The organism is Pseudomonas lalucatii, from assembly GCF_018398425.1.
In the GTDB taxonomy this organism is placed as follows: Bacteria; Pseudomonadota; Gammaproteobacteria; order Pseudomonadales; family Pseudomonadaceae; genus Aquipseudomonas; species Aquipseudomonas lalucatii.
In genome coordinates this window covers 281,688-333,791 of the sequence record NZ_JADPMV010000002.1, presented here as the reverse complement: position 1 = coordinate 333,791, position 52,104 = coordinate 281,688, and the positions used below count along the sequence as shown (strand labels likewise).

The window sequence follows — 52,104 nt, the reverse complement described above, 5'->3', positions numbered from 1 at the left end:
CGTGCAGCGCCTGGCCGAGGCCTGCAGCGGGCCGCACCAGACCCTGCTGTTCTCCGCCACCAGCGGCGGTTCTGGTTTGCGCGAGATGGTCGCCAAGGTGCTCAAGGAGCCGCAGCACCTGCAGCTCAACGCCGTCAGCCAGCTCGCCGAGGGCACCCGCCAGCAGATCATCACCGCCGACCACAACTACCACAAGGAACAGCTGGTCGACTGGTTGCTGAGCAACGAGACCTACGACAAGGCGATCATCTTCACCAACACCCGGGTGCAGGCCGACCGCCTCTACGGCAAGCTGGTGGCCCGCGAGTTCAAGACCTTCGTGCTGCACGGCGAGAAGGACCAGAAGGACCGCAAGCTGGCCATCGAGCGCCTCAAGCAGGGCGCGGTGAAGATCCTGGTTGCCACCGACGTGGCGGCCCGCGGCCTGGACGTCGAGGGTCTTGACCTGGTGATCAACTTCGACATGCCGCGCTCCGGCGACGAGTACGTGCACCGCATCGGCCGCACCGGTCGTGCCGGCGCCGAGGGCCTGGCGATCTCGCTGATCTGCCACACCGACTGGAACCTGATGTCGAGCATCGAGCGCTACCTCAAGCAGCGTTTCGAGCGCCGCACCGTCAAGGAGCTGAAGGGCACGTATCAGGGGCCGAAAAACCTCAAGGCGTCCGGCAAGGCGGCCGGCACCAAGAAGAAAAAGACCGACGCCAAGGGCACCAAGAAAAGTGCGGCGAAGAAGCCCGCGGCCAAGGCCCCGAGCAAGCGCAACACCATCAACAAGCCGAAGAGCGAGGCGCCGGCGCTGGTGAGCCAGGACGGTCTGGCGCCGCTGAAGCGACGCAAGCCGGCGGCCGAGTAAGGCTCGATGCGCTGGTGGCCGCTGGGTGCGAGCGCACTGTTGGCGTTATCGTTCAAGGCCCTGGGCCAGGGCGCGATCCACAAGTGCCTGCAGCCCGACGGGGTGGTGCTCTACAGCGACCAGGCCTGCAGCATGGCGCACGGCAACCTGGCCCTGAGTGTCAGCGGCTATGCCGACTATCCGCCCCTGCTGCGGGGCCTGGCCAAGGTCTGGCACGAGCAGGTCCAGCCGCTGTTCGGCGGGGTCGACCTGCTGCCTTATCTGGCGCTGCTCTATGGGCTGATGAGCCTGGTCTGTTTTTTCGCCTACTGGCGCGACAAGCGCTTCGCCATGCGTGGCGCGCGGCGCACGCCCGAGGCGCGCCTGCATCTGTACGAGCTGTTGGGTGGCTGGCCGGGCGGGTTGGTGGCGCAGCGGCTGATCCGCCACAAGAATCGCAAGCTCGGCTACCAGCTGACCTTCTGGTCGATCGTGCTGCTGCATCTGCTGACGGCGGCGCTGGTGCTGTGGCTGGCCCATAGACCCTAGTCACAGATGGTCGCCCTGTGACTCTAGGCGGGCACGGGGCATGGCATGCCCGCCTAGCCCCGGGCTTACTCCGGCACTATCAGGATCTTGCCGTCGCGCTCGCCGCTGGCCGCCGCGGCCACCGCCTGCTTGATCTGGCTGACGTCGTAGGTGGCCGCCACGCGGGCGTGCAGCTTGCCGCCGGCGATCAGCTGGGTCAGCTCGCCGAACACCTGCATCTGCTCGGCCGGGGTCGCCTGCTGGAACCACTTGGCCAGCCAGAAGCCCTTGAGGGTCACGCCGCGGAAGACGAAGGAGGCCGGCGACACCTGGCAGGGCTGGCGGCTCATCATCCCGTAGTTCACCAGCACGCCGCCGTCGCACAGGCTCGCGGCGATATGGTCGGTGGCCTCGCCGCCGACCGCGTCGATGCCCAGGCGCACCCCCACGCCGCCGGTGGCCGCGCGCACGCGCTTGGCCAGGTCCGGGCCGTCGACCAGCACCACGTCGCCGCCCTCGGCCTCGACAGCGGCCACCGCCGACTCGCGGCGCACCACGTTGAGGGTCTTGAAGCCGCGCAGCTTGGCCAGCTGGATCAGGTAGCTGCCGACGCCCGAGTTGGCGGCGTTCTGGATCACCCAGTCGCCGGGCTGCAGGTCGACGAACTGGCTGAGCAGCAGCGAGGCGGTCGGCGGGTTGACCGTCATCATCGCCAGCTGCTGCGGGTCGGCCTCCGGCAGCGGGATCAGCTTGTCCGCCGGCGCATTCAGGTGGCTTACCCAGGTGCCGCAGCCGACCGGCAACAGCACCAGCTGGCCGACCTTGAGGTTGTTCACCTGCGGTCCCAGTTCTTCGACCCGGCCGACGCCCTCGTTGCCGCCCACCGCCGGCAGTGGCGGCAGCATGCCGTACTCGCCGGTCAGGGTGAGCACGTCGGAGGGGTTGATCGGCGCGGCCTGCACCTTGACCCGCACCTGGCCGGCGGCGGGCGCCGGCAGTTGCAATTCGACGGCTTCGATCACGTCCTGCGGCACCGGGCCGCGTGCCTGGTATTGGGCTTTGAGCATTGGGGTTCTCCCTGGGATGGCGACTGAGTCAGCGGCCCAGTCTAGACCGCGGCGGCTGCGTGCGGACGAATCCAGCACCATCGATCTCGCTGATCATGGTCGGCGTCCGCGGGCTGAACCCAGGCCCGCGATGCTGCACTATGCTCGGAGCGAAGACCGGGGCGAGGGTTCGCCGGTTGCACCGAGGAGGTCTTGCCATGCCGATCAGGTCAGGGTTGGCGGTGCTCGTTCTGGCCGCCGCGTTGTCGTCCACCGGCGCGCTGGGGCGCGAATATCCGAGCGAGCACGGCACGCTGCAGGTCGATGAGCTGCTGTCCGGGCTCGAGCACCCCTGGGCCCTGGCGTTCCTGCCGGAGGGGCAGGGGCTGCTGTTGACCGAGCGCCCCGGCCGCCTGCGCCTGCTCGACGCCGGCGGCCGCCTGTCGGCGCCCATCGCGGGCGTGCCGGCGGTCTACGCCAGGGGCCAGGGCGGTCTGCTCGACGTGGCGCTGGCGCCCGACTTCGGCAGCGATCGCTGGGTGTACCTGGCCTATGCCGAAGCCGGGGAGCAGGGCTATGCCGGCACGGCGGTCGGGCGCGGTCGTCTGTCGGCCGATGGGCGCCGTCTCGAGGGCTTCGAGGTGATCTTCCGGCAGCTGCCGAAGCTGTCGAGCGGCGTGCACTTCGGCTCGCGCCTGGTGTTCGACCGCGAGGGCTACCTGTTCATCGCCCTGGGCGAGAACAACCAGCGGCCGACCGCCCAGCACCTGGACAAGCTGCAAGGCAAGGTGGTGCGCCTGCACCCGGACGGCCGCGTGCCGCGGGACAACCCCTTCGTCGGTCGGGCCGACGCCCGTGGGGAAATCTGGTCCTATGGCCATCGCAACCCCCAGGGTGCGGCACTCAACCCCTGGAGCGGCCGGCTGTGGGTGCATGAGCACGGCCCGCGCGGTGGCGACGAGATCAACATCCCCCAGGCCGGGCGCAACTATGGCTGGCCGCTCGCGACCCATGGGGTGAACTATTCGTTTCTGCCGATCCCCGAGGCGCAGGGCGAGACGGTGGCCGGCACCGAGCCGCCGCACTACGTATGGGAGAAGTCGCCGGCGATCAGCGGCATGGCTTTCTACGACGCGACGCGTTTTCCCGAGTGGCGCCATAGCCTGTTCGTCGGCGCGCTGGCCGGGCGGGCGCTGCTGCGCCTGGAGCTGGATGGCGACCGGGTGACCCACGAGGAGCGCCTGCTGGAGGCGCTGGATGAACGCATTCGCGACGTGCGCCAGGGCCCGGACGGCTATCTGTATGTCTTGACCGATGCGCGCAATGGCCAGCTGCTGCGCCTGGGCTTGCGGCCCTGACAGGCCTCGTCGCGCCATGCCGGGCGCCGCGCTGCCAGGGCCGGCGTGGCACTCGCCCACCCGGTGCGGCGCAACCCGTCGTAGGGGGGCAGGGGGAGAGGGCGCCGGCTGAAGCGCCGCGCGGCTACTTCTTGCCGATGGTGATCTGCTTGCTGGCGCCGTAGACCTGGCCGCTGACGCCTTTCTCGATCTGTTGAATCTCGCCGCCGGCTTTCAGGAAGGCCGCGACCTGCGCGTCGATCGAGGCGCTGGTTTCAACGGCAGGGGCCGGCTTGGGTTTGCTCTGGGATGCTTTTACACGCATGGCAGCCATTAACCTGTTCGAAATTAATTTGGCCGGGCATTGTACGTGATCGGCTTGACAATTGCTTGGTAAATAATATTGGGAGGCTGTTTCTGGTCTGCCGAAGAGGTTGCGAAACCGGCCGACTATTACTCTTCCGGCTCGACTAAGTCGTTGTTTTCAGTGGTGCACGTCGTGCCTGGCCGGTGACTGCGGCTGCGGCCTCTTGCCGTTGGTCGGCTCGTTCCCGGAGGCGCCGTATCCCGCGGCAACGGCGCCTGCGGGCAGCCAAGTCTACGGCAACTCGGGTAGAATGCGGCCCTCGCAACGAGGGTAGGGCACCATGGCGGTTATTGGACGCATGAACTGTTTGCAGGTCGTCAAACACACCGATTTCGGTCTGTACTTGGATGGTGGCGCGGACGGCGAAATTCTATTGCCCAAGCGTTATATCCCCCAGGATACGCCGAGCGAGGTGGAAGACTGGCTGAATGTATTCATCTATTTGGACAGTGACGACAAGTTAATTGCCACCACGGAAAAACCGAAAGTTCAGGTCGGCGAATTCGCCAGCCTGAAAGTCGTGGATATCAACCGCGTCGGCTTATTCCTCAACTGGGGATTGCCGAAGGACCTGCTGCTGCCCCACTCGGAAGAAAAACGCCCGCTGCAGGTCGGCGACTACTGCGTGGTGCATGTCTTTCTCGACAAACGCAGCAAGCGCATCACCGCCACGGCGCGCCTGGATCGTTACCTGGACCAGCTGCCGGTCAGTTACCGGGTCGGGCAGGAAGTCGACCTGCTGGTGGTCGAAGCCACCGACATGGGCTTCAAGGCCATCATCAATGGCCAGCACTGGGGCCTGATTCACAAGAACGAGTTGTTCAAGTTCCTGCGCAGCGGCATGCGTGAGAAAGGCTTCATCAAGGAGGTGCGCGCCGACGGCAAGATCAGCCTGAGCCTGCAGCCGGTGGGGCAGGATGCGGTCGGCAGCCTGAGCGAGCAGATCCTGGCCAAGCTGCGCGAGCGCGGCGGCATGCTGGAACTCAGCGACAAGAGCTCGCCGCAAGCCATCAGCGCGCTGTTCCGCGCCAGCAAGGGCAACTTCAAGAAGGCCATCGGCGGCCTGTACAAGCAGGGGCGCATCCGTATCCACGACGACCGAATCGAACTGCTCGGCGAGTGAGGCGTCGGCGACTCGCCGGGCGCGTTCCTTCGCACCGCCTGGCGTGCAGAAAATGCAAAAACCCGCTTGAGCACCCGCCGGCTCCATTGAATAATGCGCTGGCGCCGTTGTAGCTCAGTTGGTAGAGCACGTCATTCGTAATGATGGGGTCGGGGGTTCGATTCCTCTCAGCGGCACCATACCAGTCAAAGGGTTAGCGAAAGCTAGCCCTTTGTCGTTTCTGGCGGTGTCCCGGGAGTGCCCCGGTCATGGTTCACCTGCGCCCAGCGCAGCGGACTGGTCAGTTGGAAAGGTACAAGTAGGCAAGGCCGTTGAGGCAAATCGCCAGGGCTACAACGGCTACCCAGAAGTAGGCACCTGAACCCTTGGAGGGGGCGTCGAGAATTTCCTGGGCCGGGAGGTGAACGTACGATGGCGGCGTTCGCAGCTTAGCAGGCTGCTCTAATCGAACAACCTCGCCAACACCGGCATCCTCTGGCTGAGATCGCGGTGCCCCAGCCCTGAAGGTATCCCCAGAGGCCTGGTGGCCTTGCTGGCGACGCTCATCACGCCACCACTCGCGATCTTCTAATCCCATGCGGCTCTCCTTGCCTTCATCCAGCGTCCTGTTGGCAGGCAGTATCTTGGCTCAACAGCGCCAAAGGCGAAAGTGCCAGTGCCGTAGCGAAGTGATCCGCCGCCAGATGCGAGTAACGCATGGTCACCTTGATTTCGCCGTGGCCCGGGATTCGCTGCAGGGTCGGGATGTTCCCGCCTTGCATCATGTGGTGGCTGGTGTCTGCAGCCCGGTGCGTTCGTAGGCTTTGCGAAATGCTGCGCGGCATGAGCTGAACAGACGGCCCGATCCAGGGTAGCCACGCTTTAGGATCCGCTCGAGCGAATCATCCGGCCTCGGAACGGATCGAACGCGTCCAGCCTTGGTACGAGCGCAATGCCCGTCCTTTCTGGCGGGCTGCGGTTGGGTTGCCGGCACCCTGCGCCACCTCCTCTGCAGCCTCTGCAGGCAAGGTGGCAGTCGCGGGGCTAGCGGGGCAGCGCCGCGTCGGCGCGTCCACTGCCGAAGCCCGCTAACTTTGCCCTTCCGGTCTTCCGCTGGCACAGCAGGGATTCTGCTGCTGAATCGGCGGGCAGCGTACCGAGCCGAAGGAGCAGAACACGCAGCAGTCCCCCGGTTTTGGCCGCAGCAGGGTTCGGCACCGGCTGCATTCGTAGAAGTACAGGCAGGCGTCGGTGGGCATGTTTTCCGGCTTGGCGAAACCGCAGTGCGGACAGGTCAGCACGGACTGGAGAACGACCGGTGGCATCCTGGCGCTACTCCTGCAGCGTGGCGGGATAACCGGCATTGCCGGTCGCTTCGATCAGCGCCTCGGGCTGGACTCGATCGGGGTCGTAGCGAACGCTGGCCGTCTTGCGTTCGAAGTCGATCCGGACGTTTTCCACGCCCGGCACCTTCTGCAGGGCCTGTTTGACCGTGATCGGGCAGAGTCCGCAGTTCATGTTCGGTATCTCGAGGGTGACGGGGTTCGGTGTCTCGGCGGCTGCCATGAGCGGCAGGGTGAGCAGCATCGTCAGCAGCGGGTTGCGCATGGTTGATCTCCTTCAGTAAAGCAGCGGGGCAAGCCAGGGCAGGGCCAGCAGGCCGAGGAGGAGCACCGTGGTGATCCAGAACACCAGACGCTGCTGTCTGCGCATGCGCGGCGCGGCGCAGGACTTGCCTGGAATACAGGCCTGTGGCTCGATGTAGAGCCTGTGAAACGCCAGCCCGAGAAACAGCAGGGTCAAGGCGGCGAAGAACGGCCGATAGACTTCCAGTGCCGTCAGGCTGCCGACCCAGGCTCCCCCGACTCCCAGTGTCAGCAGCAGCAGCGGCGCGACGCAGCAGAGCGAAGCACCGATGGCCGCCAGACCGGCCGCAACCAGCGAGGCTTTCCCGGTGAGGGCTGTCATGTCGACTCCTTGAACCTGTGTATACGGAGTCAGTCTAAATCCCGTACCTGGGTACGGAGTCAAGGGGGAAGAATGCTGGCGGAACTGAGTATCGGCAGATTGGCCAAGGCCGCCGAGGTGAGTGTCGAGACGATCCGCTATTACCAGCGGCGCGGTTTGCTGGCCGAGCCGGTCAAGCCTGCGGGGGGGCAGCGGCGCTACCCGCTCGAGATGGTCAGGCGTCTGTGTTTCATCAAGCGGGCACAGGCGCTGGGGTTCACCCTCGCGGAGATCGCGGGGCTGCTCGGCCTCGACCAGGCGCGGGCCTGCGCCGAGACGCGGGCCTTGGCGGTGCGGAAGTTGACGCTGATCGAGCAGAAGATGGCCGAACTGGCGAGGATGCGGCAGGTGCTGGGTAGGCTGGTCGAGCAGTGCGGCGACGAGGGTGCAGCGGCGTGCCCCATTATCGAGGCGCTGGCCGGAGGAGCGGGTGACCAGGCCCCGACTGCGAGCCGAGCCTAGGCCGGCGTGCGCCGTCGGCCGCGCATCTAATGCCCTTGGGGCGTGGCCATCAGTTCGCGCAGGTAGTCGATGACCTCCGGGCTGTCCCATTCGGCGGCGCCCAGTTTCCGGCCCAGCTCCCGGCCCTGGCGGTCGAGCAGCAGGGTGGCCGGCAAGCCGTAGGCACCGAGGCTGCGATTGGCCTGGGCGGTTTCGTCGATGTACAACGCGAGGTGCTGGATGCCGATGTCGGCATAGAAGTCCCGCACCAGCTGCTCCCCGTCCGGGTCGACCGAGAGGGCCAGGACCTGGAAGTCGGCGCCGCCGAGCCGTGCCTGCAGGCGGTCCAGGGTCGGCATCTCCTCGCGGCAGGGGGCGCACCAGGTGGCCCAGACATTGAGCAGCACGATCCGGCCCTGGAAGTCGCCCAGAGTGCGAGGCTTGCCCTGACTATCGGTAAATTCGACCTCTGCTACGGTCTTCGGCTCGGGCCAGATCGTTAGGTCGGCAGGGGGCGCGGCGGCAGCGGTCTGCAGGAATAGGAGCAGCAGGCTGGCCATAGCCAGGGGCCAAGCCCGACTTGGCGCCGGGCATTTAACCGGTGCGAGCGCACTCGGGGTATGTGTATGCCAGTCCATGCTTTGCCCTCGTCGAGTCATGCCGCGGGATGGCGGCTGCAGCTGCGCACGACGGTCTTGCCTTCAGTGTAGTCAACTGGCCCCGGGCGCTGTTGCGCGGCGGGGCGCGATTGCCTAGTTCGCCGGATAGTCGGCTACCACCTGGTCGGTGCCCGCCGGGGTCAGGCCGATGACCTGGTAGGCCTGTTGGCGGTCGCCGACTTCCATGCCGGGCGAGCCCATTGGCATGCCCGGCACGGCGATGCCGACCAGATCGGAGCGCTGGCTCAGCTCGATGATCTGCTCCGCCGGCACATGGCCCTCGACGAACTTGCCGTCGATCACCGCGGTGTGGCAGGCGGCCAGGCGGGGTGCCACGCCGAGGCGCTGCTTGACAGCGACCATGTCGGACTCGACATGGTCGATGACCGTGAAGCCGTTGTCCTGCAGGTGCGCGATCCAGGCTTTGCAGCAACCGCAGTTGGCGTCGCGGTGCACCTCGATGGACAGCGGCTCGGCGGCCTGCGCCGCGGCGCCGAACAGCAGGGCGGCCAGGGCGGTGGCCTGAATGCCGGCTCGGTACAGGTTGGATTTAGTGGGCATGGACATGCTCCTTGCCATCGGCGTGGAGGTGGGTCTTGGTCGCGGGCTTGGCCGCCGCCGGCTGGGGGGCATGGTGGCTGGCCCCCGGCATCTCGCCAGCATGGTGATCGTCGGCGCTGGCCAGTTCGGCGGCATGCTGGCCGGCCGCGCCATCGTGGAGGCTGGCTGCGGTTGCCTCGCCGGCATGGTGGTCATCGCCGGCCTCATCGTGATGGCTCATGTCGGCCATCTCGCCGGCGTGGTGACCGTCGCCCGGCGTGCCGTGCTGATTCTCATGGTTGTGCATGTCGGTTTCGCCGCCACCGTGCTGGTGGCCGCCGCTGGAAGCGACCAGGGCCCGGTACTGCTGGGCATCGAGCTCCGGCAGCTGCTGCAGGAAGGCCACCATGCCCCAGATGTAAGGGTCGGCCATGCTCTTGCCCCAGGCCGGCATGCCGCTGGCCTTGATGCCGTGCTTGATGGTCCAGAAGGCGGCTGCTGGGTTGCCGTCGACGCCTATCTCGGCCAGGTTCGGCGGCGCCGGGTAGAGCGCCTGGCTCAGCTCGGTATCGGCGACTCCGGGGGCCAAATGGCAGCCGATGCACATCGAGTTGTAGTTGCCGGCACCGGCGCGGATCAGCTCCTGGTCGTCGAGGTCGGGCACCTGAATGTCCCGCGAGCGCACCTCGATGGAGCGATCGCGGGCCATGCTCAGGAAGGCGTACACGGCCGGCAGATGCGGGTCGTCGGCTCCGACGTTGACCAGGCCGAAGTAGGCGCCGGCAGTGGCCGCGGCCCCGCCGACCAGGCTCGCGGCGACCAGGGTCTTGATTGTTCTCTTCATGTCAGCTCCTCAGAACCACATCCGGATACCGGCCACCAGCCGGGCCTCGCTGACGTCGCCGCCTTCCTCGCGGAGCATATCGGCGGTATTGCCGTAAGCGCGATTCCAGGTCACCCCGACATAGGGGGCGAACTCGCGGCGGATCTCGTAGCGCAGGCGCAGGCCGACTTCGCTGTTGGCCAGGCCGGAGCCGACGCCGCGCTCGTGGTCGTTCCTGCCGTAGAAATTCAGCTCGGCGGTGGGCTGCAGGATCAGCCGGTTGGTCAGCAGCATGTCGTAGTCACCCTCCAGGCGCAGGGCGCTCTGTCCTTGCTCGCCGACGAAACCGGTGGCCTCGAATTCCAGGCCGTAGAGCGGCATGCCCTGGATGCCGAAGGCGCCCCAGGTCTGCGGCGAGCCCGGTTCGAAGTCCTGGCGCACGCCGCCCACCAGCTCCCACCAGGGGCCGATGGCGTGGCCCCAGAGTGCCTGGAGCTCGGCCTCTTCGGTCATGCCATTGGTTCGCTCACCCTCCGAGCGCAGCCACAGGCGGTCGATGTCGCCGCCGATCCAGGCGGAGGCATCCCAACTGAGCACGCTGCCTTCGTCGGCGTCCTGGTACTCCAGTTGTTCGAACAGCAGGTGCCAGTTGAGCATCTTGTCGTGCACGGCATGGCCGGGCAGCGGCGGGAATGCGGCGGCGCGGTCGGCATCGGTGAGCACCGGGATCGGCGTGCGACTGCTCGTGGTGGGCGTCGGCGCACGGCTAGCCGGGGGCGCGGCACCGTGGCCCATGGCCCCGTGGTCCATCTGGCTGTGGTCCATGGTCTTAGGCGGCTGGGGCGTCGGCTGCACGCTGCCGTGGCCCATGGCCCCGTGGTCCATCTGGCTGTGATCCATGGTCTTAGGCTGCTGGGGTGCCGGCTGCACGCTGCCGTGGCCCATGGCCCCATGGTCCATCTGCGCGTGATCCATCTGCTCGGCGGCGCTGGCCATGCCGGCGCCGGTCACGCCCAGGGCGAGCGCCAGGGCGCCGCCGACCCGTCTTGCTGTGTTCAATGAGTTGTTCATCGGTTGCTTTCCTTACTCGTCCACGCGCACTTCACGGAACATGCCCATTTCCATGTGCAGCAGCAGGTGGCAGTGGTAGGCCCAGCGGCCCAGGGCGTCGGCGGTGACCCGGTAGCTGCGCTTGGAGCCCGGCGGCATGTCGATGGTGTGCTTGCGCACCCGGAAGTTGCCGTTGTCGTCCTCCAGGTCGCTCCACATGCCGTGCAGGTGGATGGGGTGGGTCATCATGGTGTCGTTGACCAGGGTGATGCGCAGGCGCTCGCCGTACTTCAGGCGCAGCGGCTCGGCGTCGGAGAACTTGATGCCGTCGAACGACCAGGCGAACTTCTCCATGTGCCCGGTCAGGTGCAGCTCGATGGTCCGGCTCGGCTCGCGGCCGTCCGGGTCGGGGAAGGTGCTCTTCAGATCGGCGTAGGTCAGTACCCGCCGGCCGTTGTCGCGCAGGCCCATGCCCGGGTCGTCGAGCTTGGCGGTGGGCATCATGGTCTGCATGTCGACCAGCGGATTGTTGGTTTCGGAGGCCGGGTGGGCTTGCATCTGCCCGCCCATGGCGCCCATGGCGCCCATGCCTGCCATCTGGCTGTGGTCCATGCCGGCCATGCTGCCATGGTCCATTCCGGCCATCTGGCTATGGTCCATGCCAGCCATGCTGCCGTGATCCATGCCGGCCATCTGGCTGTGGTCCATGCCACCCATGCTGCCATGGTCCATGCCCATGTCGTCCATGCCGATCAGCGGGCGTGGGTCGACCTCGGGCACCGGGGCGCTCAGGCCGTCGCGCACGGCCAGGGTGCCGCGGGCGTAGCCGGTGCGGTCCATGGACTGGGCGAAGATGGTGTAGGCCTCGGCGTTGTCGGGCTCGACTAGCACGTCATAGGTTTCCGCCACGGCGATGCGCAATTCGTCGACGCTGACCGGCTCCACGTGCAGCCCGTCGGCGGCCACCACGGTCATCTTCAGGCCGGGGATGCGCACGTCGAAGTAGCTCATGGCCGAGCCGTTGATGAAGCGCAGGCGCAGCTTCTCGCCCGGTTTGAACAGGCCGGTCCAGTTGCCGTCGGGGGCCTGGCCGTTCATCAGGTAGGTGTAGGTGTAGCCGCTGACGTCGGCCAGGTCGGTGGGGCTCATCTTCATCTCGGCCCACATCTTGCGATCGGCCACGGCGGCCGCCCAACCCTGCTCGCTGACGTCGTCGATGAAGTCGCCGACGGTGCGCTTGTGGAAGTTGTAGTAGTCCGACTGCTTCTTCAGCTTGGCCATCAGGCGGTTCGGGTCCTCGTCGGTCCAGTCGGTGAGCATCACCACGTAGTCACGGTCGTACTGGAAGGGCTCCGGTTCCTTGGCATCGATGATGATCGGCCCGTAGACCCCGGCCTGCTCCTGCAGTCCCGAGTGGCTGTGGTACCAGTAGGTGCCGTTCTGCTGCACCTTGAACCTGTATTCGTACATGCCGTTGGGCGCGATGCCGTGGAAGCTCAGGCCCGGCACGCCATCCATGTTGGCCGGCAGGATGATGCCGTGCCAGTGGATCGAGGTGTCTTGCTTGAGGCGGTTGCGCACGCGCAGGGTCACGGTGTCGCCTTCGCGCCAGCGCAGGAGGGGGCCCGGCAAGCTGCCGTTGATGGTCATGGCGGTGCGGGCCTTGCCGGTGATGTTCACCGGGCTCTCGCCGATGAACAGCTCGAAGTCGGTGCCCGCCAGCATGGTCGGCTGGCCTGGGCTGGTGACGGCCCATACCGGTGTGCGCCACAGGCCCAGGCCGGCCAGTATGCCGCCGGCGGTCAGGCCTTTGACGAATGTTCGCCTCGAGGTTTTCGCTTGCATGCCGTTTATGTCCAATCAATCGAAGTAAACCAGTGCTGGGCGACCAACCTCCCTGTGCCGCGAGGTTGGAGCAGCGTTAGTCAGGGCGCTTCCGAATCCCTGCCCGTTTGCCCGCCGGTGCCGCGCGGGCGCGGTTCAGCGAGCGTAGAAGGTGCCATAGTCCAACCTTGGGGTTGATTACATTTCTGTAAGGTTGGGCGGCAGGGCGCCGATCAGCATTTGGCGTGTTCGGCCTTTGTCGTCCTGGTTTCGGCCATCGGTGCGGCGGCCTTCTGCTGTTGGGCAACCTGCGTCGAGACCGCTTCCGCCGCTTGCATGCGGGCGAAGGTGCGGTCGCCGCCGCCTTCGGCCATGGCCAGGGAGGAAAGGCTCAGGGCGCCAATGACGAAGAGGGTTTGCAGGGTTTTCATGTGACTGTCCTCGATAGCTGTTGGGGGCCGACGGACCGTGCGAGCTGGTCCGGGGGAGCTTCAGGCTCGAGAAGACCTTAGCCAGCGGCGCCTGTCAGAACGCTGAGCTAGACATTACAGTTCTGTCAGGAAGCATTTTTATTCTTGAACGGCTACATCCTGCCTCTGTACTGTCGTGCCCATGCCCCAGGGCATGCCAGGCAGCGTTGCCTGGGTTTCTTCCGGTTGGTTCGGCGAGTGCCGGTGCCGACCTCAACCCCGAACGAGAAGAGAGAGCGACATGTCGAGCAAATCTACCGCCACCACCGGCGCGGCCCTGGCGCTGGCCGCCGCCAGCCTCTTCAGCACCCTGCCGGCGCAGGCGGCTCAGGAGGCGCAGAGCGCCGACGTGCAATGCTTCGGCGTCAACGCCTGCAAGGGCCAGAACGACTGCATGACCGCCACCAACGCCTGCAAGGGCCAGGGTGCCTGCAAGGGCCAGGGCTTTCAGCTGATGCCCCAGGCCAAGTGCGACGAGGCCGGTGGCAAAGCCGGCGAGTGAAACCCGGCAGGGGGAGTGCTGGTCACTCCCCTTGTCACCGCCTTCAGCGCGCGGCAGCCCTGCCCCCGCGGTGTCTGCGGTTCAGGTACCGAGCTGCGTGGGGTAGCCCAGGTCTTCGATCACCGCGCGGATGTCCTCCAGGCGCTCGGCGCTCTCCACCTTCACCTTGCCGGCCGCGCGGTCGATCTCGACCTTGGCCAGGCTGTCCAGGGCCTGGATGGCCTTGGTGATCTTGCTGACACAGCTGCCGCAACCCATTCCGGAAACGTCTAGAGCGAACATCATCAGTCCTCGTGCTGAATGGCACCATTGCCATGGCCGCAGCTTCGACCCTGACCTCGTGGCAAGGTCAAGCGCTGCCGTGGAACGCCGTGCGATGCCTGCGCCGCAGGCGCTCCTGCCCGGTCGCGCCGAGGGGGCTACCCTGCGGGATGGCGCGAAGCCCCGGACCCCGTCGTGCTGCGTTCGGCCTCTTTCAGGCGCTCCAGGGCGCGGGCGAGACTGGCATGGGACAACTCGCCGAGATGGTTGCCGACCTGGCGTCCCGCGGCGTCGTAGAACAGCGTGGTGGGCAGGGCCATGGAGCCGACCTGCTGGCCGAGGCGGCCGTCGCTGTCGAGCAGGACGTTCTGCAGCTTCAGGCCGCCCCGGTCGAGGAAGCGACGGATCTCGCCCGGCCCCTCGCCCTGGTTGACGAACAGGAAGGTCAGGGCCGGTTCCTTGGCCTGGGCCGCGGCCAGCACCGGCATTTCCCGTCGGCACGGCGGGCACCAGGTCGCCCAGAGATTGATCACCAGCGGCTTGCCCAGGTAGTCCTGCAGCGCGACCGGGGCACCGCGGCTGTCGCGCAACGCCAGTTCGGGCAGGCGGGTGCCGCGCTCCAGGGCCTGCCAGGCGAGCGTGGCGAGCCCCCAGCTCAGCACGCCGACCGCCAGCGCCACGCCGAGCGGCCTGGCCAGGCCGCGGTCGCGCCAGGCCAGCCAGGCGCCCAGCAGCAGCGCGGCGATCACCCCGGGCCAGGCGATGAAGCCGCCGTCGCGGATGTCCACGACCTTCCACGGCTGGCCCAGGTAATGCTCGAAATAGCTCGCCACGAAGGCCAGGCGCGCCACCAGCAAGGCGACCAGCAGCAGGCGGAACAACTGGGGTTCGGGGTTGCGGGCGCTGGCCCGGCCGGCCCACCAGCCGCTCAGCATCGCCAGCAGCAGGCCGCCGAGCAGCAGCAGGTGGGGGACGGCCAGGGTCAGTGGCCCCAGGTTGACGGTCAGCATCGGCAGCAGGTCCAGTTATCCGTTCAGTCGCCCAGTGTCTCCTGTCGAGCGCCGCTGGGCCAACTCGAGAGGGGTGGAAGGTCCGGCGGGTGCGAGCCGGTAAGCGGCTGGATCGCCCAGCGCAGGGGCCAGCTGTCAGTTGCGGAACAAAACGCGGCGCCCTCGGGCGCCGCCAGGCCAGGGGAGCAATGCGGAAGGCCTGAAAAGGGGCTGGGAGCACCGGGGCGGCTCACCCGTTGCCACTGGACGCCAGCCTAGGACGCGGGCCCTGACAGCAGGCTTAAGCCAGGATTACATTTCTGTAAGCTGCTGGCTGGCATGACGGATTCGCTGCACACTCAAGGCCTTTGCCACTTGGAAATCGACCCATGAAGCTTCTGGTCGCCGAGGATGAACCCAGAACCGGCATTTACCTGCAGCAGGGCCTGCGCGAGGCGGGATTCAACGTGGACCGGGTCATGACTGGCAGCGAGGCCCTGCAGCATGCCCTCGACGAGGACTACGACCTGCTGATTCTCGATGTGATGATGCCGGGCCTGGATGGCTGGGACGTGCTGAGGCGGGTGCGGGCGGCCGGCCGGAACCTTCCGGTGCTGTTTCTGACCGCACGGGACGGCGTGGAGGACAGGGTCAAGGGGCTCGAGCTGGGGGCGGACGACTACCTGGTCAAGCCATTCGCCTTCGCCGAGCTGCTGGCCCGGGTCAGGACGCTGCTGCGCCGTGGCAGCGGCGCGCCGCCGCAGTCCAGCCTGAGCATCGCCGATCTCGAGGTCGATCTGCTCAAACGCAGGGCCTCCCGGGCGGGGCGGCGCATCGACCTGACCGCCAAGGAGTTCGCCCTGCTCGAACTGTTGCTGCGCCGCCGCGGCGAGGTGTTGCCCAAGTCGCTGATCGCCTCCCAGGTGTGGGACATGAACTTCGACAGCGACACCAACGTCATCGAGGTGGCGATCAGGCGGTTGCGGGCAAAGATCGACGACGACTTCGCGGTGAAGCTGATCCACACCGTGCGCGGCATGGGCTATATGCTCGACACGCCGGGGGGGCAATGACTCGTCTGTCCCTGACCGCCCGCATGAGCCTGATGTTCATGCTCGCCGTGGCGGCGGTGCTGAGCGTCGCGGCGCTGAGTTTCTATCGTCTCAGCCAGCACCATTTCGTCATGCTCGATCACCAGGTGCTGCAGGAGAAGCTGGCCTCGACCCGCGCCATCCTGCGCGACGCGCCGGCGGGGACGAGCCTGGAGCAGTTGCAGCCGCAGCTGAGTGCTCTGCTCGGCGCCCACCACGATCTGACGGCCGTGATCCTCGCGGCAGACGGCCGGGTGGTGTTCGCCGATCCCGGGGGGCTCAGCATCCCGCCGCACTTTCGCGCCTACCCGGAAGACGCGGCCTGGGAGTGGCAGGGCGAGCGGCGCATGTACCGCGGCATCAGCGCGTCCGTCACGGCGGCGGGGCAGGCCGAACCGCTGACGCTGATGCTGGTGCTGGATGTCACCAGCCACATGTCCTTCTTCGACACCCTGCAGCGCTGGTTCTGGATCGGCCTGGCCATCAGCGCCCTGGTCAGCGCCGGGCTCGGCTGGATGGTGGCGCGCAGCGGCCTGCGGCCCTTGCGCCAGGTCACCCGCCTGGCCGCGTCGATGTCGGCCAAGTCGCTCAAGGAGCGCATCCCGCTGGCGCCCGTACCGCTGGAGCTGCAGCAGCTGGTGTCCTCGTTCAATGCCATGCTGGGGCGTCTGGACGATGCCTTCGTGCGCCTGTCCAACTTCTCCGCGGATATCGCCCATGAGCTGAGGACTCCGCTCAGCAGCCTGATGACCCACACCGAGGTCATCCTCAGCAGGAAGCGCGACGTCGACAGCTATGAGGACAACCTCTATTCGAACCTGGAGGACCTCAAGCGCATGGCGCGGATGATCGACGACATGCTGTTTCTGGCCAAGTCCGACAACGGCCTGATCGTTCCCGCGCAGCAGCCGGTCGCGCTCGAGACGCTGGTGGCCAAGCTGTTCGACTATTACCAGCTGCTGGCCGACGACCGCGGCATCGAACTGCGGCTCTCGGGCACGGCCTGGGTCCAGGGCGATGTGCTGATGCTGCACCGCGCCATCTCGAACCTGCTGTCCAATGCACTGCGCTATACCCCGCAGGGGCAGGCCATCGCGGTTACGCTCGGCGAGGACGCCGCGGCGGTGCGATTGTCCGTGGAAAACCCGGGCGAGGGCATCCCGGCCGAGCACCTGGAGCGCCTGTTCGACAGGTTCTACCGCGCCGACCCGGCCCGCCGGGAGGGCGAACCGAGCAACGCCGGCCTGGGGCTGGCGATCACCCGTTCGATCGTCGAGGCCCACCAGGGGCGGATCTGGTGCAGCTCGGCGAATGGTCGGACGGCGTTCCACATGGAGTTCCCCCGCGCCGAGGCGCAACGGCCGAGTCCCTAGTCGGCGGGGTTCAGGGGTGCTTGCCCCAGAGCTGCTGCAGACGCGCATCGCGGCCACAGCCGTGACGGTAATAGGTGTAGCGCAGCGGGTTCTTCTGGTAGTAGTCCTGGTGATAGGCCTCGGCCGGGTAGAAGGTCGTCACCGGCAGCAGCTCGGTGACGATCGGCTGGTCGAAGCGCCCCGAGGCCTGCAGGGCCGCCTTCGAGGCTTCGGCCAGGGCCTGCTCCTCGGCGCTGGCGTAGAAGATCGCGCTGCGGTATTGCGAGCCGTGGTCACAGAACTGGGCATTGGCCGTCAGCGGGTCGATGGTCGGCCAGAAGGCCTCCAGCAGCTCGGCGTAGCTGGTCTGGCGCGGATCGTAGCGGACCCGTACCGCCTCGGTATGCCCGGTGCCGCCGGCGGAGACCTGTTGGTAGCTGGGATTGGCCAGGTGGCCGCCGATGTAGCCGGAGGTGGTCGACAGCACGCCGGGGAGCTTGTCGAAGTCCGCCTCGGTGCACCAGAAGCAGCCGCCGGCGAAGATCGCCACGCCCTGTTCCTCCGGGGCGAGGTCGCCCGCCGGGCTGGCGTGCGCCTGCTGCATCTGCGGCGAGCCGGGCTTGCAGGCGCTCAGCAGGACGGCGGCCAGCGCGGCGGCCGCCAGGGCAAGGGGGGCGCCGCGCAGATCATGGATGGGCCGCATCGCTCAACTCCTCAGGGCCGGCAGGGCGCTGCCCTGGGGAACGAAGCGCAGCGCCAGGCCGTTGTTGCACCAGCGCTCGCCCCGCGGCGCGGGACCGTCGTCGAACAGATGGCCCTGGTGGCCGCCACAGCGCGCGCAGTGGTACTCGGTACGCGGGAAGATCAGCTTGAAATCGCGCTTGAAGCCGGTGTGTCCGTCGATGGCCTGGGTGAAACTCGGCCAGCCGGTACCGCTCTCGTACTTGTGCTGGCTGTCGAACAGCGGCAGGTAGCAGGCCGCACAGATATAGGTGCCGGGGCGCTTCTCCTGGTTCAGCGGGCTGCTGCCGGGGCGTTCGGTGTCCTCCTCGAACAGCACCGCATAGGCGGCCGGGCTCAGCAGTTCGCGCCAGGCCTCGTGCGGTTTGTCCAGCGGGACGACGGTGGCGCCGGCCGTACTCGTTTCGGCGAGGAGGGACGGAGCCTGGCTGGCCAGGAGCGGCAGGGTCGGCAAGAGGACCATGCCTTGCAGTAGGGCGCGTCGCTTCATGGCAGTTCTCTGTGCAAGGGTTCGATCTGTAGACACGGCCGGGCGGCAGTTGTTACAGCGCGTCGCGCCCCGGTGCCGGCCGCGGGGCCTAGGGCCGGGCGCCTGGCGGCCGTCTCAGGCGTGCGCCGCAGCGGCCTTCGCTTCGATGATGCTGCAGTCGCGCCCGGCGTTCTTCGCCTGGTACAGATGCTGGTCGGCCCGTTGCAGCCAGCCCTCCCAGGGCTCGCCGTTGCGCAGCACGGCCCCGCCCACCGACATGGTCACCGGTCCGCCCGGACCGCGCAGTCGCTGCCGGACCTGGTTCTGCAGGTGGCTGGCGGCGGCCCGCAGGCCCGCCTCGTCGGTATTGGGCAGGAGCAGGAGGAACTCTTCGCCGCCGAAGCGGAACAGGCGGTTCTCCTGGCGCGAGGACTGCTGGATCAGCTCGACGAAGTCCACCAGCACCTGGTCGCCGGCGGGGTGGCCGAACCTGTCGTTGATCTGCTTGAAGTGATCCAGGTCCATCACCAGCACGCCGTAGCTGTTGCCGTGGCGGCGATGGGTGGAGACGGCCATGCGCAGCTCCTTGTTCATCTCCCGGCGGTTGCGCGCGCCGGTCAAGGGGTCCTGGCTGGCCAGGAGCTGCAGCTGGTCGCGCTGGCTGCGGGTGCGGAAGGCGAAGATGTAGGTCAAGACGCTGGCCATCAGCCCGGTGACGAGGAAGGAGACCATCTGATAGCTGCTCTCGAACACCGTGCCGGGCACCAGCAGGGCATGGCCGATCAGGGTGCCGATCACCAGCAGCATGGCCAGCATGGCCTTGCCGGGGGAAACCATGAAGAAGTTGAAGAGGATCAGCGGATAGATCCAGAACAGGCCGTTGACGCCGAGGTTGATGGCGATCAGGGTCGCGCCGGCGGAGAAGATCAGCGAGAGGAAGATGCCCGGCTTCACCGTGTCGCCGCTGCGCCAGGCGTAGAGCACGGCGAGGATGGTCGCCAGCACTATGACGGTGTCGGCGATGCTCACCAGGTAATTGCCTTCGCCGTACCGGTACAGGGCGTAGGGCGAGATGGCGAGAATGCCGAACAGCGCCATCAGGGTGATGATGGACAGCTGGAAGTCTTTGCGCAGGCGCTTGAGCAGCTGCGGGATGAGCTTGGACATGGCCGGGACTTATAGTTGTTGTCGGCTGACGGCTCGACAAGGATGCAGAGCTTTGTCCCGATCTGGCAAGGATAATATCTTGGCCAAGTGCCAGCATCGGCGCCGCGTCGCCTCAGGGCGCGGCGCTGCTGTCCGCGCCAGGGCCTCCGGCGCGGATGACGGCCAGCAGCGGCTTGTGGCGCCGATAGCGCAGCAGGCGTTCGTGCAGCTCGGCGGGCAGGGTGGGGCCTGGAGTAAAGCCCAGGCGCCGGTAGAAGGGCTCCAGCTCGGGATGACAGAACAGCCAGGTCGGCCCGCTCGCCTCACCCAGGGCCCGTTCGACCAGGTGGCGGGCCAGTCCTTGCCGGCGTTGCTGCGGCGCGACGAACAGCCCGGTCAGCCAGTGGCCCGAGGCCACGGGGCGCAGGCACAGGGCGGCGAGGATGTCATGGCGCTGGGCCACCCACACCCGGTCCTGCTCGCGCGCACGCATGGGCGAACGGTGGGCACGGTAGAATTTGTCGACCAAGGGGCTGAGGGGGCCGGGCAGGACGCGGAACTGCAGGTCGGCCATGGGCTCGGGTCGCGGCTCAGTCTGGATGCCCGGCACGGACGGCGGGTCTGTGCCGGGCGGTGGGCTCAGGCGTTGGCGGAATGGCTGCCGAGCAGGGACTTGCCGGTGCGTTTTTCCTTCTTCGCCATGCGCTTTTCGTGCGCGCTCTTCAGGGGTTTCTTCTTCGCTTGTTTCTTTGCATCCAGGCCTTTGCTCATGATCGTCATCTCGCTGTTTCAAGAAGTGCTCGATTGGTACGTTCGGATCAGTGATTTGCAGGGCACTCCCACCTCCCAGGCTGCGTGAGCCTGCACCGACTGATAGTCATCAGCGTCAACTTAATGATAGCCCCTTGACCGGGCGCCGGCGCGCCCATGGTGCGATGCCAGGCACCTGCCGCAACCTGCTCGTGGCTCGACTGGTTAACACTTTGCCGGAAAAAACGCCCGAAGCGATGACAGCCTCGCGGAGCGGTCGCATCATGCAGGCTGGCGTCCTAGCCCGGCGAGACGCGAGCGCTCGGCCCAAGAGGTGAAAGCAGCAGGCATGTCGATGATCAGCACCCAACAGCCCCTGGTGTACGCGGCCGCCACCGATGTCGGCCTGGTGCGCGGGCACAACGAAGACGCCCTGCTCAGTTGTCCGGAGCTGGGGCTGTGGGCTGTCGCCGACGGCATGGGCGGGCACCGGCGCGGCGAGGTGGCCAGCGCCCTGGCGCTGCAGGCGTTGCGTGCGGCCTGTGCCGGCGGCGCGGAGCTGAGCGCCGCGGTGCATGCGGCCAATGCCGCCGTGCTGGCCGCCGCCGAGGCCGACGCCGAATGCCGCGACATGGGCACCACGCTGGTGGCCGTGCGCTGCCGCGGAGCCGACTTCCAGATCGCCTGGGTCGGCGACAGCCGCGCCTACCGGGTCGACGCCGACGCGATAGCGCGCCTGAGCCACGATCACAGCTGGGTCCAGGCGATGGTCGACGCCGGCCAGATGAGCGAGTCCGAGGCCCGCTGCCATCCCCAGCGCGGGGTGATCTTCCAGTGCCTGGGGCGCGAGGATCAGGACCTGGAGATCGGCCTGGTGCAGGGTCGCCTGCGGCCGCACGAGCTGCTGCTGCTGTGCAGCGACGGCCTGAGCGGCGAGCTGGAGGACGGGCGGATCCAGCAGCTGTGCGCCGTCGCGACTACCCTGGATGAACTGGTGGCGAACCTGGTCGCCGAGGCCAATCGGCAGGGGGGCAACGACAATATTTCCTGTATCGTGCTGGGCCGCGCGCCGACCGCGTCGGACGAGCCGCCGGCAACCGGCCGGCCGCGCGGCCGGTTCAGCCGACTGTTCAAACCGCTGATACCCTGACCGCCGACATGCCAGAGAATCTGCCCGAGATACCCGGTTACCGCGTGCATGGCCGCCTCGGCAAGGGCGGCATGGCCGAGGTCTACCTGGCCACCCAGCTGTCGCTGCAGCGCCAGGTTGCGGTGAAGGTGCTGCTCAGCGCCGATGACCAGGCGTTCAGCCAGCGTTTCATCAGGGAGGGCCACCTGGTCGCCTCGCTGCGCCACCCCTCTATCATCACCATCCATGACATCGACCGGCTCGCCGATGGCCGTCACTACCTGGCCATGGAGTTCGTCCCCGGCGGCGACCTGGCCCAGTACAAGGGCCAGCGCTTCGAGCCCGAGCAGGCGCTGCGGATCGTCCGGCAGATCGCCAGCGCCCTGGCCGTGGTCCATGACAGCGGCCTGGTGCACCGCGACATCAAGCCGGCCAATATCCTCTTTCGCGACGACGGCACCGCCGTGCTCACCGATTTCGGCGTGGCCAAGCAGGTCGCCTTCGATCCGGAGCTCACCCAGTCCGGCATCGCCGTCGGCAGCCCGGCCTACAGCAGCCCGGAGCAGGCGCAATGCCAGGCGCTGGATGCGCGCAGCGACATCTACGGCCTGGGGGTGATCCTCCTGGAGATGTTCCTGGGCACCAATCCCTTCCGCGGCGGCAATTACACCCAGACCGTGATGAACCACCTGCAGATGGAGCCGCCGCCCTTGCCGCCGGCGCTGCAGGACTACCAGTGGCTGCTCGCGCGCATGCTGGCCAAGGACCCGGAGGAACGCTTCGCCGACTGCCGGGTGCTGCTGGCGAGCCTGGAGGAAGTGGCGCCGGAGGCGGGCGACAGCCGCCGTGGCGAGCCGCTGGGGAGGCCGCTGGGGAGCCGTCGCGGCGCCGCCATGGGCGCCTGGCGCAGGGGCCTGGCCCGGGGCGTGATCGGCCTGCTGCTGCTCGGCGGCGCCACCGCGGCGGGCTACTACGGCTACCGGCAGGTGCAGCTGGCCGACCACCTGGCCCGGGCCGAGCAGCGCCTGGACGAGGGGCGCCTGCTGGAGCCGGCCCAGGACAACGCCGACTACTGGTTCCGGCAGGCCCTGGCCCTGGACGAGGACAACGCCCAGGCGCTGGACGGCCTGCAGCGGCTGTTGCAGGCGCGGATCGCCGGCTACCTGGCGCTGGCCGATGAGCGCATCGCGGAGAATCGCCTGCTGCTGCCCGAGGATGACAGCGCGACCTTCTACTTCCGCCGCGTGCTCGCCTGGGAGCCGGACAACCTGCTGGCCCTGGCCGGGCTGAGCCGCGTGGTACGGCGTTTCATCGAGCAGAGCGAGCAGGCCTATGACCGGCGCGAGCATGTCCTGGCGCTGGAGTACATCAAGCAGGGCCTGGAGGTGGAGCCGGACAACGAAACCCTGCTAGAACTCTATGACCGGCACGAACGCCGCGTGCGCCTGGCCCAGGCACCGCGCAGGCAGGCGGCCCCGCGGCGCCAGGCGACTTCGGGCACGGAGCGGCAGGACAGGCAGGAGAGGTCGAACCCGATCAAGCGGCTGTGGAACACCATCTTCAACCCGTGAGCACACCGGGTCCGGCTGCCGCTCGTTCAGCGGAGCGGTTCGGCGTCCGGTCTTCATTCTCGAGGCGACAGGCAACATGCTCAGAGTGCACTTCAGCGACAACCGCCAGGCACCCATCTGGCTGACGGACGCGCGCTTCACCATAGGTCAGGACAGCCGCAACAGCCTGGTGCTGGGCGACGCCCAGATCGCCCCCTTCCATGCCGAGGTGCGCCAGGACCATGGCTACTACTACCTGAGCGATTGCGGCAGCCAGGCCGGCACCTTCGTCAACGACGAGCGCATCAGCGCGCGCTACCAGTTGCGCGCCAACGACCGGGTGCGCCTGGGCACCCTGGAGCTGGTGCTGCTCGACCCGGCGCAGGGCAGGGCCAGGGCCGAGACCGCGCCGCGCTGGTTCCTCCAGGTGGTCAAGGGCGAGCAGGAGGGCAAGAAGTTCCATATCCACGGCTCGATGACCTTCGGCCGCTCGGCCAAGTGCGAGTTGAGCTTCAGCGACCTGGCGCTGTCGCGTCGGCACTGCGAGTTCTTCCTCAAGGACGACGTGCTGGAGGTCAAGGACCTGGCCTCGGCCAACGGCGTGCTGGTCAACCAGCAGAAGGTGTCTACGGCGCTGCTGCAGCCGGGGGACCAGCTGAAGATGGGTTCGGTGAGCCTGCTGGTGATCGGTCCCAAGGTCAGCCTGGCGCAGGTCGAGGACGAGGACGCCACCCAGTTCGTGCGCGCCATCGACCTGCCCGGGGCGCTCAAGGTCAAGCCCGCCGCACCCCGGGCGGCCGCCGTCAATCCGCTGCGCGCAGTCGCCCGGCCCGGGGCCGCCGTCCAGCCCGGCCTGTCGGCCGAGGCCCGGGCACGGCGGCTGAAGGGCATGCTGGCGCCCGGCCTCGCGGTACTGGCGCTGCTGCTGATCGGCGTGGCCGCGACCCTGGCGGCCAGGGCCCTGTTCTAGCCGCACCAGGCTTATCCAGACTAAGAATGGTTATCAGGCGACCAACAGCAGAAACGCGCCATTGCAACTGAGGGGGGCTGTCCTAGGCTCAAGGTGCCAGTGTCAAAATTGAGGCACATATGCGTAGCCTGTCGATCGGTCTTGTGGTTTTCGCCTGTTTTTTGGCGGTCGGCTGGTGGTGGACGCGCCCCCAGCCCATGCCCGTGCAGTTGGTGGCGGTGGAGCGCGGGCCGGTGGAGACCCTGGTAGCCAATACCCGCGCCGGCACCCTGAAATCGTGTCGGCGCTCGCGTCTGTCGTTCAACATCGGCGGCCAGGTCAGCGAGCTGCTGGTCGACGAGGGGCAGCAGGTCAAGGAGGGCCAGGTGCTGATGCGCCTGCGCCAGGATGATCGCCTGGCGCGGGTGCAGGAGGCCGAGGCGCGTCTGGCGGCCAAGCGCAATGCCCGCGAGCAGGCCTGCCGCCAGGCCCGGCTCGACCAGCGCGACTTCCAGCGCCTGGAGCGGTTGGCCGCGCGCAAGCTGCTGGCCGCCGACCGCCTGGACCAGGCCGAGACCCGCGCCGGCCTGGCGCATCTGGCCTGCACCTCCAGCGCGGCGCTGATCCGCGAGGCCGAGGCCAGCCTGGCGCTGCAACGTGCGCTGCTCGACCAGGCCAACCTGCGGGCGCCGTTCGCCGGCACAGTGGCGCAGATCAACGGCGAGCTGGGCGAGTTCGTCACGCCTTCGCCGCCGGGCATCCCGACCCCGCCGGCGATCGACCTGATCGACGACAGCTGCCTCTATGTGGATGCGCCGATCGACGAGGTCGACGCCGGCCGCGTGCGCATCGGCATGCCGGTGCGCATCAGCCTGGATGCCTTCCGCGGGCGCTCGTTCGCCGGCCAGGTGAGCCGCATCGCCCCCTTCGTCCGCGAGCTGGAGCGGCAGGCACGCACCGTCGATGTCGAGGTGCGCTTCGTCCAGCTGCCGCTGGATGTGACCCTGCTGACCGGCTACAGCGCCGACGTGGAAATCCTTCTGGAGCAGAGTGCCGGCGGCCTGCGCATCCCCACCGAGACCCTGCTGGAGGGGCGCCGGGTGCTGCGCTACGACCCCGCCACCGGGATGCTGCGCGAGGTGGCCCTGAGCACCGGGCTGGCCAACTGGCGCTGGACCGAGGTGCTCGGTGGCCTGCAGGAGGGCGAGCGGATTCTCGCCAGCCTCGACCAGGAGGGCCTCGAGGACGGCATCGCGGTGATCTCGGCGGAGCCGCCGGAGCCGCGGCGATGATCCGCCTGAGCGGGCTGAGCCGTTGCTACCAGGCCGGCGAGCAGCGCGTCGTCGGCCTCGACGGGCTGGAGCTGGAGGTCGCCGCCGGCGACTACCTGGCGGTGATGGGGCCGTCCGGTTCCGGCAAGTCGACCCTGCTCAACATCCTCGGCCTGCTGGACGCCCCGGACGCCGGCGAGTACTGGCTCAACGGCGAGGCCACGGCGGGCCTCAGCGAGGCGCGGCGCGCCGCGTTGCGCAGCCGCTGGATCGGCTTCGTGTTCCAGTCCTACCACCTGATTCCGCGCCTGAGCGCCGAGGAAAACATCGAGCTACCGATGCTCCTGGCCGGTATCGATGCGCGCCTGCGCCGGCAGCGCAGTCGCGAACTGGCCGAGCGTCTGGGCCTGGGCGACCGCTTGCGCCACCGTCCCGGCGAGCTGTCCGGCGGCCAGCGCCAGCGCGTGGCGATCGCCCGGGCCATCGCCATGCAGCCCGAGCTGCTGCTGGCCGACGAGCCGACCGGCAATCTCGACAGTCGCGCCGGCGAGCAGGTGTTCGCCCTGCTCGAGCAGCTCAACGCCGAGGGCCTGACCCTGATCGTGGTGACCCACGATGCCCAGCATGCGGCCCGCGCGCGGCGCCAGCTGCGCCTGCGTGACGGGCGCCCGGTCGCCGAGGCGTGTCTGGAGCCGGCCTGATGCGCGGCGCCGACGCGGTGCAGCTGTGGCTCGGCGCCCTGCGCGGGCATCGCTCGCGCAGCCTGATGCTGCTGCTGGCGGTGGCCATCGGGGTGCTCGCGGTGGTGCTGGTCACCGGCCTGGGCGAGGGCGCGCGGACCTTCGTCCTCAACGAATTCGCCGGCCTCGGCCGCAACACCCTGATCCTCCTGCCCGGGCGCAGCGAGACCACCGGCGGCATGCCGCCGATCACCGGCCTGTCGCCGCGCGAGCTGACCGCCGGGGACGCCGCGGCCATCGCCCGCCTGCCCCAGGTGCGGCGGGTCGCGCCGCAGCAGGCCGGGCTGCTGCAGGTCAGCGTCGGCAATCGCAGTCGCGAGGCCCTGGCCCTGGGCACCAGCCACGACTTCTTCGCCATCCGCCAGCTGCGGGTGGCCCAGGGCCAGGCATTGCCGGCACTGGCCTACGACCAGGGCGAGGCAGTCTGCGTGATCGGCGCCGGCCTGCGCCGCGAGCTGTTCGGCCCGGCGCCGGCCCTCGGCCAGTGGCTGCGCGCCGGCGACCGGCGCCTGCGGGTGATCGGCATCCTGGCGCCGCGCGGCGAGTCCTTCGGCATGGACTTCGACGAAGCGCTGATCATGCCCCTGGCCAATGCCCAGGCGCTGTTCGACCGCGAGGGCCTGCTGCGGGCATTCGTCGAGATCCGCGGGCCGCGCTTCCTGGCCAGCAGCCGCGAGCGGATCCTCGCCACCCTGCGCGAGCGCCATGGCGGCGACGAGGATGTCACCCTGGTCAGCCAGGGCAGCCTGCTCGGCGCCTTCGACGACATCCTCGGCACCCTGACCCTGGCCCTGGGCGGGATCGCCGCCATCAGCCTGCTGGTGGCCGGCATCCTGATCATGAACGTCACCTGGATCTCGGTGAGCCAGCGCACCGCCGAGATCGGCCTGCTCAAGGCCCTCGGCGCGACGGCCGGGCAGGTGCGCCTGTTGTTCCTCGGCGAGGCGGCGGTGCTGGCCGCGGGCGGAGCCCTGGCCGGCCTGCTGCTCGGCGAGACGCTGCTGTGGCTTGTGCGTCTGCTGCTGCAGCTGCCGCTGTACGCGCCCTGGTGGGCGCGGCTCGGGGCCCTGGCGCTGGCGCTGGTCAGCGCCCTGCTGTTCGCCTGGCTGCCGGCCAGCCGTGGTGCCGGCCTAGCGCCGGTGGCGGCGCTGCGGCCGGCGGCGGGGGCGCTGATGCAGCTGTCCGATGGCCTGCGGCTGACCGGCCGGGCCTTGCTCAGCCGGCCGCTGCGCAGCCTGCTGACCCTGCTCGGGGTGGCCGTCGGCATCGCCGCGGTGGCGCTGCTCACCGCCATAGGCGAGGGCCTGCGCGGCTATGTGCAGGACAACTTCGCCCAGTTCGGCACGCGCAACCTGACGATCCGCCCGGGCCTGACCCAGACCGCCGGCCTCGGTGGCCTGCTCGGCAGCGTGCGCCCGCTGAGCATCGCCGATGCCGATGCCCTGCGCCGCCTGCGGCATGTCGAGGCGGTGGTGCCGATCATCCAGGGCCACGGCGACGTGCAATACGGTCGCCTCGACCGGCGTATCGGCATCCTCGGCAGCGGTCACCAGATGGCCCAGGCCTGGCGCTTCCGGCTGGCCATGGGCGAATTCCTCCCCGAGCCCCGCGACGGCCGCTCGCCGCCCTACGTGGTGCTCGGCCATACCCTGCGCACGGAGCTGTTCGGCACGGCCCAGCCGCTGGGGCAGATGGTGCGCGTCGGTGGCATGCGCTTCCGGGTGATCGGGGTGATGGAGGAGAAGGGGCGCCTGCTCGGCTTCGACATCGACGACATCGCCTACATCCCGGTGGACTGGGCGCAGCACCTGTTCAACCGCGAAGGCCTGGCCAAGATCAACCTGGTGTTCAATGGCGGAACCAGCGCCGCGGCCATGGCCGAGCGGGTCCGGCGACTGTTGATCGAGCGCCACGGCCGCGAGGACTTCAGCCTCACCACCCAGGACGACATGCTGCGCAGCCTGGACCGCATCCTCGGCCTCCTCAGCCTGGCCGTCGGCGCCCTCGGCGGCATCTCGCTGCTGGTCGGCGCGGTCGGCATCCTCACCATCATGACCACCACGGTCGGCGAGCGCGCGGCGGAGATCGGCCTGTTGCGCGCCATCGGCGCCACGCCGCGGCAGGTGCTCGGCCTGTTCCTCGGCGAGGCGCTGCTGCTGGCATTGCTCGGCGGGCTGCTGGGGCTGCTACTGCTGGGGGGGCTGCTGGGGGCCTTGCACCTGCTGTTGCCGGGCCTGCCGCTCGGCCTGCAGCCGCTGTTCCTGCTGCTGGCGCTGTTGCTGGCCGCGCTGATCGGCGTACTCGCCGGCGTCGCCCCGGCGCGGCGCGCGGCGCGCCTGCAGCCGGTGGCGGCGCTGCGCTGCGAGTAGGGCTCAGCCGCGCTTGGCCTGGTCCTCGGGCGGCACAGCGCGGTCGCCGAGCGAGCGGGGCATGCGCCGTTCGGGTTCGAGCAGGGCGCGGCGGATCTTCTCGTAGTCTTCGTAGGGCAGGCCGCTGCGGCTGAGCAGCTCGAGGGAGAATTGCCGGATCTCGGCGTCGCTATAGGGGCGTTCGTCGGCCGCCCGCGGCGTGCTGCAGCCTGCGAGCAGCAGGGCGAAGGCGGCGAGGGCGGCGAGGGCGAGCGGGCGGTGCATGGGGCTACCTGTGGGCGCTGAGGACTGGCGTACAGGCTAGGGGGCGCCGGTGCCCCGGGACAATCATTCGGCTCGATAGTGGCTATCGGCGGCCGGGCTTCCCGCGCCAGCCGACAGCCAAGCCCTCACTCCAGCGACGAGGGGGCCGGGCCGCCGAGGCGGCCGAAGGGCGCGTTGGGCAGGCCGGTCTCCACCGCCATCAGCGGCGAGTTGTTGACCCATACGTCGTCGATCACGATGGTCTTGCCGATGTCGTCGCTGTCCGCCGCCACCAGCAGGTAGTAGGTGGCATCCTCCGGGGCCTCGCCGTCCCAGGCCAGGCTCAAGCGGCCGACGCCGGCAGAGGCCTGGCTGGGGATCACCGCACCGTTGGCGTCGAGCAGCAGGGCGCGGGGTTTCAGGGCGAACTTGTCGATGCCCAGGCAGCTGTCCTGGCAGGGCGAGCTGACGCCGAGGCGGTAGCGCTCGCTCTGCTGCAGGCGCAGGGCGTAGACCCGGTAGTTGGACAGCGAGCTGGCGAAGCCTGCGGGCGGCTGCTGGGCCTCGAGCGACCTCGACGCGGGAAACGGACCGGAGCGCACCGGCAGGGGAATCGCCTCGGCGCTGTGGATCGCCGCCAGGCGGCTGGTCGCCAGGGGGGGCTTGTCCGTCTCGACCGAGTGCCGCTGGAGCGACTGCTGGCTGCCGGCGCAGGCTCCGAGCAGCAGGCAGGCGCCCAGGGTGAATAGCTTGTACACGGTGAATCTCCTGTATGAACAACGTCCTTGTAGGCGTGCCGCGCCTTGCGGCGCGTCAGCCGGCCATTCTAGCCGCTTTTGCCAGCCGCTACTGTGATGCGGGCCTTGCCTCGTCCCATTGCGGGGGCCGCTGCGCGGGCATCGCCGGCGGCGCTGGGCGGCTACCCTGTAAGGGAGCCCTCAAGCCGGCGCCGCGCGCCAACAACCGGGAGACCCCTATGGAACGGCACAAGAAACTCGATACCTACGGGCGCTTCAAGCAACAGCATCCGGACTACTTCGCCGCCGTGGAGGCGCTCGGCGCGACGCTGCGCGATGCCGGCCCGCTGGACGAGCGCCAGGTGCAGCTGGTGCAGCTCGGTGCGGCGGCGGCGATCCGCTCCGAGGGCGCCGTGCACAGCCATGCACGGCGGGCGCTGGAGGCCGGGGCGAGCGCGGAGCAGGTCCGTCACGCGCTGCTGGCGCTGACCAGCACCATCGGCTTCCCGACCGTGATCGCGGCCCTGAGCTGGGCCGAAGAGGTGATGGCCGCCCCGCAGGCCTAGGGCGCGGCTCAGCCGGCCAGGCCGACGTAGACGTTCTGCACGTCGTCGTGGCCGTCGATGGCCTCGAGAAAGGCCTCGACCTCTTCGCGCTGCTCGGGCGTCAGGCTGGTCACCGGGTTCTTCGGGCGATAGCCCAGGTGCGCCGAGTTGACGGTGAAACCCTGCTCCGGCAGGGCGCGGCTGACGGCGTCCAGGTCGGTCGGCTCGGTGATGAACAGGCTGTTGTCGTCATCGGCGACGTCGAAGTCCTGGGCACCGGCCTCGATCGCCGCCAGCTCCGGGTCGGCGCCGCTGTCGCTGGAGGCCTCGATCAGGCCGACGTGGTCGAAGTCCCAGGCCACCGAGCCGGAGGCGCCGAGCTGGCCCTTGCGGAACAGCACGCGGATCTCGGCGACGGTGCGGTTGACGTTGTCGGTCAGGCACTCGACGATCACCGGCACCTGGTGCGGGGCGAAGCCTTCGTAGGTGGTGCGCTCGAAGTTGACGGTCTCGCCGGTCAGGCCGGCGCCCTTCTTGATCGCCCGCTCCAGGGTGTCCTTGGGCATCGAGGCTTTCTTGGCCTGGTGGACGGCCAGGCGCAGCTTGGGGTTCATGTCCGGGTCGGCGCCGTTGCGCGCGGCGATCATGATCTCTTTCACCAGCCGGCCGAAGATCTTGCCTCTGGCGTTGGCGGCGGCTTCTTTAGGTTTGGCTTTCCACTGAGCGCCCATGGGTGTTCTCTCGGTCTGTGCGGTCGAATGCGTCGCCTGTCTGCGGCAGAGGCGGATGGCCAGGGGGTGGCGCGGCCGGTCGTCGGCTGGCAGGCGCAGGTCAGCCGCGGATTCTAGTCGCTCTGCGGGCCGCTGGCACCCCTCAAATGCACCATTGGGCTGGCCGTCCGGCAGCCGGGGGCGGCGCCGTCAGGGCCGGCGGGGGGTGGTCTATGCTTGTCGAGGGGCCGCAGAGGAGAGGCGTGATGCGCACCATATTGCTGGCATTCGATGGCTCGGACAGCTCCAGGCGTGCGGTGGAGTACGTCGTCGAGTTCGCCCGAGTCCATGGGGCGAAACTGCAGGTCCATCTGATCAACGTGCAGCACGAGCCCCTGCTGTACGGCGAGTATGTGACCAGCGAATTCGTCGAGCAGCTGCAGCAATCGCTGCTGGCGGCCGCGGCCCAGGCCCTCGAGTGGCCCGCCGACCAGTTGCAGGAGGCGGGCATCGCGCACAAATGCCACACCGCCCTGGGCAACGTGGCGGAGCAGGTCAGCGACGCGGTCAAGCAGTTGCAGTGCGACACCGTGGTCATGGGCACCCGTGGCCTGGGGACCTTCACCGGCCTGCTGCTGGGTTCGGTGGCCACCCGGGTGATTCACGAGGTGGCGGTGCCGGTGGTGCTGGTCAAGTAGCGCCAGGCCGCCAGAGGCCCGCGGCGACGACCCGCCAGCCCCTGCTGCGCCAAGGCGGCGAGCGCCGTACGGCTCGGCGGCGATAAAGTCCCCGCGCGGCGGTCAGGGCTATCTATGCTTTCAGTATGTCGGCAGAGGAGACTCGCCATGCGTAAGGTATTGGTTGCATTCGATGGTTCGGACAGTGCGAAGCGGGCCCTGCAATACGTGATCGACTTTGCGCGGATGCATGAGGCGACGCTCGAGGTCCACCTGCTCAATGTCCAGCATGCCGCGGTGCTGTATGGCGAGTACGTCAATGACGAGATGATCGCCAATATGCGCCAGTCGCAGCAGCAGCAGGCCCTCGAGTCGCTGGCCTGGCCGGCCGCGCAGCTCGAGGCCGCAGGCATGGCCTGTCAGAAGCACACGGCGTTCGGCAACGTGGCCGAGCAGGTGAACATCGCCGTCAGGAAGCTGCAGTGCGACACCGTGGTCATGGGCACCCGCGGCCTGGGCAACTTCACCGGCCTGTTGCTGGGTTCGGTGGCCACCCGGGTGATCCATGAGGTGCAGGTGCCGGTGCTGCTGGTGAAGTAGGGCGCGGAGCACCTGGACCTGGCGGGGGCCGGCCGCGGCCGCAGCGTCGCAACTGTGCCCCACGATTCCCCCGTCACTGTGAATAGGCAGACGTCGGCGCGGCTGCTCTAATGACGCCTGGCCCGTCATGAGAAAGCGCGATGTCACCGAAGGATCTGTTGTTGGCGCTGGTCGTGATCGTCGTCTGGGGCCTGAATTTCGTGGTGATCAAGCTCGGCCTGGACGACATGCCGCCCATGCTGCTGGGTGCCCTGCGCTTCATGCTGGCGGCCTTCCCGGCGATCCTCCTGGTCAGGCGCCCGCAGATGCCGCTGCGCTGGCTGCTGGCCTACGGCGTGACCATCTCCCTCGGCCAGTTCGCCTTCCTGTTCTCGGCCATGGCGGTCGGCATGCCGGCCGGCCTGGCCTCGGTGGTGCTGCAGTCCCAGGCGTTCTTCACCCTGTGCTTCGCCGTGCTGCTGCTCGGCGAGCGCCTGCGCGCGAGCAACCTGCTGGGGTTGCTGGTGGCGGCCGGTGGCCTGCTGCTGATCGCCCTGCAACACGATCTCGGCATGACCCTGGCCGGCTTCGTCCTGACCCTGGGCGCCGCGACGATGTGGGCGCTGGGCAATATCGTCACGCGCAGGGTCGGCAAGGTGAACCTGGTTGGCCTGGTGGTCTGGGGCAGCCTGGTGCCGCCGCTGCCGTTCCTGGCGTTGTCCTGGTGGCTGGAAGGGCCGCAGGTGATGGCCGCGGCGCTGCGCGGCATCGGCCTGGATGCGATTCTGGTGCTGGTCTACCTGGCGTTCGGCGCGACCATTCTCGGCTACGGCCTGTGGAGCCGGCTGCTGTCGCGCTACCTGGCCAGCCAGGTGGCGCCGTTCTCGCTGCTGGTGCCGGTGGTCGGCCTGAGTTCCTCGGCCCTGCTGCTGGGCGAGCGCCTCGGCACGCAGCAGATGCTCGGCGCGCTGCTGGTGATGCTCGGGCTGTTGATCAACGTCTGGGGCGGCTGGCTCTACGGGCGTCTGCGAGCGGCCTGAGGCGGCAGGAGAGCGCTGCTCCAGGGGGCAGGGCACTGGCGCGGGGTGGGCCCGGGGTCCAGCAGGTCATTGTGGCGAGGCGGCAGGCAGGTGCCCCCTGCCGCGGTGCGGCGGGGGCGGCCGGGGTCAGTCCTGGCGGCTGGTGACTTCCAGCAGGTGGTAGCCGAACTGGGTCTTCACCGGACCCTGCACGACATTCAGCGGCGCGCTGAACACCACGGTGTCGAATTCCTTGACCATCTGCCCCGGGCCGAAGGAGCCGAGGTCGCCGCCATTGCGGCCGGACGGGCAGGTGGAGTTGTCCTTGGCGACCTGGGCGAAGTCGGCGCCGGCTTCGATGGCGGCTTTCAGTTCGTTGCACTTGGCTTCGCTGGCAACCAGGATGTGACGGGCAGTGGCTCGGGCCATGGGGATGTTCTCCTATCAAGAAAGCTGCTGAGCCTACCGCAATCGGCCGGCCAGGCAAACGCCGGCCTGACCTCGGCCGTCGGCCCAGGGCACCACTGGGCGGCGGAGCAACGCCGCCGCGCGGGTTGTCTAAAATTGCCAGGAGGGCCTGACAGAGCCCCCCATGCAGGAGGTCTAGCCATGAATACCCTGACCATCGAAGGCTGGTGCAAGGCCAGCGGCGCCCAGAAGTCCACGCCGATGGGGCCTTTCCATTTCCGCGTCAACGAACCCGACCACGTGCGTCTGGAGGAGGCCGAGGAGCGCCTGCAGCAGACCCACGAGCGCGAGGCCATGCTCGATGTCGACATGAGCACCATGGAGCTGGTCACCCCGGAGGAGTGCGGGCCGCTGTCCGATTGCCAGCTGCGCGTCTACCTGAGTGCCGGCGACGAGCGCGGGCAGTTCCACCTGGTCGGCCACCGGGCCAGTGACGGCAGCCTGGTGTACACCAACGCGGTGATGATCGACCAGTTGGGTTAGGCCGTTGCCGGGGCGGCGCCAAGGGGGCGGGCAGAGGGCCAGGCGCGGGTCGCGGCTGCGGCCGGCGCCTGGCCGGTGAATCAGCCTTGCAGCCAGGCCTCCGCCTCGGCCTCCTGATTCGAGTCGAACGCCTTGATGGTCAGGCCGGGAATCAGGGCCCCCTCGAGCTCGCTGGCCTTGCGCAGCCACTGCTTGTCGGCGACCACGGCCATGCGTTCGAAGCGTCGGATGAAGCGGAACAGCTGCGGCAGGCGCGACAACTCGACCCCCATCGCGCCCAGGGTGGGGAGTTCGAAGGCGCCGATGCGATAGAGCATCCGCCCATGCTCGATGCCTTCGGACTGCTGCGTCAGTTCATCCAGAGCGACGCGCATCTCGTCACGGTCGAGCTTGCCGGCGAAGTCCACGTCGATGCGGTTAGCAGTCTTTCGCGATACCCGGAACATAGCCAATCCTCCACGCGGGTGGTGAGGCTTTCAGCATACGCCGCCTGCCGGCGCAGGGTAACGGTCTGGTGGCGGAGCGTGCTGGCCGCTGGGCTGGTGGGCCGGCGTCAGGCTTCCCGAGCGTGGGCCGCGGCCCGCAGCTGTTCGGTGTTGACACGCACGAAGGTCGAGTCGCCGATGGCGGTGAGCAGGTCGCCGGCGTAGACCTCGCAGATCACCCGGGTCTTGCGCCCGACCTCGCCCTCGACCTTGGCCCGCAGGGTCAGGGGGACGCCCATCGGGGTCGGCTTGATGTACTTGATGCCGAGGTGGCCGGTGACGCAGTCGATACGCGGCAGGCTGCCGACTTCGCGGCGTTCGGCACGGTAGTGGTAGGCCATGGCCGCCCAGTTCGAATGGCAGTCCACCAGCATGGCGAGCAGCCCGCCGTAGACCAGGCCGGGCCAGCCGCAGTACTTGTCGTCGGGCAGGTGCTCGGCCATGACATGCACGCCGTCGGCATGCCAGTAGCTCTTGACGTGCAGGCCGTGGGGGTTGCGAGCGCCGCAGCCGTAACAGACACCTTCCGGTGCCGCCAGATCTTGCAGGGGAGCGTCGTGCATGGGGCGGCCTCGTGCTGGTAATTCGGCCCAGCAGACTAACGCTTTTCGGCGCCGAACTGAACCGCAGGACCGGGGCCGGTGGCGGGGCTACTTGACCGTATCCAGGCGCTGGTCGGTGAACACGCAGAGCACGCCGGCCTTGTTGTGCATGACCTGATGGTTGAAGTCGCAATAGGCCGCCGCCACGCTCAGGGCCATCTGCTCGGTGATCGGCTGGCCGTTCTCCGGGCGGAACCAGGCCATCTGCCCGGCGTTGCAGCGCTGCGCCTGCGGGTCGGTGTTGTAGGTGCACAGGCCGGCCTGGTCGACGGGCGTGGCGTCGTCGAAGCAGGCGGACAACGACAGGGCGGCGGTGCTCAGCAGCAGCAGGCGGACGAGGAGGCGCATGGCAGGGGATCTCGGCTGGGGGCGGGTGGGAATTAGTGCCGGGAAACTGGCAAGGTTCCCTGGCCGCCGGCTCGCGCGTGGCTGGCGCGAGGAGCGGCGGCCGGCTGGGTGATCGCCAGCCTAGGCCGGCTCGGGCGGCCGGGCCTTGCCGCGGGCGGCGTCGCGCGCGGCCAGGCGCATCAGGCGCTGGAACTTTGGGCATTGCAGGTGGTTGTCCTCGGGGCAGGCGGCCACATGGCGCAGGCCGTCGCGCATGGCACAGAGCCGTTTGATGCGCCGGTCGAGCTCGTCGGCCTTGTCGCGCAAGCGCCCGCGGTCGATGGCGGGCTGGCTGTCGCTAGTCAGCATGACGGCGATATCGTCCAGGGAGAACCCCGCCGCCCGGCCCAGCGCGATCAGGGTCAGGCGCTGCAGCACCGAGGCGTCGAACACCCGCTTCAGGCCGTTGCGGCCGATGGCGCGGATCAGGCCCCGTTCCTCGTAGTAGCGCAGCGTCGAGGCCGGCAGGCCGGACCAGCGCGAGATCTTGGCGATATCCATCTCTTGCATGCTTGACCTCAAGTCGACTTGAACTGGCAGGCTGATGAAAACAGCCTTTCAACCAAAGCAAAACGAGGTGGCTATGACAAGCGAAATCATCCTGCGGGCAATGCTGGTGGGCTTGGGGGCGACCCTGGTGCTGGACCTCTGGGCGCTCGCGCGGCGGCGCTTCTTCGGCGTCCCGTCGCTCGACTACGCCCTGGTGGGGCGCTGGCTGGGGCACATGGGCCAGGGCCGCGTGCGTCACGCGGCGATCGGCAAGGCGCCGGTGGTGCGCGGCGAGCGCCTGCTCGGCTGGGGCTGCCACTACCTGATCGGCGTGCTGTTCGCCGGGGCGATGCTGGTAGCGGTGGGGCCGCAGTGGCTGTGCCGGCCGAGCCTGCTGCCGGCGCTGCTGCTGGGCCTGCTCAGCGTCGCCGCGCCCTTGCTGCTGATGCAGCCGGCGTTCGGCATGGGCCTGGCGGCTTCGCGCCTGCCGAACCCCTGGCAGGTCAGGCTGCGCAGCCTGCTGAGCCACCTGGTGTTCGGCCTGGGTATCTATCTGGTGGGGTGGGGCGCCGCACAGCTGCCGGCAACGTCGCTCTGTGCGGTTTAGGCTGCTTCGCCACCGGGCCTTGGCGGCCCGGCAGGGGGCCGGCGGCGGTGCGGACGGCTGGCGGCTGCCGGGCGAAATGGGCGGCGCGGTTCGCGCCGCCTCGCGGATTGCGGTATTAAATGACTCCGGTCCAGGTCGAGGGAGTTCGTCATGCGCGTCAGGTTATCCGTTCTGCGTCTCGTCGCCGTGTCGCTGGGGCTGCTGTGCGCGGTCGCGGCCCGGGGGGCCGAGGAGGCGCGGCTGGTGGAGGCGATCAACGCCCATCGCGGCCAGGTGCAGCGCTGTGCCGGCCAGGCCTCGGCGGTGCTGCCGCCGCTGACGGCCGAACCGCGCCTGGTGCTGCCGGCCGGCAGGGGCGAAGAGCTGCAACAGGCCCTGAGCCGCACCGGCTATCCCATGGTCAGCGCCCAGGCCATCAGCCTGTCCGGGCCGCGGGATGCGCCGGCGGCCATGCGGGTGCTGCAGGAGAGCTATTGCCAGGTGCTGCTCGATCCGCAGTTCGTCGATATCGGTGTGAGCCACGTCGGGCGCGATTGGCGCATCGTCCTGGCGCGGCCGTTGCTGAGCGGCAGGCTGGGCGATTGGCAGGCCGAAGGCCGGCGGTTGCTCGAGCAGCTCAATGCCGCCCGCGGCCGTCCGCGCCAGTGCGGCGGCCAGTCCTTCGTCGCCGCGCCGCCGCTGGCCTGGAACGCCGCACTGGGCACGGCCGCCGAAGAGCACAGCCGGGCCATGGCCAACGGCAACTTCTTCGCCCACCGCGGCCGCGACGGCCGCACCCCGGGCGACCGGGCGGAGCTGGCCGGCTACGACGCCCGGCAGATCGGCGAGAACATCGCCGCCGGGCTGGACGACTCGCGCAGGGTGGTCGACGGCTGGCTGGCCAGCCCCGGCCACTGCGCCACCCTGATGGACCCGCGGTTCCGCGACCTGGGCGCGGCCTACGCGGTCGACCCCAGGAGCGATGCGGGCATCTACTGGACGGCGCTGTTCGGCGCGCCCTGAGCGCGGAGGCGTCGGCCGGCACTCGGCGGACGCTATTCCACCCTGGCGTTGTCCGGGCTGGCGGCCGGGCATGGACATGTCGTTGAAGGTGCAGCAATAGGTCGGGAGTCTGCAGGCAGCGTCCGGTCCGCTGCGCTCAGGCGAAGAATCTGGACAGTTCCCTTAGGGTTCTGGACGAAGGCGCTAACGCAACGCACAGAAAAAAGCCGGCTGAGGGGCCGGCTTTCGTTCTGGCAGCAGTTCCGATTCGCTCATAGGGGGTTCTCGAACAGACAGTCGGAGCTCACTCAGGCGACGCGGTTGTCGAGCAGGCGGTCGGCACCACCCTCGGCGACGCGGTTGTCGAGCAGGCGGTCGGCACCACCCTCGGCGAGGCGGCTGTCGAGCAGGCGGTCGGCACCACCCTCGGCGACGCGGCTGTCGAGCAGGCGATCGGCACCACCCTCGGCGACGCGGCTGTCGAGCAGGCGGTCGGCCCCACCCTCGGCGATGCGGCTGTCGAGCAGGCGGTCGGAGCCACCCTCGGCGACGCGGTTGTCGAGCAGGCGGTCGGAGCCACCCTCGGCGACGCGGTTGTCGAGCAGGCGGTCGGCCCCACCCTCGGCGATGCGGCTGTCGATCAGGCGGTCGGAGCCACCCTCGGCGACGCGGTTGTCGATCAGGCGATCCGAACCGCCTTCGGCGATGCGGCTGTCGATCAGGCGGTCGGAGCCACCCTCGGCGACGCGGCTGTCGAGCAGGCGGTCGGAGCCACCCTCGGCGATGCGGCTGTCGAGCAGGCGATCCGAACCGCCTTCGGCGACAACGGGCTGGGCGGAGGACGCGGCGAACGCGTTGGCGGCCAGTACAGAGAAAGCGAGGCTGAGGAAGAGTTGGCGTTTCATGATGATGTGCTCCGGGGGTGTTGGCTGGTGACGGAGCAGATGTTACGCCCGAGGATTATTAACAGAACTTCATTGGGCTGATGGTAAACATCGATGCCAGCAATGGTTGCGCGTGCATCGGCGCGGATGGGGCTGGAGGGGGCGCAGCGAATCCAGCCCCGAGGCTGCCGAGGGGCACTGCCTCGTCCGCTATTCCACGGTGCTGGCGCCGCCCGACAGCCGTTGCAACAAGACCTGTTCACACAGGCGGAAGAGCAGGTAACAGACCATGGCCAGCAGCGCGATCAGCAGCAACTGGGCGAACTGGAGCAAGCCGCCACTCATCAGCGCCAGCCAGCCGTGCCTGACGATGAACGCCGCATTGCTGCCGAGCAGCTGCACCAGGTCGATGGTGAGGTAGCCGAAGGCCACGAAACTCGCGGTCATGAGGAGGAAGCACGTCAACAGGTGACGGCGCAACCATCGATAGAACGCACTGTGAGCTGACATGGCCGCTCCCGTGGTGGTGGCAGTCTGGTCGGGCAACCTGTGCCGCCGGCACGGTTGGGGCTGCGCGGCAGGGGCATACAGGAAATGTAGCCTACGCGGGGGCGGGCCAGCCGACGGGACTGGGTTCAATCCAGGCGAGGGGCTGGGAGCCGCCGCTGGACAGGCGGCGCATCGTCCCGCTCCGCCCGGGTTGCATCGCCGCGGCGGGTGGAACGCCGCGAAGCGTTCTCCTGCACGCGCACGGCCGGGCGGCCTTGCGCTCGCTGGTGTAGGATGCGCCACCGCGAATTCCCCCCTGTCAGGCCACCATGTCCGCCAACGCCCTGTATACCGACCTGTCCGGCTATTACGATCTGATGTGCGCCGATATCGACTATCAAGCGCAAAGCCACTGCGCCCGGCGGCTGCACCAGCTCTTCGGTGGCGGCGGCAAGACCCACCTCGACCTGGCCTGCGGGACCGGGCCGCACGTTCGCCGCTTCCTCGACTTCGGCTACCGGAGCGGCGGGCTCGACATCAACCAACCGATGCTGGCGCGCGCGGCGGCGCGCTGCCCGGAGGCGCAGTTCTCCTTGCAGGACATGTGCGACTTCATCGTCAGCGAGCCGCTGGATCTGGTCACCTGCTTCCTCTACTCCATCCACTACAGTGGCGGCATCGACAAGCTCAAGGCCTGTATCGCCAGTGTGCACCGCGCGCTGAAGGCCGGTGGCGTGTTCTGTTTCAACGGGGTGGACAAGCACAGGATCGACAGCGCGCTGTTCGTCACCCATGCGGCCGAGGAAGACGACAGCCAGTTCCGCTTCAGCTCCGGCTGGTACTACCGCGGCGAGGGCGAGCGGCAGTCGCTCAGGCTCAGCATCGAGAAGACCACAGCCGGGCAGACCCAGCTATGGCACGACGAACACCCCATGGTCGCCGTGAGTTTCGCTGAGTTGCAGGCAATCCTGCGGCCCTACTTCGAGGTCCATGTGTTCGAGCATGACTACGACAAGATCGTCCCCTGGAACCAGCGCTCCGGTAACGCCATCTTCGTCTGCGTGAAGATCTAGCCCCCAGGCTGGCCAACCAGTAAGTAGGGTGGAAAACGGCGAAGCCTTTTCCACCAGGCGGGTATCCAGGCTACTCGCTGATTACGCCCTATGTGAGGCGCTCGCGTACCAGCGCCCGGGCGCGCTCGGCCAGCTGGTCGAGCTGGCGGTCGCGCTGTCGCTCCGCCTCGCGCATGGCGGTCTGGCCGTGCTGCTTCACCAGGTAGGCGTGGATCTGCCGGACTTCCTTGGATTGGAAGATAGGTGCCAGGTCCTGCACCGCCACCAGGCCGTCCGCGCGCTGGTTCCGCGTGCTCATCAGCACCTGCGGCCCGTGCGCGGCCAGCACCTGAAAACCCATGGCCTCGAAGGTCGGCACCTTGCCCGGCACACAGGCCAGGTCGGCATGGGGGCGCCGGGTGACCATGTGCTGCAGCATGGCCCGGGCAATCCCGCGGCGGCGGTGGCTGGCCTGTACCGCCGTGTAGGCCAGGGTGCAGGCCTCGGGGTCGTCCTGGGCCGGCAGGTAGAGGGCAAAGCCCAGCACCCGGGCCGGGTCCAGATCGTCCAGGGCCAGGACCAACTGCGCGCCGCTGTCCAGGGCGCCGTCCATGGCCTGCAGGTACAGGTGTACCTCGTAGCCGACCACGTACTGGTACAACTGGTAGAGCGGGTTGCTGGGCGTCAGCGACACCGGGCTGATGTCGCCGAGGTAGTCCACCACCATCTGCAGAACCTGGCTTTTCAGCGACTCGGGCGGTGGGGTGTCCAGGTGTACAAGGGTGAACATCGGCGGTCTGGCTCCGGGGCGTGCTGGATCGGGGGAATCGGCGTTGGCGGCATTGTAACGCCCGTGGGATTTGAGCGATGCCAGGCGGTCGTGACCAATGAACCTGGTCTGTCCCCGATTGCTCGATGGTGGACAAGCTTCGCGTTGTCCAGCCTACGCAAACCTCACCACCGCGTAGGGTGGGAAACGGCGAAGCCTTTCCGCCGGGATATCCAGGCTACTCGCTCCACAGATTCCGCCCTGTCGGGCGGGTTCCTCTGATCGTTCCCACGCTTGGCGTGGGAATGCCAACCTCGACGTTCCGCGTCCACTCACGCCCAGCGATCGAGCTCGATCAACCCCGGCTGCCCCTCGTAGTTCCGCGCGCTGGAGTAGCGCCAGTGCTCGGGCAAGTCCACGTAGCCACGCCGCACCGGGTTCTGGTGGATGTAGTCGAGCTTCTGCCGCATCACCGCAGGGCTGCAGACCAACTCGGCGTGGCTGCCTTCCTGCCAGAGCTGGTACTGCCTATCCCGCTTGTGCGCTCGCTTGGCAAGGCTCAGGCGCTGCAAGGCTGAGTCGGCACCGCGCTGCTCCAGGTGATCGAGCATCTTGCGGGCCGTGTAGGACTTGAAGCTGCTGACGCACCGGGCCAGGTCAGGTGCCTGGGCCAGGTAGTGCAGGTGGTTTTCCAGCACCACGTAGCCGTACAGCCTGAGGCCCTGGTTGGCCTGCTGGTAGCGCCAGCAGTCGAGCAGGATGTCGACCAGGGCAGGGCGGGCGAACAGCGGCAACCATTCCACCACCGTGCAGGTGAGGAAGTGCGGCTGAGCGGTATCGGTGATGACGTAGCGACTGCGGCCCATGGGATTCGTCCGTGAATCGGTTGGCGGGTTGTGCGTGGCAGCGATGCGCCTTCCCTGACTGCACTTGTCCGGCCGATGGCTCCCACGCTCTGCGTGGGAGCCTAGCCCGTGACGCTCCGCGTCGCTACGGGGCTGAGTGTGCTCAGGGCTGTGGGTGGACGCCGAGCGTCGAGGGCTGCATTCCCACGCGGAGCGTGGGAACGATCAACACCTCCCCCTGATGGCGCCCACGCTCCGCGTGGGGGCATCAGATGCTTCTTTCATCCACCGTTGGGGCGGTTGTTATCCGGGCTACTCGCTACAGCGGGCGGTAGGGAACCCAGGTATCGCCATGCCAGTGCAGCAGCGACAGCCCCTGACGGTTCTCACGCCACGGGCGGCGTTCATTGTCGTGTTGGCCGTCGCGCAACGTGGGCACCACATCGCAGGTGATCCAACGGCGGATGCAGCGATTTTCCGGGTGGTAGTAATGGATCAGCGCGGAGTAGATGCCGGACTCGCTGATCAGCCTTGCGCTCTCCGGCTGGCCGTGCGTATTCAGCAACACCGCGTCGAACAACTGGTCGGCATCGAGCGTGCGAGCTGCGCGCTCCTCAAGGTGGGGCTGCGCGATCATCCGGCCGAAGTCACGTGCGCAGAACCAGCACTGATGCTCGATCAGGAGCGCGCGCAGTTGTCGCCGATGACGGGTGAATGTCTGGTGAGTCAGTATTTCGCCGGTGATATCCGGCTGGGAGCTGGAGTTCTCGGTGTGACTAGGCATATCCATTACCTCTGTGTGAGTTCAGCTTTCTTAGGGCTAAGGCGCCGGGAGCTAAGAAACCCCACACAGAGGGCCGGACGTATTCCCCTTTCGGGTCTTGTATTAGCCCACTCCCGACATAACAGAGGTGCATTTTTTGCGCGCAGGGTGAAACCGCAGGCACAAAAAAGCCGCAAACTTTCGGGAGCGGTCAGGCCGCTGTGTGGATCAAGACGTTTCTTAGGCGCCGGCGGTGAGGGTAGGTGGTAGATGGGGAGGGGTCAAGGCCCCTTGGATCTTCATGGTTGCCCACCTGCTCAATGGGTATCGCTGTGCCCAACCCCTCCTGCGGGCTGGGTCAATAATGTAGAACTCCACCAGGCTGGCCGGGTGATGCGGACCGCGGAAGCGCTCGCCGTCAGCCTTCAAGCGGCCACAACAGCGGCAGCACCTGCTCGCGCAGCAGCGGCGCCAGGCTCTCGGGCGGTGTGTCCTGGGGCGCCAGCCAAAGCAGCTCTTCCAGTTCGGCGGCCGCCTCGACGGCGTGGGGCAGTGGGGCGTGAAATACGCTCGCCTCGATCCAGGTGTCCGGCTCGTTGGCCGCCAGTGCGCGGAACCGACCGAGGGGGCGAAGGCTTTCGGCGGCCAGACTCAGGTTCAGCTCCTCGGCCAGCTCTCGCGTCAGCGCCGCCAAGGCGTCCTCGCCCGGCTCGGCCTTGCCGCCCGGCAACATAAAGGCCCGTGTATCGCGCTTGCGCACCAGCAAAAGACGGCCGGCCTCGTCGAACAGGCAGGCGGCGGAGATGGTGAGGAGGGTGGGCGTCATGGGGGGATTATGCTTGGTCATGGTGGCGAGCATGGCTGTTGGTGCGTTGATGGGTATCGCTGGGCTCGACCCATCCTACGGGCTCGCTTGATCGCGGCGCCCAGCTTGGCCGAGTTGATGGCACCCACGCTCCGCGTGGGAGCCTAGCCCGTGGCGCTCTGCGTCGCTACGGAGGCGGAGTGTGCGCAAGACTTCGGGTGGACGCAGAGCGTCGAGGGCTGCGTTCCCACGCGGAGCGTGGGAACGATCAGAAGAGAAAGTGACTCGCCGTAAGGGCGAAAGGGGAGATCTCGTTCAGCGCATTGGTTTAGAAAATAAATCTGTCCCTATTTTTGCTTGCTCTAGTTATTGCCTTTGTAGAAAACCTGCCAGTTGTGCGTGCCTTCTTAGGGTGATTTTTATTTGCTCCTTGATCGTAGAGGGCATGGTGTTTTCTGCTGAAAAAGCTTTTAGTTCAATGATTCTTTTGAGCTTGTTTGCTTCAGTGTTTTCAATATAGATATCAGCGCGAACGCTTGAATATATTGTTTTGATGTCTACTTCGTGTTTTGCGGCTAGGCCGCAACTCGTTATTATTTTTGCGATGCGTTTCCCTAAAGCTGTGGGGGTGCTGGTAACTGTTTCGTACCACGCATGGGCGTCGTCTGATCGCTTGGATTCTCTTTCTCTTACAGGTGCATAGGCGTAATTTTGCCAATTGCCAGAGACTATGTGAAAGAAATGAGTGTTCTTGAATCGATCAAGAAATGTCTTGGCAAGTGGTCTGTCATCTCGATCAAGTTCTAGGCAGAGCTTGTGTAGGTCGGCGGCGCGAATAGGGATTACTCGGAAGTCAAAATATAGCCTTGCTCTATTCAGCTCGTGGAGAGGCAAGGTTCTCTTATCCTCATCGTTGAGTTCGATATACCAGGCTTCCCAGTTGAGTCGATATTCGTCTCTGGGTTTCGAAAATTGCATTACGCGTTGATTTCGCAGGCCATCACTGACTGGCCAGAGTAGTGTTACTTGGTATTCGGATAGATTTTGTAAGCCATCAATTCCTTCGCCAAGTTTTTCGGCGACTTTCTCAATGGTCTCTCCAATTGTGCTGCTGCGAATGGCTAGTTCTTCAATATCGTCACGAATTATTTGATAATCGGAGAGCGGCTTCTCCATGTTGTGGAAGGAGAAGGTTTCCTCGATTATCCGTGCCCAGCTCTTAGAGTCTGGGCCTTTTATTTCGAAATTATTTGATATTAGTATTCTTTTGTTTCTAGATGTGGCGGCGGCGAGCATGTCTCTGAATTGCTCGCTAGTAGTAAGCCAAATGAAGACGACAGGTATGTTTTTGCAGTCGCCTCTGTCTAGAAGACTTAAGTGTTCGACAAATTGTGTTGGGATTCGCTCTTTGCCTTGAACGTTTTCTTCATATTGATCTATGACTGCAACAATTAGCTTGTTGGGCTCTGTTTTGTTGAGGAATTTTATCTTCTCAACTAAGGCCTCAAATGTTTCAATTTCAGGTCTTTCTAGAACGGTGCTAATCACAGAGGGCATGTGAGTAGATAGCTCTCTGGAAGCTGAGCTTTTTCCCGAGCCGCTCTCTCCAAATAATGGTAAAAAGCGGATGCCTCCAGAGATTTTCATTGATTTATAAGCGCGATCAACCAAGGTAATAAGATCTTGGTTGGGGGCGAGTCGCCCCTTGTATGCAGTGTCTAAGTCTTCATATCTAGACGGCAAATTAATATTCATGTGTACCCTTAAGAAAAAACCCCGCACTAGGCGGGGTTCGAGTTTCTCTCGCTACCCCGAACATCCATTCTCAGGCAAAGCGTTTCTAATCTGTCCTAACGGTCTTGACCCAGGCATCAATCCCAGCTCAACGCCCCACCGGTCTGATACTCGATCACTCGCGTCTCGAAGAAGTTCTTCTCCTTCTTCAGGTCCATGATCTCGCTCATCCATGGGAAGGGGTTGGAGGTGCCCGGGTACTCTTCCTTCAGGCCGATCTGGGTCAGGCGGCGATTGGCGATGAACTTGAGGTAGTCCTCCATCATCGCCGCGTTCATGCCCAGCACGCCGCGGGGCATGGTGTCGCGGGCGTATTCGATCTCCAGCTGGGTGCCCTGGAGGATCATCTGGGTGGCTTCGTCCTTCATCGCCGCATCCCACAGGTGCGGGTTCTCGATCTTGATCTGGTTGATCACGTCGATGCCGAAGTTCAGGTGCATGGACTCGTCGCGCAGGATGTACTGGAACTGCTCGGCGACGCCGGTCATCTTGTTGCGCCGGCCCATGGAGAGGATCTGGGTGAAGCCGCAGTAGAAGAACACGCCTTCGAGCACGCAGTAGTAGGCGATCAGGTTGCGCAGCAGTTCCTTGTCGGTCTCCACGGTGCCGGTGTTGAAGGTCGGGTCGGAGATGGCGCGGGTGTACTTCAGGCCCCAGCTGGCCTTCTTCGCCACGCTGGGGATCTCGTGGTACATGTTGAAGATCTCGCCTTCGTCCATCCCTAAGGACTCGATGCAGTACTGGTAGGCGTGGGTGTGGATCGCCTCCTCGAAGGCCTGGCGCAGGATGTACTGGCGGCACTCGGGGTTGGTGATCAGGCGGTACACGGCCAGGGCCAGGTTGTTGGCGACCAGGGAGTCGGCGGTGGAGAAGAAGCCGAGGTTGCGCATGACGATGCGGCGCTCGTCGTCGGTCAGGCCGTCGGTGCTCTTCCACAACGCGATGTCCGCGTTCATGTTCACTTCCTGGGGCATCCAGTGGTTGGCGCAACCATCCAGGTACTTCTGCCAGGCCCAGTCGTACTTGAAGGGTACGAGCTGGTTGAGGTCGGCGCGGCAGTTGATCATGCGCTTCTCGTCGACCGCGACGCGGGCGGCGGAGCCTTCCAGCTCGTCGAGGCCTTCCTGGATGTCCAGTTGGTCGAGGGCGGCCTTGGCCCGGGCCACCGCGGCGCTGTCGTCGGCGGCCACGGCGCGGGCTTCGTGGGCGGCGGCGTCGCCGGCCTGGTCGAGCTTGTCCAGGTTCATCTCGGCGCCTGGCGCCGCGGCCTGATTGGCGACGGCGGCGTCGCTGCCGTCTTCCTTGTCGAATTCATCCCAGCTCAGCATGGCTTGGCTCCTGCTTGAGGGCCGGTGAAATGACCGGCCTGTATGGATATACAGTTAAATACTAGTCGGTTGCGTCGTGCACGCTAGGCGCCAGGCGACCTGTGGTCGTCTGGCGGAGGTCTGCGCCTCTGGCCGGATTCGCCTGTCGGCGAACCCTCAACAATTCGAGCGTGAAGCTGAGCGAGTGAGCGCTAGGCGCCTGGCAGGTTGGAACCCCTGAGCGTACGTCCGTACGTGATGGGGTCCGACCTGCCGGGCAACGACGCGGGCGCCGCTCAGATCCGCGCGTCACCTGTCACTTACTGGCAGGCTTCGCAGTCCGGCTCGTCGATGGCACAGGCCTTCGGCACGGGTGCCGGCGCCGGTGCGGCCTGCTCCGGGGCCTTGGCCGGCGCGGCGGCGAGGCCGTCGCCTCCGCCGCTGGACACGGCGTTGAGCTTGCCGGTGTTGATGGTCGACTTCTCGGTGCTGGTGGCGGCCAGGGCACGGAGGTAGTAGGTGGTCTTCAGGCCGCGGTACCAGGCCATGCGGTAGGTCACGTCCAGTTTTTTACCGGATGCGCCGGCGATGTACAGGTTCAGCGACTGGGCCTGGTCGATCCACTTCTGGCGACGGCTGGCGGCGTCGACGATCCACTTGGTCTCCACCTCGAAGGCGGTGGCGTACAGGTCCTTGAGCTCCTGGGGGATGCGCTCGATCTGCTGCACCGAACCGTCGTAGTACTTCAGGTCGTTGATCATCACCGAGTCCCACAGGCCGCGGGCCTTGAGGTCGCGCACCAGGTAGGGGTTGATCACGGTGAACTCGCCGGAGAGGTTCGACTTCACGTAGAGGTTCTGGTAGGTCGGCTCGATCGACTGCGACACGCCGGTGATGTTGGCGATGGTCGCGGTCGGCGCGATGGCCATGATGTTGGAGTTGCGGATGCCCTTCTGTACCCGCGCGCGCAGCGGGGCCCAGTCCAGGGACTCGCTCAGGTCGACGTCGATGTACTTCTGCCCGCGGGCCTCGATGAGGATCTGCTGGGAGTCCAGCGGCAGGATGCCCTTGCTCCACAGCGAGCCCTGGAAGGTCTCGTAGGCGCCGCGCTCGTCGGCCAGGTCGCAGGACGCCTGGATGGCGTAGTAGCTGACCGCTTCCATCGACTTGTCGGCGAAGTCCACCGCGGCATCGGAGCCGTAGGGGATGTGCTGCAGGTACAGGGCGTCCTGGAAGCCCATGATGCCCAGGCCCACCGGACGGTGCTTGAAGTTGGAGTTCTTCGCCTGCGGCACCGAGTAGTAGTTGATGTCGATGACGTTATCGAGCATGCGCACCGCGGTCTTCACGGTCTTCGCCAGCTTCTCGCGGTCGAGCTTGCCGTCGACGATGTGGTTCGGCAGGTTGACCGAGCCCAGGTTGCACACGGCGATCTCGTCCTTGTTGGTGTTCAAGGTGATCTCGGTGCACAGGTTCGAGCTGTGCACCACGCCGACGTGCTGCTGCGGGCTGCGCAGGTTGCACGGGTCCTTGAAGGTCAGCCAGGGGTGGCCGGTCTCGAACAGCATCGAGAGCATCTTGCGCCACAGGTCCTTGGCCTGGATGGTCTTGAACAGCTTGATCTTGCCGTATTCGCACAGGGCTTCGTAGTACTCGTAGCGCTCCTCGAAGGCCTTGCCGGTGAGGTCGTGCAGGTCCGGTACTTCGCTGGGGCTGAACAGGGTCCAGGGGCCGTCGTCGAACACGCGCTTCATGAACAGGTCCGGGATCCAGTTGGCGGTGTTCATGTCGTGGGTGCGGCGACGGTCGTCACCGGTGTTCTTGCGCAGCTCGATGAACTCCTCGATGTCCATGTGCCAGGTTTCCAGGTAGGCACAGACTGCGCCCTTGCGCTTGCCGCCCTGGTTGACCGCCACGGCGGTGTCGTTGACCACCTTGAGGAAGGGCACGACGCCCTGGCTCTTGCCGTTGGTGCCCTTGATGTAGGAGCCCAGCGCGCGCACCGGGGTCCAGTCGTTGCCCAGGCCGCCGGCAAACTTGGAGAGCATGGCGTTGTCGTGGATGGCGCTGTAGATGCCCGAGAGGTCGTCCGGCACGGTGGTCAGGTAGCAGCTGGACAGCTGCGGCCGCAGGGTGCCGGCGTTGAACAGGGTCGGGGTGGACGACATGTAGTCGAACGAGGACAGCAGGTTGTAGAACTCGATGGCGCGCTCTTCCTTGTGCTGCTCCTCGATGGCCAGGCCCATGGCCACGCGCATAAAGAAGATCTGCGGCAGTTCGAAGCGCACGCCGTCCTTGTGGATGAAGTAGCGGTCGTACAGGGTCTGCAGGCCCAGGTAGGTGAACTGCTGGTCGCGCTCGTGATCGATGGCGGCGCCCAGCTTGGCCAGGTCGTAGCCTTTGAGTTTCGGGTCGATCAGCTCGAACTCCACGCCTTTCTCGACATAGGCCGGCAGGGCCTTGGCGTACAGCTCGGCCATCTCGTGGTGGGTGGCGCTGGTGGCCACGCCGAGGAAACCCAGGCCTTCGGCGCGGATGTTGTCCATCAGCAGGCGGGCGGTGACGTAGCTGTAGTTCGGCTCGCGCTCGACCAGGGTGCGGGCGGTCATCACCAGGGCGGTGTTGACGTCCTTCTCGGCCACGCCGTCGTAGAGGTTCTTCAGGGTCTCGCGCTCGATCAGCGCGCCGTCGACCTCGGCCAGGCCCTCGCAGGCTTCGCGGATGATGGTCTGCAGGCGGCCCATGTCCAGCGGTGCGACGCTGCCGTCGGCGGCGGTGACGCGGATGCTCGGGTGCGGCTGGGCGATTTCGCCGGCGCTGGCATTCTTGCGCTTGGTGGCCTGGGCTTCGCGGTAGATCACGTAGTCGCGGGCGACCTTCTGCTCGCCGGCGCGCATCAGGGCCAGTTCGACCTGGTCCTGGATCTCCTCGATGTGGATGGTGCCGCCCGACGGCATGCGGCGCTTGAAGGTGGCGGTGACCTGCTCGGTCAGGCGCGCGACGGTGTCATGGATGCGCGACGAGGCGGCGGCGGTGCCGCCTTCCACGGCGAGAAAGGCCTTGGTGATGGCGACGGTGATCTTGTCGTCGGTGTAGGGCACCACGGTGCCGTTACGCTTGATCACACGCAGCTGGCCGGGCGCGGTGGCGCTCAGGTCCTGGCTGGCATCGGCGGCCTGCGGCGCTGGGGCCTGCGGGTTCTCGCGAGTGGTGTCGGTATGCATGAAGGTCTCCGTGCTGTGAAAATCTGTTAGTTGGGCGCTATGCCTGGCGTACCCGCCGTTCATTCCATTTCAACAACGCCATGCGCAGGCCATGGGCCGGGCGCACGGGACTTGCAAACTGGGCTGGGAGGGCACGACTAGAGCGCCTTCCTGGCTCAAGAGTCTAGTGTCGACCGTCGTCGGCACTACTATATGTAGTGGTTGATGCGCAAGGGGTCTCGCCTTTCTGGGGACCCGCCCGGCACTGGAGCCAGGGGGGGAAGGGCGGTCGGCCTTGTTGCTGCCGCGGCGGCGGCAGGAGCATTCACCTGCACTGTTGTTGTTCTCGGTCTAGACCTTTCTGGTGCAAATGTGCTTGTGTCGTCTGTTGCCAAAAACCCAACATGTAGGTGTTTGGCGCGCTGGGGATACAAGATAGTGCGGTGTCTGGGGGAAGGCAAGCCGACAAGATTTCGCCGGCTGTGGATAAATCTGTGGGTTATCTTGGGGTAAGTTTCGCCAGGCCCCGTGGTAGCTGGGGTTGTCCCATCGATACCGTTCGTCGTGCTGGCGGTGGATTTCGGCCGGCTTCCGCGCGGTATTTTCACCCCGTCACGCAAACACAAGATGTAGGTTTTTCCCTTGATTATTGGCCTGCGCTGTGCAGGCCCGCCGCACCGCCTGGCGCGGCCCTCATTAGGCCGTCGCCTGCGGCCCCGGCGTTGCTACAATGCCGGTCTGTTTCAGCCTGGTTGATCTGTCCTTGGGAGGCAGCAGTGGAGCGAGAGGCATGGCATATCCTGATCGTCGAGGACGATCAGCGTCTGGCCGAGTTGACGCGCGATTATCTGCAGGGCAATGGCCTGGCGGTGGCCATCGAGGCCGACGGCGCGCGGGCGGCGGCGCGCATCCTCAAGGAGCAGCCGGATCTGGTGATCCTCGACCTGATGCTGCCCGGCGAGGACGGCCTGTCGATCTGCCGCAAGGTGCGCGGCGGTTACCAGGGGCCGATCCTGATGCTCACCGCGCGCACCGACGACATGGATCAGGTGCTCGGCCTGGAGATGGGCGCCGACGACTACGTGTGCAAGCCGGTGCGCCCGCGGGTGTTGCTGGCCCGGGTGCGCGCCCTGCTGCGGCGCCACGAGGGCAGCGCGCCGGGCGCGGCCCAGGAGCCGCGGCGCCTGGAGTTCGGCCCGCTGGTGATCGACAGCGCGATGCGCGAGGCCTGGCTGGGCGGGCAGGGCATCGAGCTGACCAGCGCCGAATTCGACCTGCTCTGGCTGCTCACCGCCAATGCCGGGCGGATTCTCTCGCGGGAGGAGATCTTCACCGCCCTGCGCGGCATCGAATACGACGGCCAGGACCGCTCCATCGACGTGCGCATCTCGCGCATCCGGCCGAAGATCGGTGACGATCCGATGCACCCGCGCATGATCAAGACGGTGCGCAGCAAGGGCTACCTGTTCGTTGCCGAGGCCGCCGAAGCGCTGCTATGAACTCCATCTTCCTGCGCATCTACGCCGGCATGTTGGCGGTGCTGGTCCTGGTGGCGCTGCTCGGCGTCGGCACCCTGCAGCTGCTCAACGAGGTGCGCGCCGACCAGTACCGCGAGCGCCTGGCCAGCGGCACCTTCCGGCTGATGGCCGACAACCTGCAGCCCATGGCCGAGGTCGAGCGGCGGCGGGCCATGGCGGTGTGGGCGCGGCTGCTGGGCATTCCGCTGAGCGTCCAGGCCCTGGACGAGGCCCGGCTCGACAGCGGCGCGCGCAAGCGCCTGCTGCGCGGCCAGGTGCTGGTGAAGCAGACCGGCCCCCATGCGGCGCAGGTCTACAGCCTGGTCAGCGAGGCGCAGGGCGTGCTGTTGACCGGCGAGGTGCAGCAGGTCAGCGAGCAGCTGGCGCGCGCCACCATCTACCTGCTGATCGACGAGCTGGTGCGCTTCCCCGAGGCGGAGCAGCCGCAGCGCCTGGCCGAGCTGAAGGCGGCCAAGCAGTTCGGCTTCGACCTGCGGCTGGTGCGCCTGGAACAGGCCAACCTGGATGTCGACCAGCGCCGACGGGTGGACGAGGGCGACACGGTGATGGCCCTGGGCAAGGGGGGCGACAGCATCCACGTGTTCTCCGGCATCATCGATACCGACTGGGTGCTGGAGATCGGCCCGCTGTACCAGATGGACCTCTATCCGCCGCAGCTGCTGGTGCTGATCGGCGCGCTCGGCCTGAGCCTGATCGGCCTGATGCTCTACCTGCTGGTGCGGCCGCTGGAGCAGCGCCTGCGGGCCCTCGAGGGTGCCGCCACGCAGCTGGCCAGCGGTCGCCTGGAGGCCCGGGTGCCGGCCCACGGCGGCGATGCGGTGGGGCGCCTGGCGAATGCCTTCAACGCCATGGCCGAGCACCTGCAGCGCTCGCTGAGCACCCAGCGCGAGCTGGTGCGGGCGGTGTCCCACGAGTTGCGCACGCCGGTGGCGCGACTGCGCTTCGGCCTGGAGATGATCGGCGATGCCGAGAGTGAGGCGGCGCGGCGCAAGTACATGGAGGGCATGGACAGCGACATCCAGGATCTCGACAAGCTGGTCGACGAGATGCTGACCTATGCCCGGCTGGAGCAGGGGGCGCCGGCGCTGAACTTCCAGACGGTCGACCTGGGCGCGCTGATCGACCAGGTGATCGCCGAGCTGGCGCCGCTGCGCGCCGAGGTGCGAGTCGAGCGCGGGCCGGTGGTGGATGCGGCGGACGGTGGTGGCGCGCGGGTCGAAGGCGAGCCGCGCTACCTGCATCGGGCCCTGCAGAACCTGGTGAGCAACGCCATGCGCCATGCCGAGTCGCGGGTGCGCCTGAGCT

General features: G+C 67.2%; 57 protein-coding genes, 1 tRNA gene and 3 pseudogenes (2 of these 61 running past the window's edge). 25 read left to right on the top strand and 36 right to left on the bottom strand.

Annotated elements, in window-relative coordinates; genetic code table 11:
• Positions 1-856 carry the 3' portion of a DEAD/DEAH box helicase gene (locus I0D00_RS14895; protein ID WP_213640619.1) on the top strand. It extends 497 nt beyond the left edge of the window, so 856 of the gene's 1,353 nt are visible here — the last part of the coding sequence; the start codon falls outside the window, past its left edge; it ends in the stop codon at positions 854-856.
• Between the two features lie 240 nt (positions 857-1,096).
• A pseudogene (locus tag I0D00_RS21575) lies at positions 1,097-1,384 on the top strand (DUF1294 domain-containing protein); the annotation flags it as partial.
• 65 nt (positions 1,385-1,449) lie between these two features.
• Here the strand turns inward: I0D00_RS21575 and I0D00_RS14885 are convergent.
• Positions 1,450-2,430, bottom strand: coding sequence for a zinc-dependent alcohol dehydrogenase family protein (locus tag I0D00_RS14885; protein WP_213640617.1), 981 nt, complete (start codon positions 2,428-2,430; stop codon positions 1,450-1,452).
• A gap of 197 nt (positions 2,431-2,627) precedes the next feature.
• Between I0D00_RS14885 and I0D00_RS14880 the strand changes: the two genes are divergently transcribed.
• Positions 2,628-3,767, top strand: coding sequence for a PQQ-dependent sugar dehydrogenase (locus tag I0D00_RS14880; protein ID WP_213640616.1), 1,140 nt, complete (start codon positions 2,628-2,630; stop codon positions 3,765-3,767).
• Between the two features lie 124 nt (positions 3,768-3,891).
• Here I0D00_RS14880 and I0D00_RS14875 read toward each other — a convergent pair whose 3' ends face one another.
• Positions 3,892-4,080, bottom strand: a complete 189-nt coding sequence (locus I0D00_RS14875) for a hypothetical protein (protein WP_213640615.1) — start codon at positions 4,078-4,080, stop codon at positions 3,892-3,894.
• A 313-nt stretch (positions 4,081-4,393) separates the two neighbouring features.
• Here I0D00_RS14875 and I0D00_RS14870 point away from each other — a divergent pair, with 313 nt between their 5' ends.
• The gene (locus I0D00_RS14870; RefSeq protein ID WP_213640614.1) at positions 4,394-5,236 is read left to right on the top strand and encodes a CvfB family protein; all 843 of its coding nucleotides are present in this window, start codon (positions 4,394-4,396) and stop codon (positions 5,234-5,236) included.
• Positions 5,237-5,339: 103 nt separating this feature from the next.
• Positions 5,340-5,415 (top strand) — tRNA-Thr (locus I0D00_RS14865).
• A gap of 414 nt (positions 5,416-5,829) precedes the next feature.
• Here the strand turns inward: I0D00_RS14865 and I0D00_RS21890 are convergent.
• From I0D00_RS21890 to I0D00_RS14855, 4 genes and pseudogenes are all read right to left on the bottom strand, one after another.
• A pseudogene (locus tag I0D00_RS21890) lies at positions 5,830-6,170 on the bottom strand (phage integrase); the annotation flags it as partial.
• Positions 6,171-6,303: 133 nt separating this feature from the next.
• Positions 6,304-6,540, bottom strand: coding sequence for a GDCCVxC domain-containing (seleno)protein (locus I0D00_RS21565; RefSeq protein WP_246533287.1), 237 nt, complete (start codon positions 6,538-6,540; stop codon positions 6,304-6,306).
• A gap of 7 nt (positions 6,541-6,547) precedes the next feature.
• Positions 6,548-6,823 carry a mercury resistance system periplasmic binding protein MerP gene (gene merP / locus I0D00_RS14860; RefSeq protein WP_213640613.1) on the bottom strand — a complete coding sequence of 92 codons (276 nt, stop codon included), beginning with the start codon at positions 6,821-6,823 and terminating at the stop codon, positions 6,548-6,550.
• Positions 6,824-6,835: 12 nt separating this feature from the next.
• Positions 6,836-7,183: a mercuric transporter MerT family protein gene (locus I0D00_RS14855; RefSeq protein ID WP_213640612.1), complete on the bottom strand. Its 348-nt coding sequence runs from the start codon at positions 7,181-7,183 to the stop codon at positions 6,836-6,838.
• A gap of 72 nt (positions 7,184-7,255) precedes the next feature.
• Between I0D00_RS14855 and merR the strand changes: the two genes are divergently transcribed.
• Positions 7,256-7,684 carry an Hg(II)-responsive transcriptional regulator gene (gene merR, locus I0D00_RS14850; RefSeq protein ID WP_213640611.1) on the top strand — a complete coding sequence of 143 codons (429 nt, stop codon included), beginning with the start codon at positions 7,256-7,258 and terminating at the stop codon, positions 7,682-7,684.
• A 26-nt stretch (positions 7,685-7,710) separates the two neighbouring features.
• On the opposite strand, the gene I0D00_RS14845 is transcribed toward merR, so the two are convergent.
• From I0D00_RS14845 to I0D00_RS14820, 6 genes are all read right to left on the bottom strand, one after another.
• Positions 7,711-8,223, bottom strand: coding sequence for a TlpA family protein disulfide reductase (locus I0D00_RS14845; RefSeq protein ID WP_213640610.1), 513 nt, complete (start codon positions 8,221-8,223; stop codon positions 7,711-7,713).
• Positions 8,224-8,415: 192 nt separating this feature from the next.
• The gene (locus tag I0D00_RS14840) at positions 8,416-8,883 is read right to left on the bottom strand and encodes a DUF411 domain-containing protein (RefSeq protein ID WP_246533286.1); all 468 of its coding nucleotides are present in this window, start codon (positions 8,881-8,883) and stop codon (positions 8,416-8,418) included.
• The gene (locus tag I0D00_RS14835; protein WP_213640608.1) at positions 8,873-9,706 is read right to left on the bottom strand and encodes a c-type cytochrome; all 834 of its coding nucleotides are present in this window, start codon (positions 9,704-9,706) and stop codon (positions 8,873-8,875) included. The genes I0D00_RS14840 and I0D00_RS14835 overlap by 11 nt, the downstream gene beginning before the upstream one ends.
• 9 nt (positions 9,707-9,715) lie before the next feature.
• Entirely contained in the window at positions 9,716-10,756 is a 1,041-nt protein-coding gene (locus I0D00_RS14830) for a copper resistance protein B (RefSeq protein ID WP_213640607.1), read from the bottom strand.
• A 12-nt stretch (positions 10,757-10,768) separates the two neighbouring features.
• A complete protein-coding gene (locus I0D00_RS14825) occupies positions 10,769-12,580 on the bottom strand; it encodes a copper resistance system multicopper oxidase (RefSeq protein ID WP_213640606.1) in 1,812 nt (603 codons plus the stop codon).
• Between the two features lie 212 nt (positions 12,581-12,792).
• Positions 12,793-12,990 (bottom strand): co-regulatory protein PtrA N-terminal domain-containing protein, encoded by a 198-nt coding sequence (locus I0D00_RS14820; RefSeq protein WP_213640605.1) that lies wholly within the window; start codon positions 12,988-12,990, stop codon positions 12,793-12,795.
• Between the two features lie 280 nt (positions 12,991-13,270).
• On the opposite strand from I0D00_RS14820, the gene bufA2 reads away from it, so the two are divergent.
• Positions 13,271-13,531, top strand: coding sequence for a BufA2 family periplasmic bufferin-type metallophore (gene bufA2 / locus I0D00_RS14815; RefSeq protein ID WP_213640604.1), 261 nt, complete (start codon positions 13,271-13,273; stop codon positions 13,529-13,531).
• 81 nt (positions 13,532-13,612) lie between these two features.
• On the opposite strand, the gene I0D00_RS14810 is transcribed toward bufA2, so the two are convergent.
• Positions 13,613-13,813 (bottom strand): heavy-metal-associated domain-containing protein, encoded by a 201-nt coding sequence (locus I0D00_RS14810; protein WP_213641792.1) that lies wholly within the window; start codon positions 13,811-13,813, stop codon positions 13,613-13,615.
• Positions 13,814-13,950: 137 nt separating this feature from the next.
• Positions 13,951-14,802, bottom strand: coding sequence for a TlpA family protein disulfide reductase (locus tag I0D00_RS14805; protein ID WP_213640603.1), 852 nt, complete (start codon positions 14,800-14,802; stop codon positions 13,951-13,953).
• Positions 14,803-15,170: 368 nt separating this feature from the next.
• On the opposite strand from I0D00_RS14805, the gene I0D00_RS14800 reads away from it, so the two are divergent.
• Entirely contained in the window at positions 15,171-15,854 is a 684-nt protein-coding gene (locus I0D00_RS14800) for a heavy metal response regulator transcription factor (protein ID WP_213640602.1), read from the top strand.
• Positions 15,851-17,245 carry a heavy metal sensor histidine kinase gene (locus I0D00_RS14795; protein ID WP_213640601.1) on the top strand — a complete coding sequence of 465 codons (1,395 nt, stop codon included), beginning with the start codon at positions 15,851-15,853 and terminating at the stop codon, positions 17,243-17,245. The genes I0D00_RS14800 and I0D00_RS14795 overlap by 4 nt, the downstream gene beginning before the upstream one ends.
• Before the next feature lie 10 nt (positions 17,246-17,255).
• Here I0D00_RS14795 and msrA read toward each other — a convergent pair whose 3' ends face one another.
• The 5 genes from msrA to I0D00_RS21680 all read right to left on the bottom strand — a co-directional run bounded on the left by msrA (position 17,256) and on the right by I0D00_RS21680 (position 20,351).
• The gene (gene msrA, locus I0D00_RS14790) at positions 17,256-17,927 is read right to left on the bottom strand and encodes a peptide-methionine (S)-S-oxide reductase MsrA (protein WP_213640600.1); all 672 of its coding nucleotides are present in this window, start codon (positions 17,925-17,927) and stop codon (positions 17,256-17,258) included.
• Between the two features lie 3 nt (positions 17,928-17,930).
• Complete coding sequence (gene msrB / locus I0D00_RS14785; protein WP_213640599.1) at positions 17,931-18,455, bottom strand: peptide-methionine (R)-S-oxide reductase MsrB; 525 nt, start codon at positions 18,453-18,455, stop codon at positions 17,931-17,933.
• Positions 18,456-18,569: 114 nt separating this feature from the next.
• On the bottom strand, positions 18,570-19,601 hold the full coding sequence (locus I0D00_RS14780; protein ID WP_213640598.1) for a GGDEF domain-containing protein: 1,032 nt from the start codon (positions 19,599-19,601) through the stop codon (positions 18,570-18,572).
• A gap of 112 nt (positions 19,602-19,713) precedes the next feature.
• Positions 19,714-20,154 (bottom strand): GNAT family N-acetyltransferase, encoded by a 441-nt coding sequence (locus I0D00_RS14775; RefSeq protein ID WP_213640597.1) that lies wholly within the window; start codon positions 20,152-20,154, stop codon positions 19,714-19,716.
• A 65-nt stretch (positions 20,155-20,219) separates the two neighbouring features.
• Positions 20,220-20,351: a hypothetical protein gene (locus I0D00_RS21680; protein ID WP_274611294.1), complete on the bottom strand. Its 132-nt coding sequence runs from the start codon at positions 20,349-20,351 to the stop codon at positions 20,220-20,222.
• Between the two features lie 328 nt (positions 20,352-20,679).
• On the opposite strand from I0D00_RS21680, the gene I0D00_RS14770 reads away from it, so the two are divergent.
• The 6 genes from I0D00_RS14770 to I0D00_RS21560 all read left to right on the top strand — a co-directional run bounded on the left by I0D00_RS14770 (position 20,680) and on the right by I0D00_RS21560 (position 28,338).
• Positions 20,680-21,480 carry a PP2C family protein-serine/threonine phosphatase gene (locus tag I0D00_RS14770; RefSeq protein WP_420850813.1) on the top strand — a complete coding sequence of 267 codons (801 nt, stop codon included), beginning with the start codon at positions 20,680-20,682 and terminating at the stop codon, positions 21,478-21,480.
• An 8-nt stretch (positions 21,481-21,488) separates the two neighbouring features.
• Entirely contained in the window at positions 21,489-23,030 is a 1,542-nt protein-coding gene (locus tag I0D00_RS14765; RefSeq protein ID WP_213640595.1) for a serine/threonine-protein kinase, read from the top strand.
• A gap of 76 nt (positions 23,031-23,106) precedes the next feature.
• Positions 23,107-23,979 carry an FHA domain-containing protein gene (locus I0D00_RS14760; protein WP_213640594.1) on the top strand — a complete coding sequence of 291 codons (873 nt, stop codon included), beginning with the start codon at positions 23,107-23,109 and terminating at the stop codon, positions 23,977-23,979.
• A gap of 119 nt (positions 23,980-24,098) precedes the next feature.
• Complete coding sequence (locus tag I0D00_RS14755) at positions 24,099-25,250, top strand: efflux RND transporter periplasmic adaptor subunit (RefSeq protein ID WP_213640593.1); 1,152 nt, start codon at positions 24,099-24,101, stop codon at positions 25,248-25,250.
• Positions 25,247-25,930: an ABC transporter ATP-binding protein gene (locus tag I0D00_RS14750; protein WP_213640592.1), complete on the top strand. Its 684-nt coding sequence runs from the start codon at positions 25,247-25,249 to the stop codon at positions 25,928-25,930. The genes I0D00_RS14755 and I0D00_RS14750 overlap by 4 nt, the downstream gene beginning before the upstream one ends.
• Complete coding sequence (locus tag I0D00_RS21560) at positions 25,930-28,338, top strand: ABC transporter permease (RefSeq protein WP_246533285.1); 2,409 nt, start codon at positions 25,930-25,932, stop codon at positions 28,336-28,338. The genes I0D00_RS14750 and I0D00_RS21560 overlap by 1 nt, the downstream gene beginning before the upstream one ends.
• 3 nt (positions 28,339-28,341) lie before the next feature.
• On the opposite strand, the gene I0D00_RS14735 is transcribed toward I0D00_RS21560, so the two are convergent.
• The gene (locus I0D00_RS14735; RefSeq protein WP_213640591.1) at positions 28,342-28,602 is read right to left on the bottom strand and encodes a hypothetical protein; all 261 of its coding nucleotides are present in this window, start codon (positions 28,600-28,602) and stop codon (positions 28,342-28,344) included.
• 125 nt (positions 28,603-28,727) lie between these two features.
• Entirely contained in the window at positions 28,728-29,339 is a 612-nt protein-coding gene (locus I0D00_RS14730; RefSeq protein WP_213640590.1) for a hypothetical protein, read from the bottom strand.
• Between the two features lie 218 nt (positions 29,340-29,557).
• Here I0D00_RS14730 and I0D00_RS14725 point away from each other — a divergent pair, with 218 nt between their 5' ends.
• The gene (locus I0D00_RS14725) at positions 29,558-29,884 is read left to right on the top strand and encodes a carboxymuconolactone decarboxylase family protein (RefSeq protein ID WP_213640589.1); all 327 of its coding nucleotides are present in this window, start codon (positions 29,558-29,560) and stop codon (positions 29,882-29,884) included.
• An 8-nt stretch (positions 29,885-29,892) separates the two neighbouring features.
• Here I0D00_RS14725 and I0D00_RS14720 read toward each other — a convergent pair whose 3' ends face one another.
• Positions 29,893-30,594 carry a YebC/PmpR family DNA-binding transcriptional regulator gene (locus I0D00_RS14720; RefSeq protein WP_213640588.1) on the bottom strand — a complete coding sequence of 234 codons (702 nt, stop codon included), beginning with the start codon at positions 30,592-30,594 and terminating at the stop codon, positions 29,893-29,895.
• Positions 30,595-30,839: 245 nt separating this feature from the next.
• Between I0D00_RS14720 and I0D00_RS14715 the strand changes: the two genes are divergently transcribed.
• From I0D00_RS14715 to I0D00_RS14705, 3 genes are all read left to right on the top strand, one after another.
• The gene (locus I0D00_RS14715) at positions 30,840-31,271 is read left to right on the top strand and encodes a universal stress protein (protein WP_213640587.1); all 432 of its coding nucleotides are present in this window, start codon (positions 30,840-30,842) and stop codon (positions 31,269-31,271) included.
• Between the two features lie 147 nt (positions 31,272-31,418).
• Complete coding sequence (locus I0D00_RS14710; protein WP_213640586.1) at positions 31,419-31,850, top strand: universal stress protein; 432 nt, start codon at positions 31,419-31,421, stop codon at positions 31,848-31,850.
• Between the two features lie 140 nt (positions 31,851-31,990).
• The gene (locus tag I0D00_RS14705; RefSeq protein WP_213640585.1) at positions 31,991-32,869 is read left to right on the top strand and encodes an EamA family transporter; all 879 of its coding nucleotides are present in this window, start codon (positions 31,991-31,993) and stop codon (positions 32,867-32,869) included.
• A 126-nt stretch (positions 32,870-32,995) separates the two neighbouring features.
• On the opposite strand, the gene I0D00_RS14700 is transcribed toward I0D00_RS14705, so the two are convergent.
• The gene (locus tag I0D00_RS14700) at positions 32,996-33,277 is read right to left on the bottom strand and encodes a peptidylprolyl isomerase (RefSeq protein ID WP_213640584.1); all 282 of its coding nucleotides are present in this window, start codon (positions 33,275-33,277) and stop codon (positions 32,996-32,998) included.
• 180 nt (positions 33,278-33,457) lie between these two features.
• On the opposite strand from I0D00_RS14700, the gene I0D00_RS14695 reads away from it, so the two are divergent.
• Positions 33,458-33,799 carry a hypothetical protein gene (locus tag I0D00_RS14695; protein WP_213640583.1) on the top strand — a complete coding sequence of 114 codons (342 nt, stop codon included), beginning with the start codon at positions 33,458-33,460 and terminating at the stop codon, positions 33,797-33,799.
• A gap of 80 nt (positions 33,800-33,879) precedes the next feature.
• On the opposite strand, the gene I0D00_RS14690 is transcribed toward I0D00_RS14695, so the two are convergent.
• From I0D00_RS14690 to I0D00_RS14675, 4 genes are all read right to left on the bottom strand, one after another.
• On the bottom strand, positions 33,880-34,245 hold the full coding sequence (locus I0D00_RS14690; protein ID WP_213640582.1) for a SpoIIAA family protein: 366 nt from the start codon (positions 34,243-34,245) through the stop codon (positions 33,880-33,882).
• A gap of 107 nt (positions 34,246-34,352) precedes the next feature.
• Complete coding sequence (locus I0D00_RS14685) at positions 34,353-34,847, bottom strand: PaaI family thioesterase (RefSeq protein ID WP_213640581.1); 495 nt, start codon at positions 34,845-34,847, stop codon at positions 34,353-34,355.
• A gap of 87 nt (positions 34,848-34,934) precedes the next feature.
• On the bottom strand, positions 34,935-35,234 hold the full coding sequence (locus I0D00_RS14680; protein ID WP_213640580.1) for a hypothetical protein: 300 nt from the start codon (positions 35,232-35,234) through the stop codon (positions 34,935-34,937).
• A 120-nt stretch (positions 35,235-35,354) separates the two neighbouring features.
• A complete protein-coding gene (locus I0D00_RS14675; protein WP_213640579.1) occupies positions 35,355-35,783 on the bottom strand; it encodes a helix-turn-helix domain-containing protein in 429 nt (142 codons plus the stop codon).
• 73 nt (positions 35,784-35,856) lie between these two features.
• Between I0D00_RS14675 and I0D00_RS14670 the strand changes: the two genes are divergently transcribed.
• A complete protein-coding gene (locus I0D00_RS14670) occupies positions 35,857-36,369 on the top strand; it encodes a DUF2938 domain-containing protein (protein WP_213640578.1) in 513 nt (170 codons plus the stop codon).
• 150 nt (positions 36,370-36,519) lie between these two features.
• Positions 36,520-37,371, top strand: coding sequence for a CAP domain-containing protein (locus I0D00_RS14665; RefSeq protein ID WP_213640577.1), 852 nt, complete (start codon positions 36,520-36,522; stop codon positions 37,369-37,371).
• 407 nt (positions 37,372-37,778) lie between these two features.
• Here the strand turns inward: I0D00_RS14665 and I0D00_RS14660 are convergent.
• A pseudogene (locus I0D00_RS14660) lies at positions 37,779-38,255 on the bottom strand (phage infection protein); the annotation flags it as partial.
• A gap of 189 nt (positions 38,256-38,444) precedes the next feature.
• On the bottom strand, positions 38,445-38,681 hold the full coding sequence (locus I0D00_RS14655) for a hypothetical protein (RefSeq protein WP_213640575.1): 237 nt from the start codon (positions 38,679-38,681) through the stop codon (positions 38,445-38,447).
• A 371-nt stretch (positions 38,682-39,052) separates the two neighbouring features.
• Here I0D00_RS14655 and I0D00_RS14650 point away from each other — a divergent pair, with 371 nt between their 5' ends.
• Positions 39,053-39,796 (top strand): class I SAM-dependent DNA methyltransferase, encoded by a 744-nt coding sequence (locus I0D00_RS14650; RefSeq protein WP_213640574.1) that lies wholly within the window; start codon positions 39,053-39,055, stop codon positions 39,794-39,796.
• A gap of 88 nt (positions 39,797-39,884) precedes the next feature.
• On the opposite strand, the gene I0D00_RS14645 is transcribed toward I0D00_RS14650, so the two are convergent.
• The 7 genes from I0D00_RS14645 to I0D00_RS14615 form a co-directional block, all read right to left on the bottom strand.
• On the bottom strand, positions 39,885-40,565 hold the full coding sequence (locus tag I0D00_RS14645) for a GNAT family N-acetyltransferase (RefSeq protein WP_213640573.1): 681 nt from the start codon (positions 40,563-40,565) through the stop codon (positions 39,885-39,887).
• Between the two features lie 311 nt (positions 40,566-40,876).
• A complete protein-coding gene (locus tag I0D00_RS14640; RefSeq protein ID WP_213640572.1) occupies positions 40,877-41,410 on the bottom strand; it encodes an REP-associated tyrosine transposase in 534 nt (177 codons plus the stop codon).
• Positions 41,411-41,708: 298 nt separating this feature from the next.
• Positions 41,709-42,173, bottom strand: coding sequence for a BRO-N domain-containing protein (locus I0D00_RS14635; protein ID WP_215730950.1), 465 nt, complete (start codon positions 42,171-42,173; stop codon positions 41,709-41,711).
• A gap of 397 nt (positions 42,174-42,570) precedes the next feature.
• Complete coding sequence (locus I0D00_RS14630) at positions 42,571-42,978, bottom strand: NUDIX hydrolase (protein ID WP_213641789.1); 408 nt, start codon at positions 42,976-42,978, stop codon at positions 42,571-42,573.
• A 345-nt stretch (positions 42,979-43,323) separates the two neighbouring features.
• Positions 43,324-44,712 (bottom strand): hypothetical protein, encoded by a 1,389-nt coding sequence (locus I0D00_RS14625; RefSeq protein ID WP_213640571.1) that lies wholly within the window; start codon positions 44,710-44,712, stop codon positions 43,324-43,326.
• 116 nt (positions 44,713-44,828) lie between these two features.
• Positions 44,829-46,079, bottom strand: coding sequence for a ribonucleotide-diphosphate reductase subunit beta (locus I0D00_RS14620; protein ID WP_213640570.1), 1,251 nt, complete (start codon positions 46,077-46,079; stop codon positions 44,829-44,831).
• A 299-nt stretch (positions 46,080-46,378) separates the two neighbouring features.
• Positions 46,379-49,282 carry a ribonucleoside-diphosphate reductase subunit alpha gene (locus I0D00_RS14615; protein ID WP_213640569.1) on the bottom strand — a complete coding sequence of 968 codons (2,904 nt, stop codon included), beginning with the start codon at positions 49,280-49,282 and terminating at the stop codon, positions 46,379-46,381.
• Between the two features lie 755 nt (positions 49,283-50,037).
• On the opposite strand from I0D00_RS14615, the gene I0D00_RS14610 reads away from it, so the two are divergent.
• Together I0D00_RS14610 and I0D00_RS14605 are read left to right on the top strand one after the other, a co-directional pair.
• Positions 50,038-50,760: a response regulator gene (locus I0D00_RS14610; protein WP_213640568.1), complete on the top strand. Its 723-nt coding sequence runs from the start codon at positions 50,038-50,040 to the stop codon at positions 50,758-50,760.
• Positions 50,757-52,104 carry the 5' portion of an ATP-binding protein gene (locus tag I0D00_RS14605; RefSeq protein ID WP_213640567.1) on the top strand. 263 nt of this gene lie beyond the right edge of the window, so only the first 1,348 of its 1,611 coding nucleotides appear in the window; its start codon is at positions 50,757-50,759; its stop codon lies beyond the right edge, outside the window. Before I0D00_RS14610 ends, I0D00_RS14605 begins: the two co-directional genes overlap by 4 nt.

What these genes read in the sequence shown, in the direction of transcription:
- I0D00_RS14885 (WP_213640617.1), bottom strand. Translation starts at nt 2,430, where the DNA reads ATGCTCAAAGCCCAATACCAGGCACGCGGCCCGGTGCCGCAGGACGTG.
- I0D00_RS14880 (WP_213640616.1), top strand. Translation starts at nt 2,628, where the DNA reads ATGCCGATCAGGTCAGGGTTGGCGGTGCTCGTTCTGGCCGCCGCGTTG.
- I0D00_RS14875 (WP_213640615.1), bottom strand. Translation starts at nt 4,080, where the DNA reads ATGGCTGCCATGCGTGTAAAAGCATCCCAGAGCAAACCCAAGCCGGCC.
- I0D00_RS14870 (WP_213640614.1), top strand. Translation starts at nt 4,394, where the DNA reads ATGGCGGTTATTGGACGCATGAACTGTTTGCAGGTCGTCAAACACACC.
- I0D00_RS21565 (WP_246533287.1), bottom strand. Translation starts at nt 6,540, where the DNA reads ATGCCACCGGTCGTTCTCCAGTCCGTGCTGACCTGTCCGCACTGCGGT.
- merP (WP_213640613.1), bottom strand. Translation starts at nt 6,823, where the DNA reads ATGCGCAACCCGCTGCTGACGATGCTGCTCACCCTGCCGCTCATGGCA.
- I0D00_RS14855 (WP_213640612.1), bottom strand. Translation starts at nt 7,183, where the DNA reads ATGACAGCCCTCACCGGGAAAGCCTCGCTGGTTGCGGCCGGTCTGGCG.
- merR (WP_213640611.1), top strand. Translation starts at nt 7,256, where the DNA reads ATGCTGGCGGAACTGAGTATCGGCAGATTGGCCAAGGCCGCCGAGGTG.
- I0D00_RS14845 (WP_213640610.1), bottom strand. Translation starts at nt 8,223, where the DNA reads ATGGCCAGCCTGCTGCTCCTATTCCTGCAGACCGCTGCCGCCGCGCCC.
- I0D00_RS14840 (WP_246533286.1), bottom strand. Translation starts at nt 8,883, where the DNA reads ATGCCCACTAAATCCAACCTGTACCGAGCCGGCATTCAGGCCACCGCC.
- I0D00_RS14835 (WP_213640608.1), bottom strand. Translation starts at nt 9,706, where the DNA reads ATGAAGAGAACAATCAAGACCCTGGTCGCCGCGAGCCTGGTCGGCGGG.
- I0D00_RS14830 (WP_213640607.1), bottom strand. Translation starts at nt 10,756, where the DNA reads ATGAACAACTCATTGAACACAGCAAGACGGGTCGGCGGCGCCCTGGCG.
- I0D00_RS14825 (WP_213640606.1), bottom strand. Translation starts at nt 12,580, where the DNA reads ATGCAAGCGAAAACCTCGAGGCGAACATTCGTCAAAGGCCTGACCGCC.
- I0D00_RS14820 (WP_213640605.1), bottom strand. Translation starts at nt 12,990, where the DNA reads ATGAAAACCCTGCAAACCCTCTTCGTCATTGGCGCCCTGAGCCTTTCC.
- bufA2 (WP_213640604.1), top strand. Translation starts at nt 13,271, where the DNA reads ATGTCGAGCAAATCTACCGCCACCACCGGCGCGGCCCTGGCGCTGGCC.
- I0D00_RS14810 (WP_213641792.1), bottom strand. Translation starts at nt 13,813, where the DNA reads ATGTTCGCTCTAGACGTTTCCGGAATGGGTTGCGGCAGCTGTGTCAGC.
- I0D00_RS14805 (WP_213640603.1), bottom strand. Translation starts at nt 14,802, where the DNA reads ATGCTGACCGTCAACCTGGGGCCACTGACCCTGGCCGTCCCCCACCTG.
- I0D00_RS14800 (WP_213640602.1), top strand. Translation starts at nt 15,171, where the DNA reads ATGAAGCTTCTGGTCGCCGAGGATGAACCCAGAACCGGCATTTACCTG.
- I0D00_RS14795 (WP_213640601.1), top strand. Translation starts at nt 15,851, where the DNA reads ATGACTCGTCTGTCCCTGACCGCCCGCATGAGCCTGATGTTCATGCTC.
- msrA (WP_213640600.1), bottom strand. Translation starts at nt 17,927, where the DNA reads ATGCGGCCCATCCATGATCTGCGCGGCGCCCCCCTTGCCCTGGCGGCC.
- msrB (WP_213640599.1), bottom strand. Translation starts at nt 18,455, where the DNA reads ATGAAGCGACGCGCCCTACTGCAAGGCATGGTCCTCTTGCCGACCCTG.
- I0D00_RS14780 (WP_213640598.1), bottom strand. Translation starts at nt 19,601, where the DNA reads ATGTCCAAGCTCATCCCGCAGCTGCTCAAGCGCCTGCGCAAAGACTTC.
- I0D00_RS14775 (WP_213640597.1), bottom strand. Translation starts at nt 20,154, where the DNA reads ATGGCCGACCTGCAGTTCCGCGTCCTGCCCGGCCCCCTCAGCCCCTTG.
- I0D00_RS21680 (WP_274611294.1), bottom strand. Translation starts at nt 20,351, where the DNA reads ATGAGCAAAGGCCTGGATGCAAAGAAACAAGCGAAGAAGAAACCCCTG.
- I0D00_RS14770 (WP_420850813.1), top strand. Translation starts at nt 20,680, where the DNA reads ATGTCGATGATCAGCACCCAACAGCCCCTGGTGTACGCGGCCGCCACC.
- I0D00_RS14765 (WP_213640595.1), top strand. Translation starts at nt 21,489, where the DNA reads ATGCCAGAGAATCTGCCCGAGATACCCGGTTACCGCGTGCATGGCCGC.
- I0D00_RS14760 (WP_213640594.1), top strand. Translation starts at nt 23,107, where the DNA reads ATGCTCAGAGTGCACTTCAGCGACAACCGCCAGGCACCCATCTGGCTG.
- I0D00_RS14755 (WP_213640593.1), top strand. Translation starts at nt 24,099, where the DNA reads ATGCGTAGCCTGTCGATCGGTCTTGTGGTTTTCGCCTGTTTTTTGGCG.
- I0D00_RS14750 (WP_213640592.1), top strand. Translation starts at nt 25,247, where the DNA reads ATGATCCGCCTGAGCGGGCTGAGCCGTTGCTACCAGGCCGGCGAGCAG.
- I0D00_RS21560 (WP_246533285.1), top strand. Translation starts at nt 25,930, where the DNA reads ATGCGCGGCGCCGACGCGGTGCAGCTGTGGCTCGGCGCCCTGCGCGGG.
- I0D00_RS14735 (WP_213640591.1), bottom strand. Translation starts at nt 28,602, where the DNA reads ATGCACCGCCCGCTCGCCCTCGCCGCCCTCGCCGCCTTCGCCCTGCTG.
- I0D00_RS14725 (WP_213640589.1), top strand. Translation starts at nt 29,558, where the DNA reads ATGGAACGGCACAAGAAACTCGATACCTACGGGCGCTTCAAGCAACAG.
- I0D00_RS14720 (WP_213640588.1), bottom strand. Translation starts at nt 30,594, where the DNA reads ATGGGCGCTCAGTGGAAAGCCAAACCTAAAGAAGCCGCCGCCAACGCC.
- I0D00_RS14715 (WP_213640587.1), top strand. Translation starts at nt 30,840, where the DNA reads ATGCGCACCATATTGCTGGCATTCGATGGCTCGGACAGCTCCAGGCGT.
- I0D00_RS14710 (WP_213640586.1), top strand. Translation starts at nt 31,419, where the DNA reads ATGCGTAAGGTATTGGTTGCATTCGATGGTTCGGACAGTGCGAAGCGG.
- I0D00_RS14705 (WP_213640585.1), top strand. Translation starts at nt 31,991, where the DNA reads ATGTCACCGAAGGATCTGTTGTTGGCGCTGGTCGTGATCGTCGTCTGG.
- I0D00_RS14700 (WP_213640584.1), bottom strand. Translation starts at nt 33,277, where the DNA reads ATGGCCCGAGCCACTGCCCGTCACATCCTGGTTGCCAGCGAAGCCAAG.
- I0D00_RS14695 (WP_213640583.1), top strand. Translation starts at nt 33,458, where the DNA reads ATGAATACCCTGACCATCGAAGGCTGGTGCAAGGCCAGCGGCGCCCAG.
- I0D00_RS14690 (WP_213640582.1), bottom strand. Translation starts at nt 34,245, where the DNA reads ATGTTCCGGGTATCGCGAAAGACTGCTAACCGCATCGACGTGGACTTC.
- I0D00_RS14685 (WP_213640581.1), bottom strand. Translation starts at nt 34,847, where the DNA reads ATGCACGACGCTCCCCTGCAAGATCTGGCGGCACCGGAAGGTGTCTGT.
- I0D00_RS14680 (WP_213640580.1), bottom strand. Translation starts at nt 35,234, where the DNA reads ATGCGCCTCCTCGTCCGCCTGCTGCTGCTGAGCACCGCCGCCCTGTCG.
- I0D00_RS14675 (WP_213640579.1), bottom strand. Translation starts at nt 35,783, where the DNA reads ATGCAAGAGATGGATATCGCCAAGATCTCGCGCTGGTCCGGCCTGCCG.
- I0D00_RS14670 (WP_213640578.1), top strand. Translation starts at nt 35,857, where the DNA reads ATGACAAGCGAAATCATCCTGCGGGCAATGCTGGTGGGCTTGGGGGCG.
- I0D00_RS14665 (WP_213640577.1), top strand. Translation starts at nt 36,520, where the DNA reads ATGCGCGTCAGGTTATCCGTTCTGCGTCTCGTCGCCGTGTCGCTGGGG.
- I0D00_RS14655 (WP_213640575.1), bottom strand. Translation starts at nt 38,681, where the DNA reads ATGACCGCGAGTTTCGTGGCCTTCGGCTACCTCACCATCGACCTGGTG.
- I0D00_RS14650 (WP_213640574.1), top strand. Translation starts at nt 39,053, where the DNA reads ATGTCCGCCAACGCCCTGTATACCGACCTGTCCGGCTATTACGATCTG.
- I0D00_RS14645 (WP_213640573.1), bottom strand. Translation starts at nt 40,565, where the DNA reads ATGTTCACCCTTGTACACCTGGACACCCCACCGCCCGAGTCGCTGAAA.
- I0D00_RS14640 (WP_213640572.1), bottom strand. Translation starts at nt 41,410, where the DNA reads ATGGGCCGCAGTCGCTACGTCATCACCGATACCGCTCAGCCGCACTTC.
- I0D00_RS14635 (WP_215730950.1), bottom strand. Translation starts at nt 42,173, where the DNA reads ATGCCTAGTCACACCGAGAACTCCAGCTCCCAGCCGGATATCACCGGC.
- I0D00_RS14630 (WP_213641789.1), bottom strand. Translation starts at nt 42,978, where the DNA reads ATGACGCCCACCCTCCTCACCATCTCCGCCGCCTGCCTGTTCGACGAG.
- I0D00_RS14625 (WP_213640571.1), bottom strand. Translation starts at nt 44,712, where the DNA reads ATGAATATTAATTTGCCGTCTAGATATGAAGACTTAGACACTGCATAC.
- I0D00_RS14620 (WP_213640570.1), bottom strand. Translation starts at nt 46,079, where the DNA reads ATGCTGAGCTGGGATGAATTCGACAAGGAAGACGGCAGCGACGCCGCC.
- I0D00_RS14615 (WP_213640569.1), bottom strand. Translation starts at nt 49,282, where the DNA reads ATGCATACCGACACCACTCGCGAGAACCCGCAGGCCCCAGCGCCGCAG.